The 42,178-nt window shown below is 41.4% G+C and carries 50 protein-coding genes; 2 read left to right on the top strand and 48 right to left on the bottom strand.

Going from position 1 to position 42,178, the window contains the following annotated elements:
* Positions 1–61: 61 nt before the first annotated feature.
* The 33 genes from recN to CTER_RS11730 form a co-directional block, all read right to left on the bottom strand.
* Entirely contained in the window at positions 62–1,768 is a 1,707-nt protein-coding gene (gene recN / locus CTER_RS11575) for a DNA repair protein RecN (RefSeq protein ID WP_004625697.1), read from the bottom strand.
* 148 nt (positions 1,769–1,916) lie between these two features.
* A complete protein-coding gene (locus tag CTER_RS11580) occupies positions 1,917–2,369 on the bottom strand; it encodes an arginine repressor (protein WP_004625711.1) in 453 nt (150 codons plus the stop codon).
* Between the two features lies 1 nt (position 2,370).
* Complete coding sequence (locus CTER_RS11585; RefSeq protein ID WP_004625682.1) at positions 2,371–3,231, bottom strand: NAD(+)/NADH kinase; 861 nt, start codon at positions 3,229–3,231, stop codon at positions 2,371–2,373.
* A 92-nt stretch (positions 3,232–3,323) separates the two neighbouring features.
* The gene (locus tag CTER_RS11590; RefSeq protein ID WP_004625706.1) at positions 3,324–4,139 is read right to left on the bottom strand and encodes a TlyA family RNA methyltransferase; all 816 of its coding nucleotides are present in this window, start codon (positions 4,137–4,139) and stop codon (positions 3,324–3,326) included.
* A 41-nt stretch (positions 4,140–4,180) separates the two neighbouring features.
* Positions 4,181–6,037 (bottom strand): 1-deoxy-D-xylulose-5-phosphate synthase, encoded by a 1,857-nt coding sequence (dxs, locus tag CTER_RS11595; RefSeq protein ID WP_004625669.1) that lies wholly within the window; start codon positions 6,035–6,037, stop codon positions 4,181–4,183.
* A 23-nt stretch (positions 6,038–6,060) separates the two neighbouring features.
* On the bottom strand, positions 6,061–6,720 hold the full coding sequence (locus CTER_RS11600) for a hypothetical protein (RefSeq protein ID WP_004625717.1): 660 nt from the start codon (positions 6,718–6,720) through the stop codon (positions 6,061–6,063).
* 1,104 nt (positions 6,721–7,824) lie between these two features.
* Positions 7,825–8,709 (bottom strand): polyprenyl synthetase family protein, encoded by an 885-nt coding sequence (locus CTER_RS11605; RefSeq protein ID WP_004625715.1) that lies wholly within the window; start codon positions 8,707–8,709, stop codon positions 7,825–7,827.
* Positions 8,706–8,948 carry an exodeoxyribonuclease VII small subunit gene (xseB, locus tag CTER_RS11610; RefSeq protein ID WP_004625684.1) on the bottom strand — a complete coding sequence of 81 codons (243 nt, stop codon included), beginning with the start codon at positions 8,946–8,948 and terminating at the stop codon, positions 8,706–8,708. Before xseB ends, CTER_RS11605 begins: the two co-directional genes overlap by 4 nt.
* 20 nt (positions 8,949–8,968) lie before the next feature.
* Positions 8,969–10,171: an exodeoxyribonuclease VII large subunit gene (gene xseA / locus CTER_RS11615; protein WP_051066586.1), complete on the bottom strand. Its 1,203-nt coding sequence runs from the start codon at positions 10,169–10,171 to the stop codon at positions 8,969–8,971.
* A gap of 121 nt (positions 10,172–10,292) precedes the next feature.
* Positions 10,293–10,769 carry a transcription antitermination factor NusB gene (gene nusB, locus CTER_RS11620; protein ID WP_004625687.1) on the bottom strand — a complete coding sequence of 159 codons (477 nt, stop codon included), beginning with the start codon at positions 10,767–10,769 and terminating at the stop codon, positions 10,293–10,295.
* 146 nt (positions 10,770–10,915) lie between these two features.
* Positions 10,916–11,146 (bottom strand): DUF2273 domain-containing protein, encoded by a 231-nt coding sequence (locus tag CTER_RS11625; RefSeq protein ID WP_004625708.1) that lies wholly within the window; start codon positions 11,144–11,146, stop codon positions 10,916–10,918.
* Positions 11,147–11,268: 122 nt separating this feature from the next.
* Complete coding sequence (gene amaP, locus CTER_RS11630; protein WP_004625694.1) at positions 11,269–11,820, bottom strand: alkaline shock response membrane anchor protein AmaP; 552 nt, start codon at positions 11,818–11,820, stop codon at positions 11,269–11,271.
* Between the two features lie 152 nt (positions 11,821–11,972).
* The gene (locus CTER_RS11635) at positions 11,973–12,368 is read right to left on the bottom strand and encodes an Asp23/Gls24 family envelope stress response protein (RefSeq protein WP_004625704.1); all 396 of its coding nucleotides are present in this window, start codon (positions 12,366–12,368) and stop codon (positions 11,973–11,975) included.
* A 285-nt stretch (positions 12,369–12,653) separates the two neighbouring features.
* The gene (locus CTER_RS11640) at positions 12,654–13,226 is read right to left on the bottom strand and encodes a SpoIIIAH-like family protein (RefSeq protein WP_004625676.1); all 573 of its coding nucleotides are present in this window, start codon (positions 13,224–13,226) and stop codon (positions 12,654–12,656) included.
* A 152-nt stretch (positions 13,227–13,378) separates the two neighbouring features.
* Positions 13,379–14,020, bottom strand: a complete 642-nt coding sequence (locus CTER_RS11645) for a hypothetical protein (protein WP_004625675.1) — start codon at positions 14,018–14,020, stop codon at positions 13,379–13,381.
* 43 nt (positions 14,021–14,063) lie between these two features.
* Positions 14,064–14,708, bottom strand: coding sequence for a stage III sporulation protein AF (locus CTER_RS11650; protein WP_004625671.1), 645 nt, complete (start codon positions 14,706–14,708; stop codon positions 14,064–14,066).
* 8 nt (positions 14,709–14,716) lie between these two features.
* A complete protein-coding gene (gene spoIIIAE / locus CTER_RS11655) occupies positions 14,717–15,994 on the bottom strand; it encodes a stage III sporulation protein AE (RefSeq protein ID WP_004625693.1) in 1,278 nt (425 codons plus the stop codon).
* Positions 15,995–16,098: 104 nt separating this feature from the next.
* Positions 16,099–16,485: a stage III sporulation protein AD gene (spoIIIAD, locus tag CTER_RS11660; RefSeq protein ID WP_004625702.1), complete on the bottom strand. Its 387-nt coding sequence runs from the start codon at positions 16,483–16,485 to the stop codon at positions 16,099–16,101.
* Between the two features lie 64 nt (positions 16,486–16,549).
* Complete coding sequence (spoIIIAC, locus tag CTER_RS11665) at positions 16,550–16,744, bottom strand: stage III sporulation protein AC (RefSeq protein WP_004625685.1); 195 nt, start codon at positions 16,742–16,744, stop codon at positions 16,550–16,552.
* Positions 16,745–16,866: 122 nt separating this feature from the next.
* Positions 16,867–17,385, bottom strand: a complete 519-nt coding sequence (gene spoIIIAB, locus CTER_RS11670) for a stage III sporulation protein SpoIIIAB (RefSeq protein ID WP_004625677.1) — start codon at positions 17,383–17,385, stop codon at positions 16,867–16,869.
* Positions 17,385–18,359 (bottom strand): stage III sporulation protein AA, encoded by a 975-nt coding sequence (gene spoIIIAA / locus CTER_RS11675; protein ID WP_004625683.1) that lies wholly within the window; start codon positions 18,357–18,359, stop codon positions 17,385–17,387. Before spoIIIAA ends, spoIIIAB begins: the two co-directional genes overlap by 1 nt.
* Positions 18,360–18,496: 137 nt before the next feature.
* Positions 18,497–18,646, bottom strand: a complete 150-nt coding sequence (locus CTER_RS28820; RefSeq protein WP_242834975.1) for a hypothetical protein — start codon at positions 18,644–18,646, stop codon at positions 18,497–18,499.
* Positions 18,647–18,689: 43 nt separating this feature from the next.
* On the bottom strand, positions 18,690–19,316 hold the full coding sequence (locus CTER_RS11680) for a hypothetical protein (protein WP_004625698.1): 627 nt from the start codon (positions 19,314–19,316) through the stop codon (positions 18,690–18,692).
* Complete coding sequence (locus CTER_RS11685; protein ID WP_004625692.1) at positions 19,310–20,008, bottom strand: ABC transporter ATP-binding protein; 699 nt, start codon at positions 20,006–20,008, stop codon at positions 19,310–19,312. Before CTER_RS11685 ends, CTER_RS11680 begins: the two co-directional genes overlap by 7 nt.
* Before the next feature lie 16 nt (positions 20,009–20,024).
* Positions 20,025–20,387, bottom strand: coding sequence for a GntR family transcriptional regulator (locus tag CTER_RS11690; protein WP_004625716.1), 363 nt, complete (start codon positions 20,385–20,387; stop codon positions 20,025–20,027).
* Positions 20,388–20,413: 26 nt separating this feature from the next.
* Positions 20,414–20,842: a hypothetical protein gene (locus tag CTER_RS11695; protein WP_004625674.1), complete on the bottom strand. Its 429-nt coding sequence runs from the start codon at positions 20,840–20,842 to the stop codon at positions 20,414–20,416.
* A 132-nt stretch (positions 20,843–20,974) separates the two neighbouring features.
* Positions 20,975–22,987 carry an elongation factor G gene (locus tag CTER_RS11700; protein WP_004625701.1) on the bottom strand — a complete coding sequence of 671 codons (2,013 nt, stop codon included), beginning with the start codon at positions 22,985–22,987 and terminating at the stop codon, positions 20,975–20,977.
* Positions 22,988–23,109: 122 nt separating this feature from the next.
* Positions 23,110–23,526 (bottom strand): CD1247 N-terminal domain-containing protein, encoded by a 417-nt coding sequence (locus CTER_RS11705; RefSeq protein ID WP_004625680.1) that lies wholly within the window; start codon positions 23,524–23,526, stop codon positions 23,110–23,112.
* A 36-nt stretch (positions 23,527–23,562) separates the two neighbouring features.
* Positions 23,563–24,123, bottom strand: coding sequence for an elongation factor P (gene efp / locus CTER_RS11710; protein ID WP_004625696.1), 561 nt, complete (start codon positions 24,121–24,123; stop codon positions 23,563–23,565).
* 166 nt (positions 24,124–24,289) lie between these two features.
* The gene (locus tag CTER_RS11715; RefSeq protein ID WP_004625712.1) at positions 24,290–25,357 is read right to left on the bottom strand and encodes a M24 family metallopeptidase; all 1,068 of its coding nucleotides are present in this window, start codon (positions 25,355–25,357) and stop codon (positions 24,290–24,292) included.
* A gap of 157 nt (positions 25,358–25,514) precedes the next feature.
* Positions 25,515–25,961: a type II 3-dehydroquinate dehydratase gene (aroQ, locus tag CTER_RS11720; RefSeq protein WP_004625691.1), complete on the bottom strand. Its 447-nt coding sequence runs from the start codon at positions 25,959–25,961 to the stop codon at positions 25,515–25,517.
* 79 nt (positions 25,962–26,040) lie between these two features.
* Positions 26,041–26,901 (bottom strand): TIM barrel protein, encoded by an 861-nt coding sequence (locus CTER_RS11725; RefSeq protein WP_004625679.1) that lies wholly within the window; start codon positions 26,899–26,901, stop codon positions 26,041–26,043.
* 88 nt (positions 26,902–26,989) lie between these two features.
* On the bottom strand, positions 26,990–28,426 hold the full coding sequence (locus CTER_RS11730) for an aminopeptidase (RefSeq protein ID WP_004625700.1): 1,437 nt from the start codon (positions 28,424–28,426) through the stop codon (positions 26,990–26,992).
* 220 nt (positions 28,427–28,646) lie between these two features.
* Between CTER_RS11730 and CTER_RS11735 the strand changes: the two genes are divergently transcribed.
* A complete protein-coding gene (locus tag CTER_RS11735) occupies positions 28,647–29,450 on the top strand; it encodes a histidinol-phosphatase HisJ family protein (protein WP_004625713.1) in 804 nt (267 codons plus the stop codon).
* A gap of 77 nt (positions 29,451–29,527) precedes the next feature.
* Positions 29,528–29,659 (top strand): hypothetical protein, encoded by a 132-nt coding sequence (locus tag CTER_RS29065; protein WP_004625678.1) that lies wholly within the window; start codon positions 29,528–29,530, stop codon positions 29,657–29,659.
* A gap of 37 nt (positions 29,660–29,696) precedes the next feature.
* Here the strand turns inward: CTER_RS29065 and CTER_RS11740 are convergent, their stop codons facing one another.
* The 15 genes from CTER_RS11740 to thpR all read right to left on the bottom strand — a co-directional run.
* Positions 29,697–30,167 (bottom strand): GNAT family N-acetyltransferase, encoded by a 471-nt coding sequence (locus CTER_RS11740; protein WP_004625699.1) that lies wholly within the window; start codon positions 30,165–30,167, stop codon positions 29,697–29,699.
* A 58-nt stretch (positions 30,168–30,225) separates the two neighbouring features.
* The gene (locus tag CTER_RS11745) at positions 30,226–30,996 is read right to left on the bottom strand and encodes a GNAT family N-acetyltransferase (protein ID WP_004625672.1); all 771 of its coding nucleotides are present in this window, start codon (positions 30,994–30,996) and stop codon (positions 30,226–30,228) included.
* Between the two features lie 2 nt (positions 30,997–30,998).
* Complete coding sequence (locus CTER_RS29285) at positions 30,999–31,103, bottom strand: helix-turn-helix domain-containing protein (protein ID WP_083908983.1); 105 nt, start codon at positions 31,101–31,103, stop codon at positions 30,999–31,001.
* Positions 31,104–31,456: 353 nt separating this feature from the next.
* Positions 31,457–31,651 carry a hypothetical protein gene (locus CTER_RS11750; protein ID WP_004625707.1) on the bottom strand — a complete coding sequence of 65 codons (195 nt, stop codon included), beginning with the start codon at positions 31,649–31,651 and terminating at the stop codon, positions 31,457–31,459.
* Positions 31,652–31,766: 115 nt separating this feature from the next.
* Positions 31,767–32,876: a tRNA 2-thiouridine(34) synthase MnmA gene (gene mnmA, locus CTER_RS11755; protein ID WP_278245924.1), complete on the bottom strand. Its 1,110-nt coding sequence runs from the start codon at positions 32,874–32,876 to the stop codon at positions 31,767–31,769.
* A gap of 157 nt (positions 32,877–33,033) precedes the next feature.
* The gene (gene nifU / locus CTER_RS11760) at positions 33,034–33,492 is read right to left on the bottom strand and encodes a Fe-S cluster assembly scaffold protein NifU (protein WP_004625690.1); all 459 of its coding nucleotides are present in this window, start codon (positions 33,490–33,492) and stop codon (positions 33,034–33,036) included.
* A gap of 74 nt (positions 33,493–33,566) precedes the next feature.
* Positions 33,567–34,748: a cysteine desulfurase NifS gene (gene nifS / locus CTER_RS11765; RefSeq protein ID WP_004625686.1), complete on the bottom strand. Its 1,182-nt coding sequence runs from the start codon at positions 34,746–34,748 to the stop codon at positions 33,567–33,569.
* Between the two features lie 101 nt (positions 34,749–34,849).
* Positions 34,850–35,299: an RrF2 family transcriptional regulator gene (locus tag CTER_RS11770; RefSeq protein WP_004625670.1), complete on the bottom strand. Its 450-nt coding sequence runs from the start codon at positions 35,297–35,299 to the stop codon at positions 34,850–34,852.
* A 135-nt stretch (positions 35,300–35,434) separates the two neighbouring features.
* Positions 35,435–35,716 (bottom strand): YkuS family protein, encoded by a 282-nt coding sequence (locus CTER_RS11775; RefSeq protein ID WP_004625710.1) that lies wholly within the window; start codon positions 35,714–35,716, stop codon positions 35,435–35,437.
* A 139-nt stretch (positions 35,717–35,855) separates the two neighbouring features.
* Complete coding sequence (locus CTER_RS11780; RefSeq protein ID WP_004625673.1) at positions 35,856–36,122, bottom strand: hypothetical protein; 267 nt, start codon at positions 36,120–36,122, stop codon at positions 35,856–35,858.
* Complete coding sequence (locus CTER_RS11785; protein ID WP_004625709.1) at positions 36,122–37,411, bottom strand: replication-associated recombination protein A; 1,290 nt, start codon at positions 37,409–37,411, stop codon at positions 36,122–36,124. The genes CTER_RS11780 and CTER_RS11785 overlap by 1 nt, the downstream gene beginning before the upstream one ends.
* Before the next feature lie 28 nt (positions 37,412–37,439).
* Positions 37,440–39,389, bottom strand: coding sequence for a stalk domain-containing protein (locus CTER_RS11790; protein WP_004625689.1), 1,950 nt, complete (start codon positions 39,387–39,389; stop codon positions 37,440–37,442).
* Positions 39,390–39,467: 78 nt separating this feature from the next.
* On the bottom strand, positions 39,468–40,607 hold the full coding sequence (locus tag CTER_RS11795) for a S1C family serine protease (RefSeq protein ID WP_004625695.1): 1,140 nt from the start codon (positions 40,605–40,607) through the stop codon (positions 39,468–39,470).
* 115 nt (positions 40,608–40,722) lie between these two features.
* The gene (locus CTER_RS11800) at positions 40,723–41,442 is read right to left on the bottom strand and encodes a type II toxin-antitoxin system prevent-host-death family antitoxin (protein WP_004625705.1); all 720 of its coding nucleotides are present in this window, start codon (positions 41,440–41,442) and stop codon (positions 40,723–40,725) included.
* 165 nt (positions 41,443–41,607) lie between these two features.
* Positions 41,608–42,178, bottom strand: a 571-nt coding sequence (gene thpR / locus CTER_RS11805; RefSeq protein WP_242834976.1) for an RNA 2',3'-cyclic phosphodiesterase, incomplete at its 5' end; no start/stop codon positions are given.

Here is a 42,178-nt window from a genome sequence, read left to right on the forward strand (position 1 = left end):
TTTTTATATGGAAAAATTCAAAGGTTAGCTTGCAAGACGGGTATTAGCAAAATTTTGCATGCTAGCTCTTCTTTTTAAAAAGCCCGGCAGCCTCTATTAGTTCCTCGGAATGCTTCAGGGCCAGGGCAGTTATATCGGAGCCTCCTATTATTCTTGCTATTTCCTGAACTCTTCCCTTATGATCAAGTTTTCGTACGGTAGTGTAAGTATTTTCACCGTCGGAGTTTTTTTCTATGTACAGGTGATTATCGGCCATACAGGCCAATTGTGACAAGTGGGTTACGCACAGCACCTGGTGTGTTCTGGATATGTAGGACAGCTTTTCTCCGACCTTTTGTGCAGCCTTGCCGCTAATTCCGGTATCTATTTCGTCAAATATCAAAGTCGGAATGGCATCCACATTTGCCAGAATTGTCTTTATGGCCAGCATGATCCTGGACATTTCACCTCCCGAGGCAATCCTGCTCAAAGGTTTCAACGGCTCTCCGGCATTGCTTGAAATAAGAAACTCAGCTGAATTCAATCCATTTTTCGAAAAATATTTTTCCTCTTTATTAAATGACAGCTCTACCTTGAAGCTGGAATTTTTCATCTCCAGGTTTTCAAGCTCGGCAGTAATATTTTTTTCAAGCACAACCGCAGCCTTTTCCCTTTCGGTATTTAGCTTCTCAGCACTTTCATACAGCTTTTGAGATAATGACGCCAGCTGTTTGTTCAGCTCCTCAACAAGACTTTCACTTTGAAGCAGCTCTTCATATTCCCGCCGGGACCTGTCCAGAAAGTCCATTACATCCTCCAGCGTAGAACCGTACTTTCTTTTTAATCTTGTGATAATATCAAGTCTTTCATCAATACTCATCAACTCATCCGGGTTATACTCATCTGCTTCACGTCTGCTTCGAAGTTCTTCACAAATGTCCTCAAGCTGGTAAATTACAGATTCCAATTTCTCAGAGATGGAATTCAATTCAGGGTCATATTTCAATACCGACGCTAATTCCTGCAATGCCTTATTTGAATTGTACAGGACAGATTTTCCTCCGGTATCGCTGCCTTCGTTTAAAAGCTCATACGCACTGACAATGGAATTCATTATCTTCTCAGAGTTGGCCAAAACCTGGCGTTTAGCTGTGAGACTTTCGTCTTCACCTTTTTTCAGTCTGGCATTTTTGATTTCATCAATCTGAAAATTCAGCATATCCATACGGCGGGCCATTTCTCCCTTGTCGCCCGCAAGCAAATGAAGTTTTGATTTTATATTTTTATACTGCGCATACAATTCCAGATATTCTGTTTTGACCCTTTCAACTGCCTTACCGCCGAAGGCATCCAGCAAATCAATATGCGTTTCTGTTTTTAACAGTGATTGATTGTCGTGCTGACCGTGAATATCCAGAAGGAGCTCCCCTATCTGTTTCAGCATTGAAACATTAACCAGTCTCCCGTTTATTCTGCAGGTATTTTTCCCGGACAGACTAATTTCCCTTGATAAAATAATATTTCCTTCATCTCTGTCTATTCCGGTTTCCTCAAGTATTCTGTCTATCCCGGCATTTTCATATTGAAACACTGCTTCAATAATAGCTTTATCCTTTCCCGTTCTTATCAAATCCCTGGATACTCTTTCTCCAAGAACGGCATTGATTGAATCTATCAATATGGATTTACCCGCTCCGGTCTCACCTGTTAAAACATTGAGTCCCTGGCCTATCTCAAGGTTCAGCCTGTCAATAAGCGCTATATTTTGAATATCAAGCTGTGTCAGCATATTAACCTCCCAAGCCATTATTATGGCTTTGAGCCGCAACAGCGGCCGCAAAAACAGTTATGGAATTGTTCACTCCAATACCCGCCGCGCCATAGGTGAATAAAGGAAGGTATTGGCCATGTGCGAACAGTTTCACGCAGACTTAATACTACTTATTTATCATTTTATTGAATTTATTAACTATATCTTCAGCAATTTTCTCTGCTCTGCAAACCATTATAAGAGTATCATCACCTGCTATCGTACCCAGTATTTCCTGCCACTTCAAGGAGTCTATGGCAGAGCCCGCTGCCTGGGCCATTCCTGAAAGGGTTTTGACTACCACGATATTATTTGCATAATCGCTGGATACATAAGCTTCGGTAAGGATTGTTATGAGACGGTTGGATACCTGATTCTCAGACTGGGAAAAGGTTGCATATTTATATCTGCCGTCTGATGACATGACCTTTATTAGTCGCAGATCCTTAATGTCCCTAGAAACAGTTGCCTGAGTGACATCCATCCCCTGTTCCTTAAGCCTGTCGGCAAGTTCCTCCTGCGTTTCAATCACATTGCTTTCGATTATCTCCAAAATCTTGGCATGTCTGTTATATTTCATACTATTCCTCTTTCCTGTCATAGATTTTGTTTCTTAAGACTGTAAAAAAATTTTTTGAGTGAATTTTCAATATTTTTACCTTTGAAGCCGCCTTCTCAATCTCAATATAGTCCCCGCCTGTTATTTCATAATTCTTTTGTCCGTCAACGGTTACCAGAGCCTTATGTTCAAAGCCGTCAGATACCGAAACCTTGACCCGTCTTTCCTCAGAGGCCACAAAAGATCTTGAATACAGCATATGCGGACATATAGGAGTCACTATTATAAGTTTTGACGTAGGTTCGGCTATGGGGCCTCCCGCCGACATGGAATAGGCTGTCGAACCCGTTGGTGTGGCAACTACTATGCCGTCGCCGGGAAACATATCAAAAAAATTGTCATCGATATAGGTACTCAAATGCAATATCCGTGGTATCCCGGCCCGGGATATGGAAACATCATTAATTGCCACATCCTCTGCAAACAGTTTTCCCTCTTTATATATTCTAGATGAAAGCATCATTCTCTCTTCAATTATATAATTATTCTGAAAGATACTTTCAACAGCTTTATCAATTTCACCTTTTTCTATATCCGTCAAAAAGCCCAATGATCCAAGATTTATTCCCAAAATAGGGAGATTGTACAAATAAGCAGTTCTGGCAGTCTTTAAAAAAGTCCCGTCCCCGCCAAGACATATGATAAGCTCACATTTACTGCAAATTTCCTCAACCTCGTTATCCAGCCCTTCCATACCCTTTGTTACCGATCTGGTAGGTATGACAGCCTGTCCCCCAAACTTTCTTATACTTTCGATAAGCATATTTGTATAGGCAAATCCCACGTCTTTTTCATTATTAGTAATTATTCCGATATTTTTCATATTGCCCTCCAAATGCCAGCTTTATAACTGCACCTTTACAGTTTAGCAAAAGCCCTGACTTTTTGCAAAGAATTGCTGTAAAATAAAGACGTCTATGTGTTACAAAGCTCACTGTGTGCGGCATCAACCACTTTTCCGACCAGTTCCTGCAAATTCTCCAAGGCCTGCACAGCATCACTTTTTGATATATACAGCAAATACTCTATGTTTCCCTCAGGTCCCTTTATGGGCGAAAATGACAGGCGTTTGATATAAAGATTTTTTGAAAGTACAAAATTAATAATATTATTTATTACCTCTTTATGAACCCCGCTGTCTCTGACCACACCATGCTTTCCAACCTTTTCTCTCCCCGCCTCGAACTGGGGCTTTATCAGGCAGACCAGCTCTGCTTCAGCCTTCAGCAGCTCCAGTACCGCAGGCATAACCTTTGTCAGAGATATAAAGGATACGTCAATTGATGCAAAATCGGAAAGAAAACCCACATCCTCAGGTTTTACATATCGTACATTGGTTCTCTCCATGCACATGACCCGCTGGTCGTTTCTGAGCTCCCATGCCAGCTGTCCGTAACCCACATCTATGGCAACCACCTTCTCGGCCCCGTTTTTCAGCATGCAATCGGTAAAGCCTCCCGTTGATGCACCGATATCCATACAGGTCTTCCCATCCAGCCTTATATTGAATTCGCTTATTGCCTTGGCCAGCTTCAGGCCTCCCCTGCTTACAAATGGATTTGCGTTCTCCTTGATTTCCACCTGGCATTCAACCGGAACTTTTGTCCCCGGCTTGTCCTCACGCTGTCCGTCTATCCAAACTACTCCCGCCATTATGGCACTTTTGCTTTTCTCCCGGCTTTCAAACAAACCCCGGTTCACCAATAATATATCTAGTCTTTCCTTTTCCAATTTAACCTCCATGAGCATGTTATGGCTTTGAGCCGCATAATTCAGAATAGATTTTTAATACGTTCTGCAAGTGCTTCTGCGTCCAGGCCAAGTATTTTCAGCAATTCAGCTCTTGACCCGTGGGTTATGAATTCATCCGGAAGCCCCAGGATACTTATATTCCTGTTAATTCCTTTTTGGTTTAAAAATTCCAGAACCTTACTTCCAAAACCCCCGCTCCTGCTGTTGTCTTCCAGAGTAATTATATAATTGAATTCATCGGCAATTTTTAAAATCAAGTCCTCATCCAGCGGCTTGATGAATCTGGCACTTACCACCTGTATATCAATATCAGACCCCATGAGTATTTCAGCCGCTTGAAGCGCCGTATCCACCATACTTCCGGCAGCAAGCACACAAACTTTTTCACCTTTTTTTACAATGGCCGATTTTCCTGCTTCAAGAGGAATTCTTTGCCCCAGGCATTCCTTGCCCCTGCCCCTTGGATATCTGACCGCAATTGGTCCCTTCTGTCCGTTTACCGCATAATCAAGCATCTGCCTGAGTTCATAATAATCTGCCGGGGCCATTACCGTCAGGTTTGGTATATGACTCAGAAATGACAAATCAAACACTCCCTGGTGGGTTTCACCGTCCTCACCGACTATCCCAGCCCTGTCAACGCCAAAGATCACATGCAGATTTTGAGTTGCAACATCGTGAATAATCTGGTCATAGGCTCTCTGCAAAAAAGAAGAATATATGGCAACAATAGGAATCAAGCCTTTTACAGCCATTCCTGCCGCAGATGTCACAGCATGCTGTTCAGCTATTCCCACATCAAAGAATCTGCCTTGAAACTCGTTACTGAAGCGAAATAAGCCCGTTCCCTTTGCCATAGCGGCAGAAATAGCCACAATCCTCTCGTCCGAAGCTGCAAGTGTGCACATTGTATCTCCGAAAACTTCCGAGTAATCGGGAACGCTGCTGCCGTGTGTTTCACCTGTCTCAACTTCAAAGGGCGCAATACCGTGAAACCTGTCCGGACTTTCTTCGGCAAAGGAATAGCCCTTTCCCTTTTGAGTGTTGATGTGCACTAAAACCGGTCCTTTGATCTTTTTAGCAGCAATTAAAGCTTTGCTTATCTCTTCAATATTATGACCATCAACCGGTCCATAATATTTGTAACCCAGTTGTTCGAAAAATACACCCGGTGTAAAAATATATTTCACAGTGCCCTTTAGTTTTGAGATTACCCTTTTGGCCTTTTTACTGAATTTGGGCATCCTGTCCAGAAAATTTTCTATATCTTCCTTCGTCTTTGTATAAAAGGGATCTGTCCGCAATTTGCTCAGGTATCTGGACATACCTCCTACATTTTGTGCTATGGACATTTCATTATCATTGAGTATGACAATAAAATTGGAAGTATATCTGGCCGCATCATTCAGTGCCTCATATGCCAGTCCGCCTGTCATTGCCCCGTCCCCGATTACGGCAATTACGCTGTAATTTTCCTTCATCAGATCTCTGGCTCTTGCAATGCCAAGGGCAGCCGAAATCGATGTGCTGCTGTGTCCAGTATTAAAGCAATCATGCCGGCTTTCACAGGTTTTAGGGAAACCTGCCAGCCCCCCAAGTTTTCTTAACGTATCAAACTCATCTTTTCTCCCGGTTATGATCTTATGAACATATGATTGATGTCCCACATCCCATACCACCTGGTCCGAGTCAGTCTGAAAAATTTTGTGTATGGCCAGGGTCAGTTCAACCACTCCAAGGTTTGAAGCCAGATGTCCTCCGGTTTTTGAAACCTTATATATGAGAAAATTCCTGATCTCGTCAGCAAGTGCGGATAGTTCTTCATCATTTAATTTTTTTATGTCGTCAGGAGAGTTTATACCTTCTAAATACCCCACGAGTTAATCTCCTTTGTTTCCGGTCATTTTTTCTTTTTACCATTTTTATTCTTACTATTATCCCATCTATTCTTAGTTTTAACAAATTTAAAACGTCCAAACAAAAAGTTTGTAACCACAGCTACCTTATATATTATGTAATTGCTGTTCTGAAGTGCAACGGATTTTCCCAGGGCCTTTCCTCCCACAGTAAGTGATGCCACCATGGCAGTTATGGATAACCCGAATATACTGTTTTCAACCTGGCTTCCTTCCCCTGAAATTTTGTATACGATATAAGCTGCCGCAGTACCGCTTATAACACCGCAGATATCACCGACAACATCATTGCAGAAATTTGAAACCTTGTCTGCATTTCTTATTAACCTTATAGCCTGTTTGGCACCGTAAAGCTTTCTTGAGGCCATTGAATGAAAGGGCGCTTCATCTGCCGCGGTTGCTGCAGTACCTATAAGGTCAAACAATATACTGATTATGATTATACCAAAAACTATAAGAAAGGAAACTATTGTAGAAGCATATCTTATTGTTTCATTCGAAAAAAAAGACATGAAGACAGAAATAAAGAAAGTAACTATTGTAATCAAGAGTGTCCAAACTCTTGTTTCTTTTTTTGAACCAATGGTATTTGATTTAAATTTGACTTTACGTTCATCGGCTGGATGCTTATAATTGTCTTCCACACCAATCCTCCAAAAATATAACGGCACTGAAAACATATATTTGCCGTTATTAACTGACTTATAAAAACCGGGTGGCAATTTATTGAGTAAATTTTGCGGCTTAGGTCAGGCAGGATTTCCCTGATGCGTACTGGAATGTCGCCAAACCAGAGGTTTCCCTTTAACCGCATCACCATTGCGTTACCACATATGGGGCCTGATTACCACTTAGTCCACACTTTAATCCCCAATAAATTACATTTCGAACAGTCTAGGGGTTTTCCCCGACAGTCAAGATGATTCCTAGCCTCTTTTGCAAAAAGGGTTTCAAACAGCAATAATGCCCATATATCGGCCAATACATCAGGCATCCGATCCATTATCCACCAAATTTCACTCAAGGCAGGCTACTCTGTTCACAGCATTATTAATACCGCATAACAGGTTTAATCCCTAGTCGTAGTCGAGGTGGCAAGTACAGGGAACAATTTTATCGCTCCTGCGCTCAACTTTTCAACCACAAGAAAGGGTCTCCACGGAAAAGGGGTCAACGCCCGCATGCCATTGCAGATCGCCCCTAAGCCTTAACTCCCAGCATCAGCCCACCACTGGGCGTAGCAAGCCGACACAAGGAACTTCATCGATGTGCCCTTAAACGGATTTTTAGGCCCGTCTTCAGAATCATGAGTACTGACTAGAATACTGCGCCACCCTGTTTTTGTGTCATCGAGAACACATTATAACATAGAATACATTAAATTACAAAGGGAATATTGATCCAAATTCAGATCTGGAACAGTGATTGATTAATTTTGTGCTTTACCTCGTGATTTTTAAATCAACTGGTAACTCCCGCACCAACTTCATGAAATAAGGCTGCACCCAAAACAATTACGGAATTGTATCGCCTCATTTAAAGCGGTTTTTCCGTCAAAGCATCGTCCTGATGCTTTGACGGCAAAACCGCTTTACTATCGCCGACAATTCATCGTAATTGCTTTTGACCGTGCATCTTATTCCATGAAGTTGTCCTCGAGTTCCAGTTGATTTTAATAAATCTTATTTGTAAAGCAAAACGGAATTCAATTAGTACAACGAGTTAATTCCGCTTCACTGTTACAGAGCTTAATTTGATCTTGTCACCAGGGCCGTGGCCAGCTCTCTCAGGAAATCAGCCCTGCTTCCAAAGTCGGCCAGAAAGGCAATTCCTTCGCCGGTTACGTCCTGAAGCAGCTGCTTTGACTTATCCAGCCCGTACAGCGTCACGTAGGTTGACTTATCAGACTGTGCATCGCTGCCCGGCTTTTTGCCCATTTCCTCCATGCTGCCTTCCACATCCAGAATGTCATCCTTTATTTGAAAGGCCAGACCAAGGTTTGCAGCGTAGTTTGACAGCGCGGCAAATTCCTTTTCCCCGGCTCCGGAAATTATTGCCGAAGCCTCCACCGGAGCTTTTATTAGTGCTCCGGTCTTCAGTTTGTGCATGGCCTTCAGTTCATCACTGTCCACTCTTCTTCCCTCACCGTTCAAGTCTATGACCTGACCGCCGATCATTCCAAGGGAGCCGGCACACCGGGAAATAACCTCCATAGCCTTCAGCTTTGCCATACTGTTGCCGGTCAGCGCATCCTTGATCATGGTTTCATATGCCAGATTCAACAGTGCGTCACCAGCCAGGATGGCCATAGCCTCCCCAAAGACTTTATGATTTGTGAGTTTTCCCCTGCGGTAATCATCATTGTCCATGGCGGGCAGATCATCGTGGATCAGAGAGTAGGTATGGATCATTTCTATGGCACAGGCAAAAGCAATAACCTCCCGGGGTTCTATTTCAAAAATCTCGGCTGTGGCAAGAGCCAGGGAGGGCCTCAATCTTTTTCCGCCTGCCATCAGGCTGTACAGCATAGCCTCTTTAAGCCTGATATAGTACGGGTTTTCGATTGGTATGCTGTTTGCCAGGCTTTCTTCAACAATAGTCGAATAAAATGCTTGTTTTTGGGTAAAGATCATAGTTCAAAATCCTTTTCAATTAAATTTCCCTCTTCATCCTGGAGCAGGATGGATATTTTTTTCTCGGCCTCATCCAGTTTTGCGGCACAATATCTGGATAATTCAATTCCCTGCTGGAAATTGGTTATTGATTCCTCCAGGGATATATCACCCTTTTCAAGCCTTGATACTATCTGCTCCAACTGGGATATAGCTTCTTCAAAGCTCTTATCCTCCCGTATATTTAAGTCCTGATTCATGTATTTCCTCCTTTGCCGATTTATTTCCTGTCTGTGGATACTACACTGCAGTTGGCCTTTCCATCCTTCAGAGACACTTCCAGCATATCACCGGGCTTAACCTGCTCCAATCTGCTGACTATGGTCCCATCGGAAATTCTGACCACGCTGTAGCCCCTTTCCATAATTTTCAACGGACTCAGTGCATCCAGTTTTCCTGCCAGTAAAGCAAATTGTGCTTTTTTGTCTTTAATGAGCATCTGATTATCCCTGAATAAATGTTTCACGTCATTGTCCAGTTTCAACCTGTACTGATTCAACCTGTCATAGGGCTGCTGGAAAACCGGACGCGTCTTTATCTTTTGCAGCTGAGTTTCGCATATATTGAGTTTTTTCACCAGCGCACTTTTCATTCTCACATTGTAGTTTTGCAGTTTGTATTTCAATACCTCTACGTCTGGAACGGCAAGCTCGGCAGCAGCCGACGGTGTGGGAGCCCTCATATCCGAAACGAAATCACATATGGTAAAATCCGTTTCATGGCCCACGGCAGATATCACCGGTATTTTAGAGGCATACACGCTCCTTGCCACCACCTCTTCATTGAACGCCCAGAGCTCCTCCAGAGAGCCGCCGCCCCTGGCAACTATTATTACATCCACCTGGCCCAGCTGGTTGAGTTTCTGAATTGCAGCCGCTATCTGGCCGGCGGCCTGCACTCCCTGCACCGCCACCGGGTACAGCACCAGCTTCATTTTACCGTGCCTTCTGTATGTAACATTTATAATGTCTCTTATAACCGCCCCGGTTGAGGAAGTGACCACACCGATGCTCCTGGGCAGCAGCGGCAGTTTCTTTTTTATCGCAGTATCAAACATTCCTTCTGCCTGAAGCTTGTTCTTAAGCTGCTCAAAAGCAAGGTGCAGCGCTCCCAGTCCGTCGGGCTGCATATCACCGGCATACAGCTGGTACTGTCCGTCCCTCTCGAAAACTGAAATGTAACCGGATACGATTACCTTGTTCCCGTTTTGAGGCATGAACTTGAGCTGGTTGGCCTGTGTCTTGAACATAACGCACTTGAGGACGCTGTTCTCATCTTTTATAGTGAAGTACATATGTCCGGTGTAATGATGCTTGAAATTGGATATTTCACCCCTCACCGATAAGCCGGACAGTATCCCGTCATTTGAAACAAGCTGTTTTATATAGCTGTTTATATCCGAAACTGAAAAAACTCTGTTCAATTTATACCCCATTTCTGCTCCGGAAAAATAGTTTTTGCCAAAGCATAAAATAATCCATACTTCCCCTTTAAACAAAAAAAGATAATGCAGAAACTCACATTACCAGTTTTGATAAACCATACTATTTATCTGAGGTGTCTGCAGCCTCCGACGTTGCTGCTTTGTCAGCAGGCCCGGAGGTTTCAGGTGCCTCCTCCTCCGCATCGTTTTTGGTTACCTTTGCAAGCAGTCCGTTTACAAAAGCACCGGCATCTTCATTACTGTATTTTTTAGCAAGTTCAACCGCCTCGTTTACAGAGACACTGAAAGGAATATCCTCGCGGTATAAAATTTCATAAATCCCTATACGAAGTATTGACAGATCGACTTTTGACAGTCTGTTGATTTTCCAGCCCATGGCATATTTTTCTATAACTCTGTCAAGTAAAGCCACCCTTTCACTAACCCCATCGATAATGCCCCTTATATATTTCCTGTCGCTGTCGGTTAAATTCTCGTCATGAAGTGCAGTTTCAATCTGTTCGCTCCTGTCACTTTTCTGAATCTCAAGCTGATACAGCAGTTTCATGGCAGCTTCCCTTGATGCACGGCGTCCCATTAACAATTCCTCCTATGTATATCAATTGACATTTTTTATTATTTTCAAACTACAAATTGCCATTACTATAAAATACCATTTCTTGATACTGCTTTTTCGGGAACCTCTCGTCTTACTTATTATTACCTCTTATTACCTCACACCTTCTACCGGTAAGTTCCCGGAGGAAGTATCCTGTCCAGGAGGTTCTTGATATAGTCTTTGTCCTGGGACAGCCTCTTGCCTATATAGAAACCGACAACAACACATATAACTATAAACAATGCCTTTAACACTCCCAGAAGCAGCACAATAATGGCTATGGAAAGCCCTATTCCGGCTCCGATAATTTCACCTTTATGCTGCCTGTATACTTCATACAGTTTTTGCTTATCCATCATTACCTCCCATCTCGTGTATCACACGCCAGCAACAAGTTGCAATAAAAACACTTGTGTTCTTTCTGCGTGAAATGTATGATGAATTTTTAAATGCATTTTCACGCTGCACCTGCAATATGTCACTCAACTCTCGAAGACTTATATCCGGTGAAAATACTTTCTACAAGTACCTTTACACTTTCAACCTGCACTCCGGTACACTCCTCTACAGAGGATTTAACCTTGACCTGCATATCCTCTGAAAGCAGCGGAATGTTTATCTCGGGAAGCACTATGGCCTTGACGGTGATGCTGACGCTTTCCCCGATTTTAGTAACATATGCTTTTGAATCACGAATACCCGACAGTTTCCTTGAGGTTGCAAGTGCAATATTCTCAATTGAGTTCAAGGTGATCCTGATATCACCGTTTTTATTATATTTGATAATAGCCTTTTTATCTCCTTCAGGCTTAAAACCTGAGAGCAGGAACGTCAAGCTCAAGCAGAAAAATATCGAAGCAATAATGAACATGACTATAGATGGATTTCTGTTGGCTAATACCTCTTCATATAAATATGTATATGTGTCGGTCAATATGTCCGACCTTATAGTAACCAGCATTGCAAACATTGAAGCCAATGTAAGAAAAAATGCGTAAATAGCCAGCAATACACGTAATATTATGTTCATGAATCCTCCACCTCTTTTCATTTATTTTACAAAAAACTGCTGCATTTGTAATATAAATCTACAGCTAATTATATTTCATACATGGTCAAAAATCAAATTTCTGCATTTATATGAATTTTATGGTTCTTTTATATTATCCCCAGCAACAGGGCTTATATACTCTTATTAGATTCGTTTTCCTTCTTAATTTCCTTGTCGAAATTAACTCCCTGGACATGAATATTGACTTCAATGACATTAAGTCCCGTCATTGACTGAACGGCATTTTTAACCTTGTCCTGAATGTCCCATGCAACCTCCGGAATCCTGGCCCCGAATTCCACAATAATATAAAGATCAATTGCCGCCTCTTTTTCGCCAACCTCAACCTTAACACCCTTTGACAGGTTCTTCCTGCCGAGTATTTCTGCTATTCCACCTGCTATCCCGCCGCTCATGCCTGCAACACCCGGAACATCGGTAGCAGCAATCCCTGCAATAATGGCAACTACCTCTTCAGATATTTTCACTGATCCGTAATCATCCAGAATATTATTTTCTTCTTCCATTATGCACCTCTCCATTTAACAGGTTAACATACTTGAACCATAAACAATGTTCAAATGCCCTCATCACCATATTATGGCTCAGTTTGGTAAAATTATATCACTTCAGCACTTATTAATCAATGAGAATAAAACCAACGTCTTTAAAAAGAAATAAAACTGACGGCTCCAAAAAGACAAAAGAAAAAGGTTATCCATAGGAATGATCAACAGCTGGGCTTGAAGCGGCTGTCGGTCGTCCCTTTGTAAGATAACCTCAATGATATTGTTGAATTTAAATATTTTTAGTTAAAAATACTTCTTTATCACGATTTTTTCCATTGGGATATTGGCCTGTCTGGTAACTATATCAACTATCTGTGCTGTCTGCTGCTTGGATATAGCCGGCGCCTTAACAACTATATCTACACTTCCGTCATCACCAAACAATGCAACAACATCACTGAAGCCCTTACCCTTTATCAGGTTTTCAATATTTAATTCCTTTTGTGAAGTTTCAACTATCTTCATCATTTTAGCCTGGGCTTCGGCTTTTGCTTCTTTGGTAGCACTCTGATCATCAGTTATACTCTTCATGATTTCTATATCTTTGCCTCTTACAACATCTCTGTCCATCTTTGTCTGGGCAAAGTAACTATTTGCCTCCTTTGAAGCAGTTACTGTCTTCTCCGAATCATCAACCGATGCGGTCCCATCCCCGGTTACATCCTGATTATCCACATATACAGCGTCGCCGATCTGGGCAGAGTCTTCCTCACTGAACTGTGAGCTCTTGTTGTAGCTGTACTGTAGATACCCGGCAATAACTAGCATCAATACAAGGGATAGTACGATAATCTGTTTTCTTTTTAAAAATTTCATCACATAGACCCTCCTAACAATCTGAATAGTTTATTGCTCCCGTTGGCTTTCAGCCATAAGGATTTTTTTCGAAATGGGCGGTACGGCACCATTCCCTTCTCAAGATTATGTATATTCACCGGTATCACACTTTATTTCTATTTTTATAAAATTTAATTGTTTCTCCTCTGAAACACTTGAATCTTGTGGGCAGCCACCTCCAATAACGCTTCGGCAGCCTTTGTCAGGTTACTCCTGACTTCGGCATCTCCTCCGCCGTCGGCCACGATGACCACGCCTTTTACTTTCGGAAGTATTTCCTTGACAACAAAAGGCTTCTTGACCCCCTGGCTTTCCTCATAAACGATGCTTCTATCCCTGCTGTTCTCTTTAATGTCCCTTGAACCTCCTTCCTTGTCTCTCTCCTGGGTGCTGTTTTCACTTGAGTTTACATCTACCGCAGGTACCGACTCGCTTCCCGAAACAAAGGTGATCATTACATCCACCTTTCCGGCCCCTTTTATCTGTGACAGGATTGACCTGAGGTTTTCCTCTATTTCGGTTTTTGACTCACCTTTGGCCTGACCCAGGGTTTCAGCTGCAGTGGGATCGGCAGGTTCCTGTTTTTGGTTTACTGCCTGGGGAGTGGTTGTTGCCGCATTTTTTTTAAATGTATCTTCGAAAAGTACACTTCCTGCTATCAGGCATATTACCCCTATTATTGCAATTATTACAGCCTTCTCTATAATTTTTTTGCTGCCGTATTTGCCTATTCTCTGTTGAATTTTTTTTACCAATTCGCCTAATTTATTCATCTCGCTACCTCCCAGGATTCTATATGAAATTACCCGGTAAAACTTAAGTAATGGTTACTTCAATGCTTTCCTTATTTACTTCAAGAGACTTATTCAGATTCTGTTTTACCAGTTCGGCCAGTCTCTTGTCTTCAGGATCGACAAATTTCAGACCTTCCTTTTCCTTCTCTTTCTTTTTGTTCAATCCGGCATTTATATCTATTTTTTCCACTGTTACCACCGGTTCTATGGTTTTCTTGTCCTTTTCTTTTGATGTCTTTTTTAATTCGACGGATATTTTTGTAATTTCACCAAATTTTTCAGAATTGTAGTCTTCATTTATTTCCACTGTGGTCTTTGTTACCGAAACACCTTCCAGCTTGCCGGCCTCTTCCTCTATACGCAGTGCCAGCTTTTTTTTGTAGACTTCGGCAATTTGTCTGGCCTGGGTCTCCTCCAGCAGCTTGCTGCTGTTTTCAACCTCTTTCTGGTCTATGTAGAAGCTGTCGGCCTGTACCGCTTCACTCAAATCAAAATTGCTGTTTTTCAATTGGAGAAATGGATTTACCACGGCAATCAAAAGTACAAAACCCGACACCAGAGTTATTATTTTCTTTATTTTTCCTGACGGAACGATTATTTCAAACAAAATCAAAATCAATGAAATTGTTACAATATTTATTATCCAGCTTCTCAGAAATTCAAGCATGCCCTCACCTACCTTATCATTGCAGAAACATTTGTGGTGCTGATCACAACCGTTATGACAATCAGAAACATCACTGCCACGGCTGCTGTGACTCCAAGTACATATGTCAGCGAACCTGCCATATCATTGAGGCAATTTGTTATTTTTTTATCTGAAATAGGCTCTACAAAAGCACAGGCCAGCTTGTACAGAATAATTACGGCAAGTATTTTAAGCAGCGGAGCCAGGCAGATAATGATTATACCTATCATGGTAATAAGTCCCGAAGCATTTTTAATTATTAATGTACAGCCTACAACCGTATCGGCGGCATCGGCCAGATACTTTCCCACCACCGGAACGAAAGTCCCCAGCGCATACTTTGCCGTTTTGCTGGTCACCCCGTCCACAACGGCCCCCATGGAGCCCTGTATGGAGACTATTCCTATAAATACGGTGAGTATAAGGCCCAGGCCCCAGGTGCATATCTGTTTTATAAAACCTGAGAGCTTTGTAAGCTGGACTTTATCCGAGATGTTATTTACAATATTCAAAACCGTCACCAGAAATATCAGCGGGATAAAGAAGTTTTTGATTACTGTTGCACCAACCTCCACAAGCATTATGAGTATGGGCTGGAACACCCCCGCTGAAGTGAAGTTTCCCGCCGAAACAAGCAGTGTTATCAGCAGCGGTATTATTGCATGCATGAAGGTCACCATGCTGTCTATAATTGACATGCACATTTTCATTGCGCTGCTGAAGCTCACCATCAGCACTGAAACAATTACAATGTAGCAAACGAAAAATGCCAGTTCTCCCACGCTTTCCCCTAAAAATGAGTTTTGAAGGTTTTTGAGTACGGCACAAATTATTGCAAGCACAACTATCTTAAAAAGTATGTCAACATTGAGGAAAACCTCCTCCAGCAAATATTTGACCACCCTGTCGAGTATTCCTTTAACGCTGAGATCAAAATTCCCCTTGGCTGCACCGGCAATAATCTTTTCGGGATCAAATTGAGGAAATAGTTTCTCTGCGTCGTCATTGTAATACTTTTTTATGCTTTCACTGATTGCCGTGCTGTCATTGGCTTCCAGCTGTCCGTTTATTATGCTCATAGTGTCGTCAGGGGTCTCAGTCTTTTTTTCCTTCACTGCCGAGTCCTGATCCGCCCTGTTGGAAGTGCCGGCGTATGGAGGTTTCTCTTCGTTCCGGGATGCCGCATTGATTTCTACAGGATAAAAAAGGCTGAGCAGCAGCACAACAAATAAAACACCAATTTTTAGCTTCCTCTTCCTTTGCATACTACCCCCATTTGCTGCAATACAGCAGCATTAAAAAATAAACAAAGCTTCCAGCTGTCTTAATATTAAAACTTGTCCATATGTGAATTAAAATGTCACAGCCTCTAGGGCATCAGCTTGACAACAAGGTCCAGCAGTGATGTAATTATGGGAACTGCCAGTATTACAATTGTTACTTTACCTGCCAGCTCGATTTTTGATGCTATTGACGACTCGCCTGCATCCTTGCATACCTCGGCTCCAAACTCTGCAATGTATGCGATGCCTGCTATCTTCAGCAGAATTGTTATGTAGGTGGCATCAATATCTGCTTTTCTGCTGAAGGTCTTTATGAAATCAATAACCGAGGTAAGCTTGACCACTATCAGAACAAATATCAGAAGTCCGGCAACTATGCTGACCAGCATGGCAATTTCAGGTTTCTGCTGTCTGATTGTTACTGTTAAAATAACTGCTATAATACCAATGCAAACAATTTGAAGTATATCCATATCATCTGTACCCTCATAATTTTAACCCCTTTGGATTTGTCCATTAAAATTCGTATAAACCTCATTAAAACTGAAACATTGTTTTTACAGCGGCAAAAAGTCCTGCTATTTCCTTGGATACCATCATTAAAACAACTATAATACCTGCAAGTGTGGTCATCATGGCCTGTTCCTCCCGGCCCGACCGTTCCAGCACCTGGTTGAGCACCGATACCAGAATCCCTATTGCAGCTATTTTAAATATAAGATCTACATTCATAATGACCTCCATGAGCCATATTACGGCCTTGGGCCGCAGCGGCTGTAAATTATTTATGGGAACCTCTATCTCTTATCCGTTCTATGTGAAAAAGTATGCTGTAGGGCCTTGCATTGAAAGCGCTAGAACAATATTATGGCCAACGCCAGGCCGCTTAAAACTCCAAGAGTTCTATACATTTTTTCGTTTTTCCGTTTCATTTCTTCCGACTTGGCCTCCTGCAGCTTCAGCTGGGAGGAAACAAGCCTGATGTTGTTCAGCTGCCCTTCAAGGTCGGAATTTCCAAGCATCTTACCAAAAGTGATCAATATGGCCCTGTCCTCCCTGTTCAGTGAAAGCTTTGAATAATATTCATTAACAGCCTTGTCCCACGCCATGTCTGCAGTTACCCCTCCGGTTTGAAGGTTAAGGGCGGCAGCTTTGAAAAGTATGGCTGCATCTACCTTTGAAGTTTCATATATTCTGAAAAAGGCCTCTGCCAGCAAGTTTGACAAATAGCTTATTTCATTTTCCAGCATCTGGAGCAGGGCCTGCAGCTCCCGCAGGGTTCTGGGCCTTTTTGAACAATCGGCTGCCAGCAGAAAACCTATCAAACTTGTAGCCCCTGTTAAAACCACGGCTCCAATCATTTTCAGCAGCATCAGGAACACCTCCTGTAGATGGCCGACTGTTGGGAATCAAATACCTCTTCCAGCGTTCCGGGCCCGTTGCTTGAGCTTAAAACTATATATCTCTCAAATGTATTTGCTTTGATCATTGACAGAAGTTCCTCGCGCATTTTCAGCTCTGAAATGTTATAGCCATGTGCCGAAGCAATGATTTTGACTCCAGAGTTAAGTACTGTCATTATTGCCGCCTTATCGCCCCGGGTACCGATTTCATCCGTTACAATAATATTCGGGGACATGCTTCTGAGCAGCATTTCCATTCCAAGAGCCTTGGGACAGCTGTCCATAACGTCTGTTCTGAAACCCACGTCATTTTGTGGAATTCCTTTGCTGCAGGCGGCTATTTCCGATCTCTCATCTACAATTCCTATCTTCAATCCCCTAAAATCAATTCTTTCACCGCCATTGCTGAGAAGCCTTGCGGCATCACGTAAAATTGTCGTCTTTCCGCTTTGAGGCGGACCTATGATAAGGGTGTTATATATATCGTCACTGCTTTTGATTATGAATCTGACAAGTTTGCTTGAACAGCCGTAAACTTCCCTGGCCACACGTATGTTCAAACTGTTGAAATCCTTGATATTCCTTATTTGCCCCTCCTGAACTATTACCCGGCCGCTTAAACCGACACGGTGGCCTCCTCTGAGAGTCAAATAGCCGGATTTTATCTCCTCCTGAAAGGCATAAACGGAATTTTCACTCATTAATTCAAGGGACTTGATTATTTCATTCTGAGCTACCATATACGCCTCCCGTATATCGGAGGATATCTCACCGTTTACAGTCACAAACAGGTCCCTGCCGCCATAAAAGACCATCAGTGGTTTTCCTGCCCTCATTCGTATTTCCTGAAGATTGTCCAACTTTTCAGCCTCCAGCTTCATTAAAATTGCCCTGATACTGGGTATCAAATAAGGCAGTATGTCACTTTGCACCCCTTTAATCATGTGTATGCATCTCCTAAATTAAGTTATTTATATATATTAGGCTTTGTCCATGTTTATGACATGTAAAAAAAATAACCCAACTTTATTTTTCAGGTAAAGTTGGGTTATCAATTTTAATATTTTATTAATGATATCTATTACTTCAATGAAACTTTATTTTTCATCATACGTGACGTTACATAAAACAGGACACAAACCATCACGATTTCAAATACATAGCCTCCAAGACCGATTACAATGCCTGTGGGCTCGGAGCCTTTTACGGTTTCCAGGATAAAGCCGAACATGTTTTTAGATGTCAGCGAAGCATTTATTTTTTCAAAGCCAATTTCAATTGAAAAGGGAACAAAAACAGTAAATATTGCTTCCACTATCTGTAAAATTATATTTGTTGCTATAAAAACCAGAAAAAGCTGCTGCTATGCCTATACTATGAAAAGCAGGCGTGTTGGCCATGGTTACTGCGAAGTATATCTGCCCCAGTAAATACAGAGTTGCAAGTATGATGGCCGGTATGAATAAATAGATCATTTTTTCGGCACCAAGGCTTTTTATTTCATCCATTGCCAAAGCCAGTTCGCCTGCGACTCCAAGACCATACAAGCTCACAAAAAATGCCCCGGCAGTAAAGCAATAGCTTAAAATCATCCACAAAAATGCCACTATGGATTTGGAAGCCAGCAGCAAACCAGGTTTAACAGGCAGCGTAAACATCAGATAACCTTCGTTTGAATACAGATTCTTATAAAATCTCATAACTATAATTACAAAAGTAATTATTGAGACAGCGATTCCCAGCAGCATGAGTACCACCGACGTGGTAAATTGAAACCATTGGATATGCAGCAGCTTTACCGAAAAAAGCACCAAACCGGCAAAAATCAAACCGACAAGATAAAGCAGAGGAATGGTGCGTGCAGTATCTTTGAATTCGTATTTCAACAATTTACTCAGCATTTAAATACCTCCTCAAATAATTCCACCACGGATTTGCCGTTATTCTCGCGTATATTGTCCACAGTATCGTCAATCAGTATTTTGCTGTCTCCAATCATGATCACCCTGTCAAATATCCTTTCCACATCGTTGATCAAGTGTGTGGAAAGAAGGACTACCGCGTCCTCCGAATAGTTATTCAATATAATGTCCAGCATTGCCTTTCTGGATGCCGGATCCAGACCTCCCAGGGGTTCATCCAGAAGATATATCTTTGCTTTCCTGGACATGACCAGGGTGAGCTGGACCTTTTCCTGCATGCCCTTTGACATGCTTTTTATTTTCTGGTTGGGATCAAGCTTAAACTGAGCCAGCATTTCTAACGCTTTCTTCCTGTCGAAGTCGGCGTAAAAATCCTCAAAAAAGTCCAGTGCTTCCCTTGCTTTATAATTTTCAGATAAATAAGTTTTTTCAGGCAGGTAGGAAATTATGGATTTTGAGAATTCACCGGGTTCAGAGCCGTCAATCAGAACTTTTCCCTTATAATCTTTTATAAGACCTGCTATTGCTTTTATCAGGGTAGTCTTGCCGCAGCCGTTAGGTCCCAGCAAACCCACTATGGTTCCGCTTTCAAGTGTAAGTGATATATCGTCCAATACCTTCCTTGAGCCGTATTTCTTATCCAATGAATTTATTTCAATTATCCTGCTCATATATTATCCTCCTTTATTAAAGGCTTGATTTATTTGATACTATTTTGATTATTTCCTCATTTTTGTAGCCAAGCTTTTGCATGGCATCATAATAGCTCTCGGTATACTCTTCAGCCATACCGCTTCTGGCTTTTGATATCTTCTGCTGGTCCTGTGAAACATATCTCCCCGAAGTTCTTTCGGTATAAAGCAGCCCATCTCTTTCCAGCTCGGACAGAGCTCTCTGCATGGTGTTGGGATTTACCGAAAATTCAACAGCCAGGTCTCTCACAGACTGCAGCCTCTGCCCCGGCTCCCAGACACCGGATACAATTCTGAGTTTTACATCATTCATTATCTGAAGATAAATGGGCACATTTGATGAATAATCATTTGCCATGGAAATACCCCCTTTCGGTAATTTTTCTATCCCTTTTTATCAGCTTCCTGCCAGGTTACCTTATAGCTTCCCTTGTGTCCCTCAGCCGTAACAGTAATATCGTAGGCGCCGGGTTTGTCAAGTGTCACCTTGAACTCCGAGGTGGGAAGGTCGTTTTTTTCGTATACGGTCTCGTCCTTTTGCTTCTTTTCAGCTTTTTTATCTGCTTTCCTAATAATAATAAAATCAAGCTTTCCTTTTTTTGAAACTATGTTAACACTGACCTCAAGGGTTTCTCCTTCTTTTACATGTAAATCTGTAGTTTTGTAACCGCTGAATTTTTGATAGGACGCCGACATCCTGGAAAAGGTATTTATCTCCACCGATCCAGTTGAACCTCCGCTTCCATAAGTACATCCCGAAATAAAGACCAGGGCAAATATGAGTGCCAATAAAAGACTTGTTTTTTTATTCATACGTTATATCCCTTTCAATAGGTTATGATATTGTACCACTGTATTATTGTACTAATATCCTAATACAATAATACAACAATTGTATTAAGGTGTCAATACAATTGTTGTATTTGCAATAGCAGTTGCTTGCAATTATAGGCAATGCATATACTCCTCAACTTTGCCTGCCTCTACTGTAAAGCCCGCACCCTTGGCGCAAAAAATAGAATTTGAGGTATATTCCGGATCTGCATTTTTATTGTAACCCGAATTTTCAATTACTTCGGATTCATTATGGCATATGTCATAACCGTCAAAAAACAGGTTTATACTGCCCTTTCCCTTTGTAAAGGAAACCAGCTCCATACTGTAATTCATAAAGGTTGCAACCGGCCCCCTCCCCCTTATTGTCAACTTGTTTTCCCGGGTTTCAGGCGGCTCAAAATCACCATGCATTTTCTGTATATCCGATAAAACCCTTCCCATGCTGTCAATATCCACTTCTATCCTGAAACGGTAGAAGGGCTCCAGCAATATGCATCCGGCTTTTTCCAGCCCCTGTCTCATGGCGCGCAGAGTTGCTTCCCTGAAATCACCTCCGCTGGTATGCTTCAGATGGGCCCGTCCTGTCAAAAGGGTGATTTTAACATCTGTAACTGACGAGCCGGTAAGCACTCCGTTGTGCTCCTTCTCAAACAGATGGGAGCGGATCAGATTCTGGTAACTGGGAAGAAGGTCATCGATATGGCAGATGCTCTCGAAGGAGATACCGCTGTTCCTTGGTGCCGGCTCCAGTCTCAAATGTACTTCGGCATAGTGCCTCAGGGGCTCAAAATGCCCATAGCCCGTTGCCGGCCTGGATACGGTCTCCCTGTAAAGGACCTGGCAGGGGCCGAAATCCACTTTATATAAAAACCTTTGTTCTATTACCTGCTTCAGCACCTCCAGCTGTATAACGCCCATTATGCTGAAGTGCAGCTCCTGAAGCGCTTCATTCCATGAAACATTAAGAGCCGGGTCCTCTGCTTCGAGAAGTTTCATTTTGTTCAATACTTCCTTGTTGTTCAAACTTTTATCAAAGACAAGCCTGGACTTAAGTGCAGGTATCATCCTGTATACGGCTCTTTCCTCCAGGGTTCCCGCCCCATCTCCCGCACAGGCTTTCGAAAGGCCCGTAACGGCGAAAATCTCCCCTGCCGAAACAAATTCTTTTGTTGAAAACCTGGTGCCGTTGTATGATCTTATTTGATTGATCTTTTCGGAAGGTCTGACACTGCCGGTGCTTTCATCCTGCCTGCCGTATTCCAGAATATCCTTTACAGAAAGCTTCCCCGAAAGGGCCTTTATATATGTAACCCTGTTCCCCTGCTCATCATGGCGTATTTTATATACTCTGCCGCTGAATTTCTCAGAGCTTTTTTCTTCATAATCAGAATATGACAGCAAGTCAAGAACTTCCACAAATTCTGTTATACCAACATCCTGGAGAGCCGAGCCCGCCATGCAGGGAAAAACACGGCCCTGTTTTATCAGCTGCTTCAATTCCATGAGCCAATCAACGTTCTCAACCCTCCCCTGCAAATAAAGTTCCAACAGGGTTTCATCTCTTTCAGCCACAAATTCCATCAATCCGGGACTCATATTTTTGAGCTCGGCTATGGAAAGACAGCCGGTATTTTTTACGGCTTGGGGAATCAGGCCGGCTGTAAACAGGATTTCCCCGGTCAACTTTACCTTTATTTCAGCTATAACATTTTCAATATTTGCCCCTACACGGTCGATTTTATTTATAAAGAAGAAGGTGGGAATATTCAAGTTTCTCAAGAGCTGCCATACGGTTTCAGTATGGCCCTGTACTCCTTCCACAGCGCTGACAATGACAACTGCATAGTCCATTATCTGCAGTGCCCTTTCCATTTCAGACGAGAAGTCGGCATGTCCCGGGGTATCTATCAGATAACAGGTTGATTGCCCATAAGTAAAAACAGCCTGATCGGTGAATATTGTAATACCTCTGTCTCTTTCAATTTCATGATTGTCAAGAAAGGAATTTTTATGGTCAACTCTGCCTCTGCTCCTGATGCTTTTGGTATGGTATAAAATCTGCTCTGCAAATGTAGTTTTTCCGGCGTCCACATGTGCCAGTATTCCTATGGTCTTCTTCACCTTAACCCCCAGGCCGTATTATGGCTTTGAGCCGCAATGGCGGCCGCAAATATTGATAAATTTTTTCCTATACGCAAAAAACTGCCAACAAGTATTTGTCAGCAGTTTTTAATCTTAATTAATTACTCTTTATCGTGATCGTGTCCGCAGCCGCATTCATCGCTATCACAATCGCAATCCCATTCAAGTTCTATCTTCTGATGACAGTGAGGGCATTCGATTGCTTCGGCATCCTCATCGATCAAATCAAGGTCAACCTCTATCTCCTCACCGCAGTAAGGGCATTCGATTTCTTCGAATTCGATCTCATCTTCGGCTTCGTAAACAATTTTTTCGAGTTCGGCAAGATCCTCGTCAATACCATCCACCTGCTCACCCATTTCATCCTGAATCTCTTCAACGTCTTCGATAGCAAGGGAAATATCGTCCAAAACATCAATGATAGCAGTCAAAAGCTTGCCTTCATTTGTAGTATCATCTACTTTCATGCCCTCTGCCAAACCTTTAATGAAAGCAACTCGTTCACTAATATAACTCATAATCCTACCTCCTCATTTTTACTTGTGTATATTTAATTATTTTACTCTTTCCATGTATTCATTTGTTCTGGTATCTATTCTTATAACATCTCCAGTATTAACAAAAAGCGGAACTTTTATAACAGCTCCTGTTTCAACAGTAGCAGGTTTTGTAGCACCGGTGGCAGTATCACCCTTGAAGCCGGGATCAGTCTGGGTAACTTCAAGCTCCACAAAGGTTGGCGGCTCAATTCCGAATACATTTCCCTTGTGTGAAAGTATCCTGACTACTTCATTTTCCTTGACGAGATCAAGAGTGTTTCCTATTGTAGCCTTGTTTATAGGCATCTGTTCATAGGATTCAACATCCATGAAATAGTACAAATCGCTATCGTTGTAAAGGTACTGCATATCTTTTCTTTCAATATGAGCTTTTGGCATTTTATCGGTTGGATTGAATGTTCTTTCAACTGTTGCACCGGTTACTATATTCTTCAGCTTTGTTCTTACGAAAGCGGCACCTTTACCAGGTTTAACGTGCTGGAATTCCACAACCTGAAAGATATTATTATCCAGTTCAAAGGTCACACCGTTTCTAAAATCGCCTGCTACTATCATATCTTACCTCCATGATATAAATAAAATTTAACATTTTATGAATTAATAAATAACATAAAGAATTTTTTATGTTTAATTGTTCCTAGTTTATATTAAATTAATTTTAACGTTTAGGCAAGTAAATTTTCGAAATTTCTGTTTAATTTAGTACTTAAATCTCTCATTTTCACAGTATGATGATTTCTTTTGGAGCCTGAGTTAAAATCTGGGGAGTTTGATCTCTTATAATGATAGTATCTTCAATTCTGACACCGCCTAAACCCTCAACATATATTCCAGGTTCGACAGTAACTGCCATATTGTTTTCAAGCACCTTATGTCCGCCCACCGAAAGCCTTGGATTTTCATGAATTTCAAGCCCCAAACTGTGTCCCAGTCCATGGCCGAATTTTCCTTCAAAACCCTTTCCATAAATAATATCTCTTGCAATCTTGTCAACTTCCCTGCCGGTTCTGCCTCTTACCGCTCCTTTTTCTGCAGCCAGCTGCGCCTCCAAAACAATATTGTAGATATCCAGCAATCTTTTGTCGGGCTGTCCCAGGAATACCGTCCTGGTTATATCCGAGCAGTAATGGTTGTACAGGGCGCCGAAATCCATGGTTATAGTATCACCCAGTTCAAGCTTTTTTTGTGACGCCACGCCATGGGGCATTGAGGATCTTAAGCCAGAGGCTACAATTGTTTCAAAGGACGGACCAGCTGCTCCCAGCTTCTTCATTCTGTATTCCAGCTCGGCAGCCACATCCAGTTCGGTGATTCCCGGCTTTATTAGCGGCAGTACCTGCATTAACGCATCATCGGCTATCTTAACGGCTTTGGCGATTATTTCTATTTCCTGTTCGTCCTTTATACTTCTCATTTCATCAACCACCGGACCTATACCTTTAAGCTCAGTGCCCTTGAGCTTCCCTGCCAGAACCTCATATTCAGAGTAGCTTACCGACTGATCTTCAAAACCGATGGCTCTTATATTTTCAGAATTGATCAACTCCATTATTGTTTCATTCATATCCTGTTTATGCTGGATTATCTCAAATAGGGGGGCCTGCTTTGAAGATTGTTCGGCATACCTGAAATCGGTAAGCAAATATGCCTTGTTTGGTGTTATAACCAAATTTGCCGATGTACCTGTGAAACCCGAAAGATACATGTAGTTTTCCCTTTTGGTTATCAATGCAGTATCCAGCTGCATGCCAGCCAGTTTTGTTCTGAATTTTTCAAGTCTGTTTTGCATATTATTAATATTAAACATTCCAACTCCAATCTGCGTCATAAGCGCTCACTCTATTATTTTTTCTATATTCAATTCCTTATAATTATTTCTTATTAATATTTCTTTAATTATGCTTTCGATCACGCCTTTAATTATCTCTTTTATAATTGCTTTGTTATCAGCTGTATATATAGCCGTTCAGGTTTGCTGCCGCATGCAAAGCCAGAATGTAGCTCATTTTTCCAAAACCGCATATCTGTCCTGCACACACAGGCGCTATCACAGATGTATGCCTGAATTCTTCCCTGCTATGTATATTCGAGAGATGTATCTCAATTGTAGGTATCTCAATTGACTTTATGGCATCCCTGATAGCTATGCTGTAATGGGTATACGCTCCTGCATTGATTATCACTGCTTGGTAAACTCCCCTTGCAGCATGCAGCCTGTCAATAATCTCTCCCTCATGGTTGCTCTGGATAAAGTCGGTTTCAAGCCCCAGTTCTTCTGAGGTAATATTCACTGCCTTTGCAATGTCCAGAAGCGTCTCACTTCCATAAACTCCTTTTTCCCGGACTCCCAACAGATTTAAATTGGGACCGTTTACAACCAATACTTTTTTCATTGTTAACCTCCATGTCAATATTTTCCTGCAGGCACCGACAAAAGCCCATAATACGTACATTCAGGCTGCCGGCCTCTGACTATTCATATTTTTCTTTGGCCTGCAAATAAAGCCTTTTCATTTCAAGGGCATCCTCCGCCATCATTCCTCTTGACTCACAAATAATTACAGGTTCCATTTTTCTTTTGACAAGTATTGGGGCCAGATGTTCAAACTCCGGTCCATACTGTCTGTCAGAAAAATTCCAGTGTCTTTTTTCTCCCCCTTTTGAAAACTCGATCCTGCTGAAATGACAGTGAATATTTCTCGTTCTTTCCTTTCCGATGGAGTTTTCGATTATATCAATTACAGCTGCAAAATCCTCTTCGGAATTAAGCCTTCCAAGCCCACGGGCGTGCACATGTCCAAAATCGATGGTGGGGATAATCCTTTCATCGACCTTGCACATTTCCATTACCTCTTCTATGGTACCCAGCTGATTGTGCTTTCCCAGCACCTCCGGGCAGATGTGCACGTCCCCGTAACCTGCAGCATCAGAGAGTTCCAGTGTTTCCTGCAATATCTGCAGAGCATACTTCAGAGCAGTCTCCCTTCCCACCTTGCTGCAGGAGCCGGTATGCACGACAATTCTTTTAGCGTCCATCCATTTTGCTGCTCTGAGTGTTTCCAGGATATATCTCTTTGAATTCTCTCTCTTTTCCTCTTCCTCACTGGACATGTTTATATAATATGGGGCGTGTATACTTAAAAATATGTTGTTATCCTTTGCCTGCCGGCCGATCTCGGTTGCAGTTGCCTCACCCACATTCACACCCTTGGTACAGGAGTATTCGTATGCGTCCAGACCCATTCCGGCCAGCCACGCAGGCATTTGTGAAGATGACTTGTATCCTTGTTCATAAAAACTGTCAGAATTTCCTGAAGGTCCAAATTTTATCATGCTTTTCTCCTTAAAATGCAGTTTTGCTTCATCAGTTGGTAACATCTATTTCATATATTGACGGTGGTTATAATTCTCTTTAAAAGCATCAGCCCAAATTGCTCTCCAGGAAAACCTTCATAGCCTTGTAGAACATGTAAACATCTATTTTACTGGTTACCTCCACAGGGGAATGCATTGAAAGCAGCGGTACTCCGCAGTCAAGTACTTCAACGCCAAGGTTTGCAACATACTGTGCTATGGTACCTCCGCCGCCCTGGTCAACCTTTCCCATCTCGGAGGTATGCCAGATTATTCCTTTTTCATTGAAAAGCTTCCTTATTAGTCCGATTGCCTCGGCATTTGCATCACTGGCATCATATTTGCCCCTTGAACCGGTATATTTCTGGATTAAAACCCCATTGCCCATGTAAGAAGCATTTCTCTTTTCCTGAACCTCCTGATATGCCGGATCAACGGCAGGGTTGACATCAGCCGATAGCATGATGGAATTTTCCAGGCATTGATTCAGCAAAATATCCGAGTAATTGCTATTTGTCAAATAAATTAACTTTGATATGAAACTCCTGAGAAAATTGGATTGAGCTCCTGTATTTCCTGTACTTCCGATTTCCTCCTTGTCGGTCAATATACACAGTGCTGTCATATCTGCCGGTTTTGCATCTATCATTGCCTTCAAGCATGTATAAGCGCACACCCTGTCATCCTGTCCGTATGCACCCACCATACTTCTGTCAAGTCCGATGTCCTTTGCCTTGAACGCAGGAACCGCCTCCAGCTCGGCAGAAAGAAAATCCTCTTCAACCATGCCGTATTTTTCATTGAGAATTTTTAATATATTCAGCTTGATTTTATCCTTTACCTTTTTATCATTATATGGTCTGGATCCTATCAATACATTCAGGTTCTCTCCGGCCACCACTTCGGTTGCCTTCTTTTGCATCTGGTCCTGTGCAAGATGAGGAAGCAGGTCGGTTATTGTAAACACCGGATCTGCTTCGTCTTCTCCAATACATATTTCGATTTTTGTTCCGTCGGCCTTGACAACAACTCCGTGGAGGGAGTATGGGATAGCAACCCATTGATATTTCTTTATTCCGCCATAGTAATGTGTTTTAAGCAGAACAAGGCCCGAGTCTTCATACAGTGGATTCTGTTTGATATCCAGTCTTGGGGAATCAATATGAGCCCCTACCATGTTAATACCGTCAATGACCGGTTTGTCTCCGAGTATTGCGAAAGCAACCGCCTTATGCCTATTTATGTAATAGACCCTGGCTCCCCTGTTTAATCTTTTGCCCTGCTTGAATAAAGTTTGCAGATTTTGATAACCGTTTTTAATTAATTCCTTTTCTACAATAGCTGCAAACTCTCTTTCTGTTTTACCTTTATCTAAATATTCCTTGTAGTTTTCACAAAGGTCAAAGGCATCTCTAATTTCTTTTTCACTATGTTCCCATGCATTCCTGGGCTGGTAGGAAAGCTTTTCCTTCAACAGCTCTGCTTGTGATTTTTCTTCACTCATGACAAATCTCCCATCCGCATACCATGTATGCTTAATCCCATTATTTTGACTTAAATTAAAAAAATTGATAATATTATTTAAGATATTTTAAGATATTAAATTTAAGTTTTTATAATAATATTATCTGTATTTATATTTAAGATATCCAAATCAATGTATAATAACACAAATCCGGATAACTTATTCAGTTTTATTATACTTACCAAAGGAGAAAGTTACAATGTTTGACAATCATATTCATTCAAAATTTTCTACAGATTCCAAAATGGACGCCGAGGAAGCTTGTAAAAGAGCTGTTGAAATAGGTTTGACCGGAGTTGTGTTTACCGATCATGTGGATTATGACTATCCTGACTTTGACGAAAGCTTTTTAATAAATTTCGATAAATATTTTGAAGTCTTCTCTGCACTAAAAGCTAGTTGGAAAGAAAAACTTGTTGTGCTGACAGGTGTCGAAATGGGCTTCCAGCCGCAGGTTCTGGAGCACATAAACAGAGTTTTGCTGAAATACCCTTTTGACTTTGTCATAAATTCCGTCCATATTATAGACCATATGGACCCGTATACAGGTGCATTTTTCAGAGGGCGGACCCAGCAGCAGTCTTATGAGCGCTATCTGGAGGAAATCCTGGTTTCGGTGGGAGCATATGACAACTATGATGTCATCGGCCATATCGGATATGCTGCACGTTATGGAAACTTTGAGGACAAGCCGTTAAGATATGCCGATTACAGTGATTTGTTGGATCAAATACTGAAAGCCGTCATTGCAAGGGGCAAGGGTATTGAAATAAATACCTCAGGTCTGCGTTCCGATCTGAAACAGCCCATTCCCGGTTATGATGTGTTCAAAAGATATTTTGAACTTGGCGGAGAAATAATAACCGTGGGTTCCGACGCCCACTTTGCCGAGCATCTTGGCCATAGTTTCAAAGAAGCCGTTGCTCATCTGAAAGACATAGGTTTTAAATATGTTGCTCATTTTGAGAAAAGAAAGCCGGTATTTGAAAAATTAGTAATATAAATTTAACATAATATCCCATTGCAATTTAGCTGTAATAGGTATATAGTAAATATTGTAGTAGAAAGAAGGTGATAAAATTGAATAAGGATAACGTATTTATTAATCCCGATGTTATTGAGGATTGCCTGAGCGAATGCTTTGATGTTTTTGAAAAACAATCTCACGCAAACACTTCCGCCAACACCTCAGAAGCAGTTGAAACAGCCTAGTGAAAAGGGCTTTTTTACTTTCTAAAGCTTTTTCCCTCTAAAGCTTTTTTCCCTGAAGTTCCTTCATCATCAAGAATTCCGTAACCCCGTTTTTATATAAATCAGGAATACGTCCCACTTCCTTAAATCCATTTTTTATATAGAACTTTTTGGCACCAGTATTAAAATCCGCAACAACAAGAAACAGCTTGGAGGAATTACATACCCTTTCCATGTAATTTAAAAACTCCCTGCCTATCCCAAGTCCCCGGAACTCTTCTTTTACCGCAACAATATGCAGGTAGGGGAAACTGTGAAAAACTCCGTTTTCAATAATCCACATGAAACCTAAAACAATGTTATCCCCGTTAATGGCAACACTTATTTCACCCTTACCCATACCCTCGCTTATGGCATTCAATGCTTTATTCTCAGTTGAGAAATATATTCTTCCCAGTTCCGATTTCTGCAAAGCAATTATACAGTCATTCAGATGCTTGTTTTCAGCTTTTATTATACTTACATCCATATTTTAGTATTCTCCTGCCTCTTAACTGTATTTCCAGGCTTTTTCATATTGTACGATTTTATTTCACCGGTACCGAGTAAGTGACATACTCCCTGTCGAAATGATATCCTAATTTTTCGGACAAAGCCACAGATTCCCTGTTTGCGGCATCCCAGCTGGGATAAAGATTTCTGTCCAGACACTCCAGTATCAATTTTGATGCGCAGGCAAGAGCCAGGCCTCTTCTGCGGTATTCCGGCTTTGTATCTATTTCAATTTCTATACCGCCGTTATATACCGTATACGAAGCTGCACCCGATACCAGCTCGCCGTCGTGAAGGATTACCGCTCCCAGACCATACATTTCAAATTCTTTGTAGCCGGAAAATTGGGAACACAAGTCTTTTGACCAGCCTTGTGACCCTGCCTTTTGAAAAACTTCCTCATCAATCATTTTTATTGTATATTCTGGTGAAAGTTTTTCAATATAAGCATTTAACTTTTGCCTGTCAAATACCCCAGGTTCCTTTTTTATAGCATATCTCATGAATTTATTAAATCTGTTTTTATATGCTGTTTCAATCAGAGCGGCCCACTCATCGTTCGGCGGAACCATTAAAATATTTTGTGCCGAAAAATCGCCAGGTATATTTTTTACCAGTTCAATATCCGGAGCACCTGCAAAAAAACAAAAATCCCCTGTTATGATCTGAGCAGCTGCCGGCTGTTCTGCGTTATCCGCCCAGGCACTTCCCATTATGCCATGCAGACATGACCATATTAAGGTTTCCTTCCAGCCCTCAAAGAACGGAACTATTTTATCCATTTCATGTTTTTTCAAATGATACATTGTTATCCCCCATATCTTCTATACTCAATAATATCTCCGGGCTGGCAATCCAGAACATCACATTTGGCCTCCAGTGAAGAAAAACGGATAGCCCTTATAAAAAGCATTCCGTCGGCTAAAATAAAGCTTCCTTTACTATAAAGTGTGAAGTTACAGTTATATCCTTTGAAACGAGGGAATATTCAATCAATGTATCTTCAATTTTCTCATTCATTTAATTTTCCTTCACAATTGGATATTATTACTATTTAAATAGTAATACCTGACCATAATGAAGTCAAATATATTTAATGTTTATCATTAAACCTTGAAAAATGGAGTGGAAATATACGAAGATGTGCAAAAGTGTACGAATGTGAAAATGAGAATATGAATATGAATGTGAAGACCATAGAAAAGGCATAGATAACTCAGGAACAGGCAGATAATATGAAAAGGGATGCTTTCGCACCCCTCTGATTTATTTCTGAATAAGGTCAATGGAACCCAATACTACGTGAGCCAGTCCAAAACCGATTATACCAGCGCCGATTGCAACCGTTGAATCACGCCTGGTCATTCTATGTCTTTTCATTTTCATATCATAACCTCGCATTGCCAATCCAGTTGCCGTAACTGCTGTTCCCAAAACGGCAGGAATAAGACCTTCGCGCAAAAGAATCCCTCCTCTTTGGAACCAGCTGAAAATTAATCTGCTGACTCCAATGAAATAAAATCAATTATTAATGTCTGCAAATTATTATTTTATATGTGTTTTTTTTTATTTGTTTTTAATCTATTGTTCCTCCGCCGACTACTACATCTTCATTGTAAAAAACTACCGACTGTCCGGGTGTGATGGCCCTTTGCGGAGTATCAAAAACCACACGGATTTTCTGCCCGTCAATGACATGAATCGTTGCAGGCGCCTCCTTCGCAGAGTATCTTATTTTGGCATTGACTTTCATACCGTCAACTGGTCTCTCTATTGAAATGAAATTTAAGTCCGAGGCTGTAAGCGTATCTGAAAACACTTCATTGTCGTCTCCGAGAACAACCCTGTTGTTTTCCGCATCCAGTGCCACAACAAACATAGGTTTTCCAAAGGCTATGCCAAGCCCCTTTCTCTGACCTACCGTGTAATGTACTATTCCCTTATGTGTTCCCAGTACATTTCCTTTTGTATCAACAAACTTTCCGGGAACAATTTTTTTATCACTGTTTTCACTCAGGAATCTTCCATAGTCATTATCGTTTATAAAGCAGATTTCCTGACTGTCGGGCTTGGTTGCCACAGAAAGTCCTATTTCCTTTGCTATCTCCCTTATCTGTTCCTTTGAATAATCCCCCACCGGCATCAGAGTCCTTCCCAGCTGCTCCTGCGTGAGATTATACAGCGCATAAGTCTGGTCCTTTTTATCAGTCACAGATTTCTTAAGGATGTGCCTTCCAGACTCAGGGTCAAGCATAACCTTTGCATAATGGCCTGTGGCAATATAGTCAATTCCCATTGCAACAGCCTTGTCAAGCATTGCCTGCCATTTGACATGCCTGTTGCAGGCAATACACGGGTTGGGAGTGCGTCCTTTAAAATACTCTTCCTTGAAATATTCAATAACAGTTTTGTTGAATATTTCCTTGAAGTTCAAAACATAATAGGGTATTCCAAGCTTATTTGCAACTCTTCGCGCGTCATCAACCGCAGACAGGGAACAGCAGCCGCCCTCTGATTTCTTTATTTCCTCATCCATATCCTGCCATATCTGAAGCGTTACGCCTATTACCTCATACCCCTGCTGCAACAAAATGGCGGCCGCAACAGAACTGTCAACGCCGCCGCTCATTCCAAGCATAACCTTTTTTGAGCTCATTACCTCAATCTCCCATACTAAAAAATTCACCCTACGTTAAAAAAATGGTTAAATAATAACCGAATATCATTTATTATTTAACCATTTTTAAATTAATTCAGAGTTATCCAGTAGTCTATATCATCTAAATTCATACATCTCCGGCGGTTAAATTCCACCGGACAATACACGTTTATATATTACAGATCTAGTCTTCATCATCAAAATCTTCTTCACGTCCGTGGCTGTGATAACAGCTGTTGCAGCAGCCGTTACAGTCTACGCTCTCATCGGGGGCCTGGCCGTTCTTTCTCCTGTAATCCTCCAGTGCAGCAGCAATAGCTTCCTCTGCAAGATTTGAACAGTGCATCTTTGCGGGCGGCAATCCATCAAGTGCTTCAGCAACAGCTTTATTTGTTATTTTCATAGCTTCCTCAACAGTTTTGCCCTTTACAAGCTCGGTAGCCATACTGCTGGTTGCTACTGCAGCCCCGCAGCCAAAAGTTTTAAACTTTGCATCAACTATTATATTATCCTCTATTTTAAGATACATTTTCATGATATCTCCGCATTTTGCATTTCCAACCTGACCAACACCATTGGCATCTTCAATTTCTCCAACATTTCTTGGATTTGAAAAATGGTCCATGACTTTTTCACTATACATTTAACATAACCTCTTTTCTCATATATGATTAACTTTGATTAAATGCTCATAAATTGATAACAGGGTATCAAATATTACTTTTTGTTCTTGATAGCTTCGTATAATGGCGACATATCCCTTAACTTGCTCACTATTTTAGGAATTTCCTCAAGTAAAAAATCAACATCCTCCTGGGTATTCTCCTCACCAAATGTCAATCTCAGTGAACCGTGAGCAATTTCATGGGGAAGACCGATAGCCATCAAAACATGTGAAGGATCAAGGGAGCCCGAAGAACAGGCCGATCCGCTGGAACCGCAAACTCCGATCATATCAAGCATTAAGAGGAGTGATTCGCCTTCTATATATTGGAATGAAATATTTACATTGCCAGGCAGTCTGTTGGTTCTATGGCCATTCAATCTGATATATGGAACTTTGGCCATAAGACCCTCTATGGTTTTTTCTCTTAAGTCCAGAAGCTTTGTGTTATAGGAGTCCATATTTTCAACCGCAAGCTCTATTGCCTTACCCAGTCCGATAATACCAGGCAGGTTTTCGGTACTTGCCCTCTTGCCTCTTTCCTGTGCTCCACCATGTATAAAGGAGGAAATCTTCACACCTTTTCTTACATATAAGGCGCCTACACCCTTAGGTCCGTAGAACTTATGGCTTGACAGAGATAAAAGGTCAATATTCATCTTCTCTACATCTATGGCAACATTTCCTATTGCCTGTACAGCATCAGTGTGAAAATAAATGCCCTTTTCACGGGCAAAAGCACCTATTTCCTTTATATGCTGAATGGTACCTATTTCATTATTTGCAAACATGATACTGATAAGAATGGTTGTATCCTTTACAGCCTTTTTTAAATCTTCCAGTGATACAACTCCGTCGCTGTCAACGGGCAGGTAGGTTACTTCAAACCCTTCACTCTCCAGGTATTTGCAGGAATTCATTATTGCAGGGTGCTCTATGGCAGACGTAATAATGTGATTGCCTTTTTTCTTGTTGGCACTTGCTATGCCTTTTATAGCCCAGTTGTCGGCTTCACTTCCGGAACCGGTAAAGTAAATCTCTCTGGCCTGTGCTCCAAGTGCCCTGGCAACCTTTTCTCTGGCTTCTTCAACCGCTTTCTTGCTTTCACGGCCAAGAGTATATATTGAAGAAGCATTACCAAATTGCTCGCAGAAGTAAGGCTTCATAGTTTCAAAAACTTCAGGCTTTACATATGTGGTTGCTGCATGATCTAAATAAATAACTCTGTTTCCCATATCGAACACTCCCTTATAAATTTGAACTTAAAGAGGAATATATGAATCAGTCTTCAAGTATTCCTTAATAATATACCCTTACAAAATTAATAAAAACAGGATTATATGTAATAAATATAATCGTCATTTCTTGTTTTTTCCTGATGCTGCTGTACAAGATCGGCTACCGTAATAGAATCAACAACCTCGTTGATTTTATCCCTCAATTTCGCCCAAACCGCAGCCGTAACACAACTATCAGCCTTATCACAGCTGACAGGCATTTCGAGATCTATGCAGTCCACCGGGCAAAGCGTCCCTTCCAGGGATCTTAAAACATCTCCCACCAAAATTTTTTCAGCAGGCTTGGCAAGCAGGTAACCTCCTTGAGCGCCTCTGATGCTTTTGACAAGGCCGGACTTTTTCAAGGACGAAAAAAGCTGTTCCAGATAATTTTCGGAAAGACCCTGTCTTTCTGCAACACTTTTTAAAGATACCTGCCCTTCCCTATCATGGACGGCAAGATCAACTATGGCTCTCAAACCATATCTTCCCTTTGTGGAAACCTTCAAGTTAATCACCTTAATTCCAATTAATTTACTAGACTTTATTGATGTTACCATATCATAAAAGGGAATTCAAGTAGAAATAGTAACATTTATTTGAAATAACTTAAATTATTTTTATTTTTCAGATTATTATATGCGCTAGAAAAACGAGCTGTAACACCTGTTTTTCAGCATATAATCAATTTCATCTATGCTCTTTCCGTTTGCGCAGACAATAAAAACACCATAGCTGGATTTGCTGCTGGTGCTCATAACAGGGTTTGTATTTTCTTCAGTTATTGCCGAAAAATCAAAACGCCCCCCCTCATATACAACTGCATCTATAGGGTTTCTGTAAGTATATAGGTCAACCACATTATACCCTCTTTGGGATAGGGCTTTTGACAGCTCCGTTAAATTTGACTGTACTGCAACTATCATATTTTCACCTCCGAAAATAATATTTAAAGGAATGATTTTCATTCTTAGGTACTAACTTCCAGAAAATATTTGTTCTATTTGAAGTTATTCCCTGATAGTATTTACAGAGGTAAAATATTTATTCTATTTTGCAGAGATTTTATTCTTCAGAATTATCCTCATTTTCCTGAGAACTTTCTGCTTCATCGGGATTCTCATTATCAGCCTCCTGAACATCTCCGGTGGTATTTTCACCTGTTTTTATTATCTTATTGCTTGGCAGGGGCTTATTGGTGAAAATAAACCATACTGCAATTACTGCATATACTGCAATACTTTGCATGAGAAAAATCTGAAATACCACTATGTTTAATATTAGTAATACAAAACCTGCAAGTAGTATCCACGCCAGTACTCTTTTCTTCATCACTGCTCTCTCCATTTCTCCAACCAGTCTTTTATTTTGGCTTCGTAGCCGTTTGCAGTCGGGTTGTAATAAAGTGTCCCTTTCATTTCCTCAGGGAAAAATTCCTGTTTTACGATATTATTTTTATAATCATGTGCATATTTATAGCCCTGTCCATAGCCCAGCTGCTCCATGCCCTTTGCTGCGGCATTCCGCAAATGCATGGGGACACTCCCAGTGTTTTTTGATTCAACATCAGACATTGCTTTGTTTAAGGCCATATATGCGGAATTTGACTTGGGGCTGCAGGCAACTGTAACTGCCGCATGAGCGAGTATTATCCTGGCCTCGGGCATCCCAATCATCTTTACCGCCTGTGCCGCGGCCACGGCAACCTGGAGTGCCGTCGGATTTGCCATACCCACATCCTCTGAGGCGCATATTATTATTCTTCTTGCCAGGAATTCTACATCCTCACCTGCATACAGCGCTCTTGCAAGGTAGAATACTGCTGCATCAGGGCTGCTTCCCCTCATGGATTTAATAAAGGCACTGATATTATCATAATGCTCTTCACCATTTTTATCAAAGCGGATTGCTTTTTTCTGAACGCACTCTTCAATTGTTTTCAAGGTTATATCTATAGCACCGTTCTCACCAAGCTCGGAGGTAAGTACGGCCAGCTCTATGGAATTAAGTGCCGTACGGGCATCACCGGAACAGACCTCACTCAGGTAGTCAAGCGCCTCCTCGCTGATATTTATAATATAGTTTCCCAGGCCCCTCTCATTATCCCTGATAGCGGTTATAAGCAGTTTTTTTATATCTTCTTTTTCAAGGGGCTTCAGCATAAACACCGTTGATCTGGATATAAGCGCTTTGTTTACTTCAAAAAAAGGATTTTCGGTAGTTGCACCTATCAGTACGATGGATCCGTCCTCTACATAAGGCAAAAGTGCATCCTGCTGGGATTTATTGAAGCGGTGGATCTCATCTATAAACAAAACTGTTCTGCCATTTGGATTAAGCATTGTATTTTTGGTGTCGGCGGCAATTCTTTTTATATCACCAACGCCCGAAGTTACCGCATTAAGCTTTTCAAAGCTGGACTGGGTGGTATTTGCAATGATCCTGGCCAGTGAAGTTTTTCCGGTGCCTGGCGGGCCATATAGAATAATTGACGTAATTCTATCCGCTTTTATCATCCTGTACAACATTTTATCCCTGCCTATTATATGGCCCTGTCCGACAAATTCCTCAATAGTCCTCGGCGCCATTCTGTATGCCAGGGGCTGTATCTTTTCTCTCATAAAACTCCTTAAAAATCTCCTATTTAACCTATTTTTTTATCATAAAGGTCTTCCAGATATCTTTAACTTCGTTAACTGTCCTGTCAGTTGCCGTAAGATCAGGAACAACACTGATATAGCAGTACGAATAGTCCCCGGCCTCAAAGCAATAGCTGGTCACTGCTGCAAAAAAATCCATATCTGCACTTTCAACCTTATATGTATATACCCTCATTTGATAACCTTTTTCATTGACAGAGGACTGGACCGGAGTCGCACCATATACTTTTTTCAGAACCTTCATTATACCAAATTTCTCCTCGTCGGTGAGAGACCTGGACAATGATGAGTTTTCGGTCGCATAAACCATTACACTTGCATTTGTATCAGGCTCGGTAAAAGTGACCGAGCTATCATCTCCGGCACCTGATTTGGTCCAGTAACCGGGCAGTTTAACACTCCAGCTGAAGGTTTTGTTAATATACTCAAACAATTCGTCCTGCTGTGACACCCTTATACCGACATTTTTATTGGTATATTTTTCAAAATCACTCTCGAATTTTCCTTCATCAACAGAGTAGAAGTCCATTTGATCTATGGTCTCTTTAAACTGGCCTATAAGCTTATCGTATTCGCCTTCAGGAAGTTTGACTGTTATTTCATAAACAAAACTTCCTTTGGTAAAATATAACTCATCCATAATATAGACCTTATCTCCCTGTTTTATGCTGAATTTAAGGTTTCTGGCCTCAGCACCGGCAGCTGTGGCATTCTCATCGGAGATGAATTTATATACCCTGGCATTGAAATATTTGTTGTATTTCTCCTTGATATTGTCTACATATTCCTCAAGACTTCCGCTGTCCCCCAGCGTATTCATGGTTATTCTCATATAGTGCCTGCTGTCCAGACCAAGGCAGGTCGTCATGGGATCATCGTTTGACAATACCTTATCCCATTTTGCAGGTACATTGATTGACCAGGGCAGATATTTGGCATCCAGGTTCAAAGTCACATAGTTATAAAAACTTGCCTTTCCCTGCACAACCCTGGAAATATCCTCCACACCTTTTACCGCACCTTTATAATTGAGACTGAAGGAATTCATAATGTTTTCATAATATTTGTCTGTTAAAAGCTTTTCAGGTGTAACTGAATTATCATAACAATTTATAGTGACATAATAGAAGTAATCTCCCTTGTCAAATACTTTTACTCGCAAGGACTCATCATATTCTGAAAGCCTTGTATACTGAAAGTACGGGACAGCGGCCGCAGGATCCATTTTTGAATTTCTCACCGAACTGTTGTACAATATATCGTTGTACAGCTCGGCAAGTTTTCTGCCATTTTTATTTTCCACTGCTATCTCAAAATAAAGACTCCTGCTCTCATTTGTAATGCCTACTTTATCGGATTTAAAGCTGTTGGATACTATTCTTGATCCGGAGGGTATACTTAAGCTCCAGCCGTAAAAGCTGTTGCCCACCTTCGGACTGGTAATGCCTCCGGTGAGAAAGGATAAATCATTTAACGCCCCGTCATCCTCAAGAACTATCTTTATGCTGCCTTTTTTCAGGTCACTGGTGACAGTAACCGGAAAACTGGCCGATATAAACTCCAGAGGCACCATAGTCGCTTTGTCTTTTACAACAGGTGCTGCCGGCAGTTTTTTCTTTTCAGTATTGGAAATGTATTCTGTCGACCCGACAGTTATCTCGGCATTCATTTCACCATATATGACTTCGATAACTTTATTCTTTTTGTTTACTTCGGCTCCGACGGCTGTGGTGATCCATTCCAGAGGTACCATTGCCGAATTGTTCGCCATATAAGGTTTTTCAACCTTTGATTCGGTTCCGTTGACTTTGGCAGAAGTACTTCCCACCTTGAGTTCAAGCACCAGTTTGTCATTTCCGGCCGCATATGTATTCGTCAGGAAGGCTGCCAATATTGAAATCACAACAAGCAGACTTAATAAAGTTTTTCCTATTTTCATAACTGTCACGTCCTTATTTTCTATACTCTTTTTCTCTTAATTGCTTACTGCCGTTCTTAAAACTCTTCTGACGACGGTTTATTTTTCACCGAAAACCACGTTGACTGTAAGCTGTTTATTATCCCGGAGCAATTTAAAGGCCGCTTTATCTCCCGGAAGATATTTTTTCATTTCCTCATTGTAATCGATAATTGAGTTAACCTTCACACCGTTTACCGATACCAGCTTGTCGTCCACCTGAATGTCGTACCTTTCAGCGTCCGAGCCTTCTTCAATATCCCTGACCGTCAGGCCTTCAACAGAACTGGGGAGACCGTACTGTGAGGTTATGCTCTCTGAAAATACTATTCCCAGATAAGGTCTCTTGATTTTTCCGAATTTCTCAAAGTGACTTATGGCGTACCTGACGGTATCAACAGGAATTGAAAAATTAAGTCCTTCCACTCCAAATCCCACCAGTTTTACCGAATTGATGCCTATAACCTGGCCCTTCATATTCACCAGGGGGCCTCCGCTGTTTCCTCCGTTGATTGCCGCATCGGATTGTATAAACCTGTACTCCCCGTCGGCCGACCTGTTCATCCCGCTGATTATGCCTTTTGTGGCCGAGTTTCTTAAATTAAAAGATAAGGGTGTGCCAATGGCCACAACTTCCTGGCCCACCGCAACACTGGACATATCTCCGAAAACGGCCGGAGTCAGTCCTCCCTTGTCTATTTTGATCACCGCCAGATCAAGACTGTCATCTATGGCCTTCAGCCTGGCTTTATATGCCTTGCTGTTGGAGAGGACAACCACAATGGTATCCATGTCCTTTACAACATGGGCATTGGTAACTATGTATCCGTCACTTCTATATATGACGCCTGTTCCAAAAATCAGGTTGTCGGTGTATTCGCTGTAATCATAACTGCTTTCCTTAAGCTTGCCTATGATGCCTACCACTGAAGGACCGACTTTGTTTATTATATTTGAAATCCTGTTTGTATCGGTATTTATTTCAATTGACTTATCGCTTTTGCTTACGGTAATACCATCAAGATTTCCTGCCAGGCTGTCGACAAGTACATACTGTTTGCCGTTGAATTCCTTTACCGCATCGTTTACCTGTTTGCCGTCAATCTTCAAGGTTACATTTCCTGCTGCATATGTACCGGTTGTCATAAATACGATAGCAGTTACCAGACACACCGATTTTATAATGGTTTTTTTTATCATATTCCCTCCATAGGCGGTTATTTCCTGTCAGGATTAAATCTTTCCAGATTTCCATTTTACCATTTTGCGGGAAGCAGTTCAATTTAATTTGCTGTCTGGAAATATTTACATGGGATCATATTATAAAAATATCCTCGAGAGGGATTTCCAGGCCTTCAAATACATTTGACCTGACAGTCTGGTTGTTTGTAAATGTGATAAAGTCTTCTATGACCTTGTTTTCGAAATTATATAAATATACGGCTTTTTTTGATGTATCGGCCAGCCAAAATTCCTTAACTCCCGTAAGTGCGTATAGATTGAGTTTTCTGAGCATATCATGCTTTCTGGAGGAGGGGGAGAGAACTTCCACGACTAGTGTGGGTATGCCCCAATACTTCCCTTTTTCATCTATTTTTTCAGTATCACAGATGATAAGTATATCCGGTTGAACAACATTTTTGTTGTTATCTCCCTTAATCAAGGTAACGTCAAAAGGTGAAGTCAGAGGTCTGCACTTTTTATCTTTGAACCAGATATGGAAGTAACCGCTGATTTCGGCGATGACCCTTTGGTGGGCATAACTGGGTGAGGCCAGCAGAAAAAGTTCTCCGTCAATAAGCTCATACCTCTTGTCAGATTCTTCGGAAAGCTTTGTGAATTCCTCATAGGTCATCCTGAGACCGTCCTCATCTTCATATATGCAGCACTCTTCCCCCACCCTGTCAACGTTACTGCAGGGAACCAATCTTGCTATATCCTTGCTGTTTTTGGTTATGATGATTTCTTCAGAGGCAGAAGCCAATGCCAGATATTTTCCAAAGTTATTTTGAACCTCCGTTGATGTTACTCTCATAATCAAAGCTCCTTTCAAAGAAATACCTAACGTTGAAATAAAAAATATCTTTTGATTTGAAGAGTATTAGCTAAAATATATTTGATTTTAGCTAATCATGCTGATATTTATTAGCTATAATTATTATAAGCTTTAAAATAAATCAAGTCAACAATTTAGCTAATATCAATAACCCTGGAGTCCGGCTTTATCAATTGCCGTATAAGTAAGCATGTCATTAACCCTCTTACTCTCCATCAGTGATATTGAGCTCACTTTTACCGCTGATTTATCAAATTGTATTTTATCTATACCAGGTGCATTTTCGGCCGGCCTGGTCTCTCTTACCAGGGTTATATGGGGACTATAGCTTCTGCCCTCACCGGGATAGCCTTCCCTCTCAAGTACTGCTTCAAGCCTGCAGTATAATTTCTGCAGTTCGCTGTTTTCCTCCAGCCCCGTCCAGATTATTTTTTTATTGCCTTTGCTGAATGCTCCCAGTCTGTCAATCTGCAGTTGAAAGCAGGGCGTACCTGCCGCAGCCGTACGCAAGGCCCTTCTCAGCTTCTCAACCTGTCCGGGATTCTGTTCCCCTATAAACCTCAGGGTCAGATGAAAATTTTCCTTGTGTGAAAAATTCCCCCCGCTGCAGTATTTCTTAATTTCCTGCTGGAGAGAATACAAACGTTCCTTTATTTCCTCCTCAAATTCTATTGCAAAAAACACTCTCATATTAACCTCCATGAGCCACATTTGC

Source organism: Ruminiclostridium cellobioparum subsp. termitidis CT1112 (assembly GCF_000350485.1).
In the GTDB taxonomy this organism is placed as follows: domain Bacteria; phylum Bacillota; class Clostridia; order Acetivibrionales; family DSM-1351; genus Ruminiclostridium; species Ruminiclostridium termitidis.

Coding starts and splice junctions, on each gene's coding strand:
- spoIIIAC (WP_004625685.1), bottom strand. CDS start 16,744: ATGAATGTAGATCTTATATTTAAAATAGCTGCAATAGGGATTCTGGTA.
- CTER_RS11725 (WP_004625679.1), bottom strand. CDS start 26,901: ATGATAAAATTTGGACCTTCAGGAAATTCTGACAGTTTTTATGAACAA.
- CTER_RS11740 (WP_004625699.1), bottom strand. CDS start 30,167: ATGGATGTAAGTATAATAAAAGCTGAAAACAAGCATCTGAATGACTGT.
- CTER_RS11680 (WP_004625698.1), bottom strand. CDS start 19,316: ATGCTGAGTAAATTGTTGAAATACGAATTCAAAGATACTGCACGCACC.
- CTER_RS11640 (WP_004625676.1), bottom strand. CDS start 13,226: ATGAAATTTTTAAAAAGAAAACAGATTATCGTACTATCCCTTGTATTG.
- CTER_RS11705 (WP_004625680.1), bottom strand. CDS start 23,526: ATGAGTTATATTAGTGAACGAGTTGCTTTCATTAAAGGTTTGGCAGAG.
- xseB (WP_004625684.1), bottom strand. CDS start 8,948: ATGAATCAGGACTTAAATATACGGGAGGATAAGAGCTTTGAAGAAGCT.
- CTER_RS11730 (WP_004625700.1), bottom strand. CDS start 28,426: ATGAGTGAAGAAAAATCACAAGCAGAGCTGTTGAAGGAAAAGCTTTCC.
- CTER_RS11695 (WP_004625674.1), bottom strand. CDS start 20,842: ATGAATAAAAAAACAAGTCTTTTATTGGCACTCATATTTGCCCTGGTC.
- CTER_RS11735 (WP_004625713.1), top strand. CDS start 28,647: ATGTTTGACAATCATATTCATTCAAAATTTTCTACAGATTCCAAAATG.
- CTER_RS11580 (WP_004625711.1), bottom strand. CDS start 2,369: ATGAAATATAACAGACATGCCAAGATTTTGGAGATAATCGAAAGCAAT.
- CTER_RS11715 (WP_004625712.1), bottom strand. CDS start 25,357: ATGCAAAACAGACTTGAAAAATTCAGAACAAAACTGGCTGGCATGCAG.
- CTER_RS11685 (WP_004625692.1), bottom strand. CDS start 20,008: ATGAGCAGGATAATTGAAATAAATTCATTGGATAAGAAATACGGCTCA.
- CTER_RS11690 (WP_004625716.1), bottom strand. CDS start 20,387: ATGGCAAATGATTATTCATCAAATGTGCCCATTTATCTTCAGATAATG.
- CTER_RS11795 (WP_004625695.1), bottom strand. CDS start 40,607: ATGATAAAAAAAACCATTATAAAATCGGTGTGTCTGGTAACTGCTATC.
- CTER_RS28820 (WP_242834975.1), bottom strand. CDS start 18,646: ATGTTCGGCTTTATCCTGGAAACCGTAAAAGGCTCCGAGCCCACAGGC.
- CTER_RS11780 (WP_004625673.1), bottom strand. CDS start 36,122: ATGAAGAAAAGAGTACTGGCGTGGATACTACTTGCAGGTTTTGTATTA.
- recN (WP_004625697.1), bottom strand. CDS start 1,768: ATGCTGACACAGCTTGATATTCAAAATATAGCGCTTATTGACAGGCTG.
- CTER_RS11625 (WP_004625708.1), bottom strand. CDS start 11,146: ATGGATAAGCAAAAACTGTATGAAGTATACAGGCAGCATAAAGGTGAA.
- aroQ (WP_004625691.1), bottom strand. CDS start 25,961: ATGAAAAAAGTATTGGTTGTAAACGGTCCCAATTTAAATCTGTTGGGA.
- nifS (WP_004625686.1), bottom strand. CDS start 34,748: ATGGGAAACAGAGTTATTTATTTAGATCATGCAGCAACCACATATGTA.
- spoIIIAD (WP_004625702.1), bottom strand. CDS start 16,485: ATGGATATACTTCAAATTGTTTGCATTGGTATTATAGCAGTTATTTTA.
- CTER_RS11800 (WP_004625705.1), bottom strand. CDS start 41,442: ATGAGAGTAACATCAACGGAGGTTCAAAATAACTTTGGAAAATATCTG.
- CTER_RS11605 (WP_004625715.1), bottom strand. CDS start 8,709: ATGATCTTTACCCAAAAACAAGCATTTTATTCGACTATTGTTGAAGAA.
- spoIIIAB (WP_004625677.1), bottom strand. CDS start 17,385: ATGCTGCTGAAAATGATTGGAGCCGTGGTTTTAACAGGGGCTACAAGT.
- CTER_RS11790 (WP_004625689.1), bottom strand. CDS start 39,389: ATGAAAATAGGAAAAACTTTATTAAGTCTGCTTGTTGTGATTTCAATA.
- spoIIIAA (WP_004625683.1), bottom strand. CDS start 18,359: ATGATTAAAGGGGTGCAAAGTGACATACTGCCTTATTTGATACCCAGT.
- CTER_RS11785 (WP_004625709.1), bottom strand. CDS start 37,411: ATGAGAGAAAAGATACAGCCCCTGGCATACAGAATGGCGCCGAGGACT.
- CTER_RS29285 (WP_083908983.1), bottom strand. CDS start 31,103: ATGCTTTTTATAAGGGCTATCCGTTTTTCTTCACTGGAGGCCAAATGT.
- CTER_RS11650 (WP_004625671.1), bottom strand. CDS start 14,708: ATGCTTGAATTTCTGAGAAGCTGGATAATAAATATTGTAACAATTTCA.
- CTER_RS11775 (WP_004625710.1), bottom strand. CDS start 35,716: ATGATAGTTGCAGTACAGTCAAATTTAACGGAGCTGTCAAAAGCCCTA.
- CTER_RS11635 (WP_004625704.1), bottom strand. CDS start 12,368: ATGGAAGAAGAAAATAATATTCTGGATGATTACGGATCAGTGAAAATA.
- nusB (WP_004625687.1), bottom strand. CDS start 10,769: ATGGGACGCCGTGCATCAAGGGAAGCTGCCATGAAACTGCTGTATCAG.
- CTER_RS11645 (WP_004625675.1), bottom strand. CDS start 14,020: ATGAATAAATTAGGCGAATTGGTAAAAAAAATTCAACAGAGAATAGGC.
- CTER_RS11585 (WP_004625682.1), bottom strand. CDS start 3,231: ATGAAAAATATCGGAATAATTACTAATAATGAAAAAGACGTGGGATTT.
- spoIIIAE (WP_004625693.1), bottom strand. CDS start 15,994: ATGCAAAGGAAGAGGAAGCTAAAAATTGGTGTTTTATTTGTTGTGCTG.
- nifU (WP_004625690.1), bottom strand. CDS start 33,492: ATGTATAGTGAAAAAGTCATGGACCATTTTTCAAATCCAAGAAATGTT.
- CTER_RS11745 (WP_004625672.1), bottom strand. CDS start 30,996: ATGTATCATTTGAAAAAACATGAAATGGATAAAATAGTTCCGTTCTTT.
- amaP (WP_004625694.1), bottom strand. CDS start 11,820: ATGAACATAATATTACGTGTATTGCTGGCTATTTACGCATTTTTTCTT.
- efp (WP_004625696.1), bottom strand. CDS start 24,123: ATGATAGTAGCAGGCGATTTTAGAAACGGTGTGACCTTTGAACTGGAT.